Genomic DNA, 55,330 nt, shown 5'->3' on the forward strand with positions numbered 1-55,330 from the left:
AAACCTGTTTAAGCCGTCCGCGCACCAGCGGTACTCACGCTCAATTTCATCGGGGAACTGGTTACAGTGTGTAGTAGATAAAATGAGATCTGCTACCGAGGGAGCCCTGCTTTGACCACTGAGACAACGAGCCCGCTGCGCTATCGCGACGATTCGATTCGTCCCCAGGACGATCTCTACCGCCATAGCAACGGCAAGTGGTTCGAAACCGCCACTATCCCCGGAGACCAGGGGATCTACGGTTCCTTCATGGAACTGCGCGACCAGGCAGAAGACGCCGTTCACGCCATCATCAAGAAAGCAGTCCAGGCCTACGAGTCGGGCTCAGCCACCGATGGAGCAACACAACGCATCGCCGACCTGTATGGCTCATTCATGAATGAAGCGGTCATCGAAGAGCGCGGTGCGGGACCGATCGCCGGATACCTGCAGGCCATCTCCGAAATTCAAAGCGTCGAATCCCTGCTTGAACTCTCTGGTTCGTTCTACCGCAAGGGCATCAGCGGATTCATCGAGATCGGGGCCATGAACGATGCGGGCAATCCGGAGCGCAACCTGCTGACCTTCCTCCAAGGCGGCCTGGGCCTTCCGGACGAGTCCTACTACCACGACGAGCAACTGGCAGAGACCGTCTCCGATTACCGCGAGCACCTGGTGCGCCTGCTCAGCCTCGGCGGCTTAGACAGCGCCGAGGAAGCTGCGGCTCAAGTCGTCGAGCTCGAAACGGCTATCGCCGAATACCACTGGGACCGGGTAAAGGTCCGCGATGCCCAGGCCCGCTACAACCTCTTGAGCGGCGAGCAGCTCTTTGACCTCTTCGCAGGGCTGAAAGAGTGGCTGTCTGGTGCCGGAATCGATGCCAACTACTATGGGGAAGTTGTCGTTTGGCAGCCAAGCTACCTCGAGGGGCTCTCAGGACTAGTCGCCGAGCAGCCGCTGGAAGCATGGAAGAACTGGCTGCGCGTACAGGTGCTCCGTTCCTTTGCGCCCTACCTCTCCAGCGACTTCGTGAATGAGAACTTCTCCTTCTATTCCGCCAAGCTCGGCGGGGTGGAGCAGATCAAGGACCGCTGGAAGCGTGGTGTCGCCTTCACCGAAGGCGCGGTCGGCGAGGATATCGGCCAGCTTTACGTTGCCGAGAATTTCCCGCCAGAAGCCAAAGCCGCCATGGACCAGCTGGTTCAGCGTCTGATCGAGGCTTACCGGATCTCCATTGGCGAGCTGTCGTGGATGGGTGAGCAGACCATTGAAAAGGCGCTGGACAAGCTCTCGAAGTTCCGCCCGAAGATCGGCTACCCGAACGAGTGGATCGACTACTCGTCCATCACCACCGATGAGCTGGACGTCATTGCCAACCTGGCATCCGCCAACGAATTCGAATTCAAGCGTGAGCTGAAGAAGATCGACGACGGCGTTGACCGCGAGCTGTGGTTCATGTACCCGCAGACGGTGAACGCCTACTACCACCCGCTGCTGAACGAGATCGCCTTCCCGGCAGCGATCCTGCGCTTGCCGTTCTTTGATGTGGACCGGGATATCGCCTCGAACTTCGGCGCCATCGGCGCGGTGATCGGACACGAGATCGGCCACGGCTTTGATGACCAGGGATCGCAGTTTGACGGCAGCGGCCAGCTGATCAATTGGTGGACCGATGATGATCGCGCCGCTTTCGAGAAGCTCACCGGCAAGCTGGTAGAACAGTACAACGCGCTCTCGCCTACCGAAGCGCCAGAGCACAATGTCAACGGCGCCCTGACCTTGGGTGAAAACATTGGCGACTTGGGCGGACTCGGCATCGCCTATAAGGCGTACAAGCTCGAGCTCGCTGCCCGCGGAATTACCGATGACGAGGTGATCGACGGTGTCACCGGCGACCAGCGCTTCTTCTACTCCTGGGCCGAATGCTGGCGCACCCTCATCCGCCCGGAAACAGCTGTGGTCCGGGTGCGCACCGACCCGCACGCGCCGGGCGAATTCCGCTGCAACCAGGTTCCCAAGAACCTCGAGGCATTCCACAAGGCCTTCGGCACGAAGCCGGGGGATGGCATGTGGCTGGATCCAGCGCAGCGCGTTGAAATCTGGTAATACTCAAAACACTCTGGCAGGGCATCGGAAAGTTCGCTTTTCCGGTGCCCTGCCGTCGTCGCTGGCTGAACTTCGGGGTGTAAGTCTGATCATGATGGGCTTTATCCGTGCACAATGACACGTAGAATGGACTATTGTGACTTCCGAAAATAATCCCGCACAGCCCATTGATCCCAACGACCAGCGACAGGTTCGTGCCGATAAGCGCAACCAGTTCTTGGCCAAGGGTGAGGAAGCCTACCCTGTGGGTGTGGCCCGCACCCACTCCCTGCTGGAAATCCGCGACAAATACGAGCACCTCGAAGCCGGCGAAGAAACCGAAGATGTGGTGGGCGTTGTCGGCCGCATCGTGTTCATGCGCAACACCGGCAAGCTGTGCTTCGCCACCTTGCAGGAGGGCGGCCCCAAGGGCGAAGGCGTGCGCCTGCAGGTCATGCTGTCGCTGGCCAATGTCGGCGAAGAGCGCTTGGCTGCATGGAAGTCCCTGGTCGACCTGGGTGACCACGTCTTTGTCAGCGGCAAGGTGATTTCCTCCCGCCGCGGCGAGCTGTCGATCATGGCAGATGCATTCGAGATGGCTTCCAAGGCTTTGCGCCCATTGCCGGTGCTGCATGCCGACCTGAACGAGGAAACCCGCGTTCGCCAGCGCTACGCCGATCTGATCGTGCGCAATGAAGCCCGCGAGATGGTCTACAAGCGCGCAGCAATTGTTCGCGCCGTGCGCAACACCCTCGAGAACCACAACTACGTCGAGGTTGAGACCCCGATGCTGCAGCTGGTCCACGGTGGCGCTTCGGCCCGCCCATTCAAGACCCACCTGAACGCTTTTGACCAGGAAATGACCCTGCGCATCGCCACCGAGCTCTACCTGAAGCGCTGCGTTGTCGGCGGCGTGGACCGCGTGTTCGAGGTTGGACGGATCTTCCGCAACGAAGGCGTCGACTCGACCCACTCGCCGGAATTCACCACCCTGGAATCCTACGAAGCCTATGCAGACCAGTACGTCATGGCCGATCGCATCAAGGAGATCATCCTCAATGCCGCCGACGCCATCGGAGCCGGCCGCAGCATCGAGACCCCCAAGGGCACCGCCAACCTGGATGGCGAATGGCGCTGGCTCAGCGTGTACCCGGGCCTGTCCGAGGTCGTGGGCGTCGAGATCACCCCCGACACCGAGGCTTCGGTGCTGCGCGAAATCGCCGAAAAGCACGACGTCAAGATCGATCCGGCCTGGGGTGCCCAGAAGCTGGTGATTGAGCTGTTCGGCGAGATCGTCGAACCGACCCTGATCGACCCGACCTTCGTTTGCGACTACCCGCCACTGGCCCAGCCATTGGCTCGTCCGCACCGCTCGAAGCCAGGGGTTATCGAGGCGTGGGACCTGATCATCGGCGGCATGGAACGCGGAACCGCGTTCTCCGAGCTGATCGACCCGGTCATCCAGCGCGAGCGCCTCACCGAGCAGTCCCTGCTGGCCGCCGGCGGCGATCCCGAAGCGATGCAGCTCGATGAAGACTTCCTGCGTGCCTTGGAATATGGCGCCCCGCCAATGGGCGGCATCGGCTTGGGCATTGACCGCTTGGTGATGCTCTTTACCAATGTCGGCATCCGCGAAACCATTCTCTTCCCACTGCTCAAGCCGGAGGCATAGAAATGCCATATATCGAGGCAATTGTTCCGACTATCTGTCTGGCGTTGCTTTTTTGGTACGTGATGAAAGCTATTACAAACGCGGACCGAAAAGAGCGCCAAGCCGAAGCGGAAGCAGATGCGCTTATTCAAAATCGTTCGGATTCCAATAATCCGTCTAACGAGAATTAGGGTATTCCTGAAAGAAGCTTGTGAATTCTGATCAGAATTAGAATTCTCAGTCGCTATTTGTATAAGCTTGAACATTGAAAAGGACTGGTGGGTTCAAACCAGATAGTCCAGCACATTCAAGCTCGGAGGAATCCTCAGATGGCACGTCAGGTTCAAATTGCCCTGATTGATGATATTGATGGTAGCGAAGCAACCGAATCAATTGCTTTTAGTGTTGCTGGCCAGCACTTCGAAATTGATTTGAACGACGAGCATGCTGCACAATTCCACGCGGCTATTGAACCGTATGTAGAAGCTGCGCGTTCGTCGAAGCAGACTGCAACCAGCGAAGCTCCAGCTATTCGCGCCTGGGCAAAAGAGAATAATATTAAGGTCAACGCCCGCGGGCGCCTTAATGCGGAAGTTGTAGATGCCTACAACGCTGCAATGCGCAAAGGCGGACGCAACCGCACGAAGTAATTCATTCGGTTGCAGATAGACTTCAAATGAGTCGGCACATTCTATGTGCCGACTCATTTTCTTATAACGGCGATCGTGATATATCCATTTAATTTGGTTGAAGATAATAGTGTTTGTGCAATAACTAAAATGCATTCGTTCCCGTTTCCCGGAGCCGGCAATCAGGGCTGAAGCAACTGATCGGGTTATCCCCGTGGCGAACAAGGGCGAATTGAAGGCGCTAGATGCGTAGCATCGAATTATTGGTAAGCAAGGAGTGTGCCGAAGATGTTTGAGAGATTTACCGACCGTGCCCGTCGAGTTGTCGTGCTCGCCCAAGAAGAGGCGCGCATGCTCAACCACAATTACATCGGCACCGAGCACCTGCTGCTCGGCCTAATCCACGAAGGTGACGGTGTAGCCGCAAAAGCGCTAGAGTCGCTGAATATTTCGCTGGGTGCCGTACGCGAGCAGGTTCAGGAGATTATCGGCAAGGGCCAGCAGGCGCCTTCCGGTCACATCCCGTTCACTCCTCGTGCCAAGAAGGTCTTGGAATTGTCGCTGCGCGAAGCATTGCAGCTGGGACATAACTACATTGGGACCGAGCACATCCTGCTCGGCCTGATCCGCGAAGGCGAGGGCGTAGCCGCCCAGGTGCTGGTGAAGCTGGGTGCCGACCTCGGCCGCGTGCGCCAGCAAGTCATTCAGCTGCTTTCGGGCTACCAGGGCGGCAAGGAGACTGCCTCCGCTGGTGTCAGCTCGGGCGGGCAGCAGGAAGGCACCCCGGCTGGTTCAGCAGTGCTGGACCAGTTCGGACGCAACCTCACTGCCGCGGCCCGCGAAGGCAAGCTTGATCCGGTGATTGGCCGCGAGCACGAGATGGAACGCGTCATGCAGGTCCTCTCGCGCCGCACCAAGAACAACCCGGTACTGATCGGCGAGCCTGGTGTTGGCAAGACCGCTGTCGTCGAGGGCCTGGCCCAGTCGATCGTCCGCGGCGACGTGCCAGAAACCATCAAGGACAAGCAGCTGTACACCTTGGACCTCGGTTCCCTGGTGGCCGGCTCGCGCTACCGCGGTGACTTCGAAGAGCGCCTGAAGAAGGTCCTCAAGGAGATCCGCACCCGTGGCGACATCATCTTGTTCATCGACGAGATCCACACCCTCGTGGGTGCCGGTGCCGCTGAAGGCGCTATTGACGCTGCCTCGATCCTCAAGCCCATGCTGGCTCGTGGAGAACTGCAGACCATTGGTGCCACCACCCTTGATGAGTACCGCAAGAACATCGAGAAGGATGCTGCGCTGGAGCGCCGCTTCCAGCCGATCCAGGTCAAGGAACCAACCGTTGAGCTGACCACGCAGATCCTGCGTGGCCTGCGTGACCGCTACGAGGCACACCACCGCGTGACCATCACCGATGGCGCGCTGCAGGCTGCCGCAACGCTGGCCCACCGCTACATCTCGGACCGCTTCCTGCCAGACAAGGCAGTTGACCTGATCGATGAAGCCGGTGCCCGCCTGCGCATCCAGCGAATGACCGCGCCTCCCGCCCTGAAGGAAATGGACGAGGAGATCGCGACCGTACGCCTGGAGAAGGAAGCGGCGATCGACGCGCAGGACTTCGAAGGCGCAGCCTCGCTGCGCGACAAGGAGTCCAAGCTCATCGAGGCGCGCAACGAAAAGGAAAAGTCGTGGCGCAACGGTGACATGGATGAAGTATCCGAGGTCACCGAAGAGCTGATTGCCGAAGTTCTGGCAAACTCCACCGGCATCCCGGTAGTGAAGCTGACCGAGGAAGAGTCCACGCGCCTGCTGAACATGGAAGACGAACTGCACAAGCGCGTGATCGGCCAGGATTCGGCGATCAAGGCCATCTCCCAGGCGATCCGCCGCACCCGTGCAGGCCTGAAGGATCCAAACCGCCCAGGCGGCTCGTTCATCTTCGCCGGCCCAACCGGTGTCGGCAAGACCGAGCTGGCCAAGGCGCTGGCAGAGTTCCTCTTCGGCGAGGAAGATGCGCTGATCACCCTGGACATGTCCGAATACTCGGAGAAGCACACCGTTTCCCGCCTGTTCGGTGCCCCTCCAGGCTACGTCGGCTACGAAGAAGGCGGACAGCTGACCGAGAAGGTCCGCCGCCGTCCGTTCTCCGTCGTGCTCTTCGATGAGGTGGAGAAGGCCCACGCCGACCTGTTCAACTCGCTGTTGCAGATTCTGGAAGACGGCCGCTTGACCGACTCCCAGGGTCGCGTGGTGGACTTCAAGAACACCATCATCATCATGACCACCAACCTCGGTACCCGCGACATCTCCAAGGGTGTGATGACCGGCTTCCAGTCGGCCGCGGATACCAAGACCGGTTATGAGCGGATGCAGGCCAAGGTCCAGGAAGAGCTGCGCCAGCACTTCCGCCCTGAATTCCTGAACCGTGTTGATGACACCGTGGTCTTCCCGCAGCTGAACCAGGACGAGATCGAAGAGATCGTCGACCTGTTTGTTGGCCGCCTGGCCAAGCGCTTGAAGGAACGCGACATGACGATCGAGCTGACGCAGGCTGCCCGCAGCCTGCTGGCACAGCGCGGCTACGACCCAGCCATGGGTGCCCGTCCATTGCGCCGCACCATCCAGCGCGATATCGAAGACCAGCTCTCCGAGCGGATCCTCTTCGGCCAGATCCTTGCCGGACAGAAGGTCACGGTGGATGTCGAAGGCGAGGGGGCGGACCAGAAGTTCGTCTTCCACGCTGAGGGCGGCACCGGCCAGCTGGAAGGCGAGCCGGCACCGGCCGCGCTGGAAAGCTAAGCGCAGCACCTGACTATCAACGAGCCGCGGAACCAGATGAATCTGGTTCCGCGGCTCGTTGCCTTAAATTCCATTTATCGTAGGCTGATTCCATGAAGCGAAGCGGAATCGGCCAATTGGTTGCTATTTCGGGCCTGTCAATCGTGGCGTACGCCGTGCTCTATGCAGTGCTGCGACCGCTATTGCCCGGCCAGCTGGTTCGGCATGCGGGCCCCGACGGCGCCGGCTATGGCCCGCTGTGGCTTGCAGTCCTGGTCATTGGAGCAGTCGCCGCCATCTGCTTGCTGATCGGCATTTTGGCCTATCGCGACTTCCTCTCCCTGGGGCATTGGTATCCCGGTCCCAAAGCCATCGTCGTGTGCTTCCTCGCGGCAGGGTTCGGCATTCTTTCGCTGGGCGCATCCATGCTCATGACCGTGCTGGGGCGGGAAGCACAGGAAACTGGTTCCCTGCCGGTGGGCATGGGGCTGCTTGGACTAGTCGTCGTATTTGGGCTCTCGGCTCCGGTCCTGGCGTGGTCGTTGCCACGGGCAAAGCAGGAAACACTCGGCCCCTAGGATCTCTTGATCGGCTCGCCCTGGCGCGCAGCTAGCGTCCCACGGACTTGCTGACCAGCCGCGCAATCATCTGCTCCTGCTGCCCATCCAATGAAGTGATGGCGAAGGATGTGGCCCACAGCGTCCCGTCATCCAGCTTCGCCGCATCGTTGAAGCCCAGGGTCAGGTAGCGGGCACCGAACTTGGCCGCATCCTGGATGAAGCACAGGATGTTGCCGTCCAGGGCGTAGGCCGGCATCCCGTACCAGGTTCTGGGTTCCAGCTCGGGCGCCGTTGAGGTGATGATCCGATGCAGCGCTTGGGCCAGCACCTTGTCGGTGCCCTCATAGGAGGCGATCTTTTCTTCCACCGCGGCCAGGGCCGCGGCGGCCTTCTCCGCCTTGGTCATGCGCTTCTTCGTCGCCTTGACCTCTGCCGCGCGATCCTTCATAGCGGCTTTCTCGGCGTCGCTGAATCCGGTCTTTTCATCGTTTGCCATCTTTTGCTCCTATGCTGCCTGGTTGATGCGGATCATGTTGCCCGAAGGGTCGCGGAATGCGCAGTCGCGCGGTCCCCACGGCTGGAGAGCCGGCTCCTGCAGCACCTCGGCGCCACTGGCCGACAGCGACTCGAAGAGCGAATCAAGGTCAGCCACGGAAAAGACCAATGGCCCGAAGGCGCCCTTGGCCACCTGCTCCGCAATGACCTGTGCATCCTCGTTCGAGCGGCCGGCTCCCGGAGCGGAGAGCACGATATTCAAGCCGGGCTGGCCTGGAACGCCAAGCGAGACCCAGCGGAAGGCGCCGTTGGCGACATCTGAAACGACCTCAAGGCCCAAGCCGTCGCGGTAGAAAGCTAGGGCTTCGTCCACGTCGAGAACGATGAGCGGGAAATGCTGAACTGAAATATTTGCCATGGATTCAGCTTAGAAGCTGGATGGTGTCCACGGCTTCTTCAAAACTGCTCAGAATCTCGAAGGCCGCAACAGGATCTTGGCAATGCACGCCGGGATATGTTCCGAATCCTCGTGATCGCGTTCCCGGTAGGCGGTGGGCGTCTCGCCGACAACCTCGGTGAAGCGCTTGCTGAAAGAACCCAGGGAGCTCCAGCCAACCTGCATGCAGGCATCGGTGACCGAGACCCCGGAGCGCAGCAGGTGCATGGCCCGTTCAATGCGCCGGGTCAGCAGGTAGGAATAGGGCGTCTCGCCGTAGGCCCGCTTGAACTCGCGCGAAAAGTGCGCGGGGGACATCACTGCCTTGCTGGCCATCGCTGGGACATCCAGCGGCTGATCGTAGTGCCGGTCCATCAAATCCTTGGCCCGGCGAAGGTGAGCCAGAACCTTCAGCGCCTGGGTATCCATGGGCTATCGCCTCCGAGCCGAACGAAGGACCAGGAAGACGCCCAACAGCGTGCAGCAAAGGTACACCCCGATAACGCAGATCCACCCTGCGGTGAAACCGCCAGGAGAACCAACCAGAAGCCCCATGGCCAAGGGTCCCACGGTGAAGCCGCCGAATTGCCCTGCGGAGACCAGGCCGCTGGAGCTGCCCAAGCGGCTGGCCGGAACCACGCGGAGCAGCGCCGCCATCAGCACCACGGAGACCCCGAGCGCCGAGGCACCGTGCAGTGCCACCGCAACCCAGAGCAGAATCGGCGAATGCAGCTGCTGGGCCAACAGGAAACTCGTGCCGCCACAGGTGGCCAGCAGCGCCAATAGAAGCAGCAGCTTGGGCGCGGCAACTCCGCGGGACATCATCTGCCCCCAGCCAACCCGTGCGCTGACCCCCACGATCCCGGCCATGGCAGCGGTCAGCCCGCCAGCCACCAGCGAGAAGTCCAATTCGCGCACCGCAAACAGCGCCAAATAGACGTTTGTGGCTTGCACGCCCACACCGTTGATGAACCCGAAAAGGCTCAAAGCGTAGATGATGAACCGCGTGGAGGCCGCCGCGCCGGCTGCCGGCTCGCTGTTCTCCGTGCCGCTCCGGCTGCTCTTGCCGGGTGCCGGGGCCGCGAGCAACGGGGCGGAGTTGAGAATGCGCAGTGCCAGCAGCGCCAGGCCAGCGGCCACCACCGCCCCGGCCAAGGAGGCACCCTGCCAGCCGACGAACGCGGCCAATAGGGGGAACGCAAGGCTGCCCACCAGCTGGGAGACCTGGACGCCGGACTGCTTGATTCCGGTCCAGCCAATGCGCTGGGCGCTGGGCACGCGCTGGGCCAGGATCCGGTTGGTCACCCCATTGGGAAAAGATTGCGCGAAGCCAGCGATCCCCGACGCCGCGAGCAACAGCGCATACCCGGCATCCACCGCAGCCAAGCCCATGGCCAGGGCCGCGGTGCCAAAGATGATCAGCATCAACCGGGCATCGGGCTGTGCATCGGAGAACTTCCCGAAAGCCAGATTGCCAATGGCAGCGCAGCCAAAGCAGACCGTAGCCAAGAGCCCGAACTGGGATTCGCTGATGCCCAGGTCGCGGATCACCAGGTCGCTGGTGGCGTTCAGCCCATAGCTCAGCAGCGGAGCAATGCCGACAGCTGCCAGGAGGATGGCCAGCAGCCCGAATCCGGGGCGAGCTTCTCTGGCTGTCATCCTCATCCTTTGCTAGGCGCTACCGCGATTCTAGCCAAGTTCTTGCACCAGCGAGCCTGCTTCCCGGGCACTATGACATATCCGGCACCGGCTTCGGAACTTCCGGCCATCGGGCATAGGATTTGAAAGGTGAATACTTTTACCGTCCGCTCCGCCAAAACCAGTGATGTCCCGGCCATTCGCGACCTTGTCCGGCCGCTGGCCGAAGAGCGCATCTTGCTGGATAAGGAAGCGGTCACCTATTACGAGTCCATCCAGGAATTCGTCATAGCCCAAGACGCGGACGGAAATGTTGTTGGTTGTGGCGGCCTGCACGTGATCTGGGAAGATATTGCCGAGATCCGCACCCTGGCCACCTCGGATCAGGTTCGCGGCATGGGCGTAGGCCATTTGCTGCTGCAGGAACTGCTGCGCCGGGCCAAGGCCGTAGGCGTGGCCCGCGTCTTCTGCCTGACCTTCGAAGTGTCCTTCTTTGAGCGCCAGGGCTTTTCCGTGATGGCCGATCAAAGCGCCGTGGACCCATCGGTGTACCAGGAAATCCTGCTCTCGCGCGATGAGGGCGTCGCCGAATTCCTGGATCTGGCCCGGGTCAAGCCCAATACCCTGGGCAATACCCGCATGATCATCGCCCTGGATTAGCCCCGGCTAGTCCATCCGGTCATAGCGGGCACGCAATATCAGGTACAGGGCGTAGCTGATCAGCCCAGCGGCGATGGCAGCCAAGGCCACCGAACCATGATCCTGGTCGCGGATCGCCTTGAGCGCGCCGTCGATGCCGCCAGCTTCCTCGGGATCACCCTGGACGGTGGCCACAATGAACAGCAAGCCCAGGGCCCCAAGAACTAGCCCCTTGGCCGGGTAGCCGATCATCCCGGAAAACCTGACCGCCCAAGAGATTTCGCGCCGGCTGGAGCGGTGCAAGTCATCAAGGAACTTTCTGCTGGCGCCCTTGTAGATGTAGTAGCCGGCCATCACCAGCAGCACCGCACCGAGAGCCACCAGTGCCGCCCTGCCGGCCAAGGACTTCATCAGCTCGCCGCTGAGACTGGTGGCGGTGTGCTCCGAGTCGCTGGGATTGCCCATGCCAAAACGGCCAAAGGTGAACCCTGCGGCAAGGAAGACCAGCCCGGTGCCCGCAAGCTTGAGCCGTTCTCGCGTTTTCTTACCGGGCAGCAGCAGCTGCGCCAGCGACCACAGCCCCAATATGAGGGCTCCGATGGCACAGATCCACAGCAGCGCAACACCAAAGGGCTGGGCCGATAGCGCCCGCATGGCACCGCTTTGATCGGCCTGGGCCTTGCCGCCGGTGGCCACCACGGAAGCGAGCACCCCCAAGGTGGCGTGCAAAATGCCGTTGGCGACGTAGCCCAGCCGGGCCAAGCGCTCAAAGAGCGGGTGCCGTGCCGCTTGCTGGGCGGCAGCGGCCGGATCATCCGAATCGTTCATGCGCCAAGCATAGCTAGGATGGCAGGCGCACACCGCCATCCTCGAGCACCGCCAGCCCATCCTTGAGCAATCCGGCCAGCGCCCGTTCGCGCTGCTGGGCTTCGGCCTGCAATTTTTCCAGTGCCACATAGGCGGGATGCTCCTGCCCGCCAAGGTCCGCCAGGAAGGAAGCCTGCGGCACCGGGTGCTCATGCTCGCGCAAGACCGCCATGATCGCTCCGCGCACCTGGCGGTCGGTGCCTTTCCAGGCCTGGCCCTTGGGAGTGTAGTGCGGGGCGGGCTGCCCGGCTGCAATCCATGCGCAGTGCTCGAAGACCGGGCAGGAATCGCATTTGGGGCTGCGCGCGGTGCACACCAGCGCACCGAGTTCCATCACCGAGATGTTCCACGCATTGGCCTGCTCTGCATCCTCGGGCTGCACCTGCCGGGCGCGGGCAAATTCGCTGGCGCGCGGGCTGGGCTCGGGCAGGGCCATGCCGCCAAAGAGCCTGGCGTGAACCCGGCGGATATTGGTATCAACCACCACGGTGGGCTCGCCAAAGGCAAAACAGGCGATAGCCGCAGCCGTATAGCCCCCGACGCCCGGCAAGGCCCGCAACGCGTCTTCGGTGCGCGGCACCTGGCCGTTGTACTCGGTGGTGATTTCCACGGCGGCGGCATGCAAGCGCTGGGCCCGGCGTGGATATCCCAGCCGGCCCCAGGCCTTGAGCGCTTCGGACAGCGGTTCGCCAGCCAGGTCTTGCGGCTGCGGCCAGCGGCGCATCCATTCCTCCCAGACCGGCAAAACACGCACCACGGGGGTCTGCTGCAGCATGAATTCGCTGACCATCACCTCCCAGCCGCTCACGCCTTCTTTGCGCCACGGCAGGTCCCGGGAGTTCTTCTGGTACCACTGATTGATTTGGCGATGGATTTGTTGCACCACACCACTGTAGCCAACGACGCTTCATTGCCTCGATTCCCCTGCCATTACCGGGTTCCCGGGCGCCAATGAACTAGCCTTAAGCCATGAGCAATGCATCAGGGGGAAAGCTTCCAGCCAGCGTCTATCGGCGCCGGCGCATCACCTTCGCGGTGATCGCCTTGGTACTGGTGGGCTTGATCATCTGGGGCATTGCCGCCATTGCCGGCTTGCTGTCACCGGATCCAGAAGATCCTGCAGCGCCCGCCCCCACGGCGCAGTCCAGCGCGCCCGCCCAAAGCCCGGACTCCGATCAGGATGCGGGCAAGAAGTGCAAGGCGGGCGAAGTCAAGGTCACCGCCTCCACGGACGCGAAGAGCTATGCCGCGGGCAAAAAGCCGGTATTGATCCTGGGCGTCGAGAATACGTCCAAGCGCGAGTGCGAATTGAACGTGGGCACCAGCATGCAGGAATTCCTGATCTCCAGCGGCGCCGACAGGGTCTTCTCCACCGTGGACTGCCTGCAAAACGGCGAGGACGTCCAGCTGGTCTTCGCCCCCGGGCAGAAGGAGAATGCCCGCTTCACCTGGAACCGCGATCGCTCGGCCCCGGGCTGCAAAGCCGTGAGCGTGCAGCCGCGCCCGGGCACCTACAAGTTCACCGCGGCCATCGGAGAAATCGAATCCGAACCGGTGAGCTTCACCCTGGAGTAGCCCCCTAGATGTAGCGGTCCAGCAGCGAGGACTCGGCCATGCGGGCCAGGCCTTCGCGGATGGAACGGGCACGCTGTTCGCCGACACCTTCGATTTCCATCAGCGCGGTGGTCGACGCCGCCATCAGCAGCTGCAAATTACCGAAAGACGCCACCAGCCGGTCGCCAATGGCCTTGGGCACCGTTCGAATCTGCGAAAGCAGCCGGTAGCCCTTGGGCGTGAGCTGGTCGTCCTGTCCGATGGTGCCCTGCGGGAACAGGATCTTGGTCAGGCCCTCAAGGTCGATCAGCTGCGCGTCGGAGACCTCGTGCAGGCGCTCGAGGGCGACGTCGATATCCAGTTCCTGGCCCTCGGCCTGCGCATAGTCGTGCATCAGCAGCTGGTTGTCGATCTGGATGCCGGAGAGCAATTCTGCGTGCTGGGCGGCCAGCAGGCGCCCGTCGATTCCCAGCTCCAGGACGTTGCGGGAGATTTCCTCGCTGGTGCGCCGCAGCATTTCGGTGCGTTGCAGCACCGCCAATACTTCGCGGGCGGTGGCCACATCCTCGATCTCCGCAGCCGACAGGGCGCTGGTGACCTGGTCCAGCCGGTGCCGGTAGCGCTCCAGGGTGGCGATGGCTTGGTTGCCTCGTGCCAGCAGCCGCTCGGCAGGTTCCAGCACGTGGCGCTCGCCGGCGGCATAGAGCGTGATGGTCTGCATGGACTGGGACACCGAGATGGTCGGGAACCCGGTCTGCGCCGCCACGCGCTCTGCGGTCCGGTGGCGCGTGCCTGATTCCTGGGTGTCGATCTGCGCGTCGGGCATCAGCTGCACGCCGGCCTGCAGGATCTGGCGGGCGGTGCCATCGAGGATGATCGCCCCGTCCATTTTGGCCAGTTCGCGAAGGCGGGTGGGGGTGTATTCGGTGTTGATCCTGAACCCGCCGGAGCTGACGGATTCGACCACCTTGTCATGTCCCAGCACGATCAGGGCGCCGGTGCGGCCGCGCTGGATGCGCTCGAGCCCCTGGGCAAGTTCGGTGCCCGGGGCGATCTGGGCCAGGATGGCAAGAAAACCGGGGGATGAGTTCGCTTTCAACGTGCGTCCTTTCGGCGGGCGGCAACACTCTAGTTTATCGTGCTGGCTTCTGCCGCTGGGCGAAGGCGATATCCAGGGCCTGGGCAATGTTCTCCACCTGGAAAACACGGATCCCGTCGGGGATGTTCTTCAGCGGTTGCGGGGTGGCAGGGGCCATCGCAAAGGAGAAGCCCAGGCGCTGCGCCTCGGTGATGCGGCGGGAGATCTCGGGCACCTGGCGCACCTCGCCGGCCAGCCCCACCTCGCCGAAGGCCACAAAATCCTGCGGCAGCGGGAACTCGTTCATCGAGGAGGCCAAGGCCAGCGCGCAGGCCAAATCCGAGGCAGGCTCGGCGATTTTCACTCCGCCGACCGTGGCGATGTAGGAGTCCATGGCGGATAAATCCATATGCGCCCGCGCCTGCAATACCGCGACCACCATTTGCGCTCGAGCCGCGTCCAGTCCGCTGGTGGCACGGCGGGCGGCCGGGGCGTTGCTGCGCGAGAGCAAGGTCTGCACTTCCGCCACCAGGGGGCGGCGGCCCTCCAGGGTCACCGTGATGCAGGTGCCGGGAACCGGAGTGCGGGTGCGGGTGACAAAGAGCTTTGACGGGTCGGTCAGGGACTCGATGCCGTCCTCGTTCAAGTCGAAGCAGCCCACCTCGTCGGTGGCGCCGTAGCGGTTCTTCAGCGCGCGCAGGATGCGCAGGCGCGAATGCTTCTCTCCGTCGAATTGGCAGACCACATCCACCAGGTGCTCGAGCAAGCGGGGTCCGGCAACCGAGCCTTCCTTGGTCACATGCCCCACCATGATGGTGGACATGGCGCGGGTCTTGGCGGCGTTGATGATCGAGGCGGCCACCTCGCGCACCTGGGAGACACCGCCGGCCGCCCCGTCGATCTGAGCGGAGGAGAAGGTCTGCACCGAGTCGAGGATCAGCAGCTGCGGATCAATTTCCTGGATCTGCCCCAGGGCCAATGCGAGGTCTGTTTCGGCGGCCAGGTACAGGGTGTCGGCGATGGCATTGATGCGCTCAGCGCGGGATTTGACCTGGGCGGCTGATTCCTCGCCGGTCAGGTAGAGCACCCGAAGCCCGGTCTGCGCGGCCTTGGCCGCCACATCCAGCAGCAGCGTGGACTTGCCAACACCCGGCTCGCCGGCCAGCAGGATGGCGGCGGCCGGGACCAGTCCGCCGCCCAGCACGCGGTCCAGCTCGGAGACGCCGCTGGGGCGGAAGGCCGCTTCGGAACCGTCGATCTGGGCGATGGGCCTGGCCGGATGCGCCACCTTGGCCGCGGCCACGGTGCGCGCCGAGACGACGCCTACTTCTTCAACGGTGCCCCACGCCTGGCATTCACCGCAGCGCCCCACCCATTTGATGGTGGTCCAGCCGCATTCAGAGCATTTGAATGTGGGCGAGGACTTGCTGCGTGTGGAGGTTTTGGCCATAGGCCCATGCTATCGAGCCGGGAGGACAAAATTGCTCAAGACAGCTTGGGCAGGGCTTCGATGGCCTCATCATGATTGCGCCCGGCCGCTTCCAGGAGATCCACGATCATCGGGCGCAGCAGCAGCACCAGCCCTTCACCCTGCAAGCCTTCAACGCCCAAGGCTTGCGGATCAAGCTGCGCCGCGGCATTTTCAAGCTGCAGCACGGCGGCCTTTTCATATTTCCGCTGCCCGGCAACGGTTTGCTCGCGCACCGAGTGGGACAACGAGTTCGCCGCCTCCGAGACCTCGCGCAGCAGCGGGGCCAGGGCTTGGGCGCCCTGCGGGGTCAAGGCCCCGTTGCTGAGCACCGAAGCCAGCCGGCGGGCAAAAACGCGCAGGTTGCGGGCGGTCCAGTCGTAATGGTTGAAGCGTTCGGAGAGCCGGTTCAGTTCGTGGCGGTGCCTGCGGCCAGCGGGGGAGATCGTCGCGATTTCCTTGGACACGCTGAAGGCGCCCGGCAGCTGATCGAGGTGCTTTTGGGTTCCCCGGGCCTTGATCAGCGCATGGAAGGCCGAACGGCGGTCATCGTCGCGGATCGCCCACGAGCATTCGAGGATCGCTTCGGAGAGTTCCTTGAACAGCTCGCTGAGCGCCGCGACCGGGGTGCGGCGCGGGTCGGTGGGCCAGAAGACGATGACCAGCAGGGCCAGCAGGGACCCGGTCAGTGCGTCGATGGATCTGGCAAAAGGGCCGTCGACGCTGATCGGCAGCAGCACCACCAGTGCCGATTGCATGCCCAGCTGGGTGGAGAAGATGGTGCCCGAATCCAGGTAGCGGGCGACAACCAGGCTCAGCGACATCACCAGGGCTGCCTGCCAGATTCCTTGGCCGAACCAATGCATCAAGGTATCGCCCAGGGCCACGCCGAGGGTGCACCCAAGGGCTACTTCGGCAGTTTTGCGCACCGTGGTGGAGGCGCCGAACCCCAGGGAGATCAGGGCGCTGGTGGCGGCAAAAATGGGCTGCGTGTGTCCCCAGATGCTCTCTGCAATCCAGAAAGCGCCAATGGCGCCCAGGGTCATGCGCAGGATTCTCGGCAGCGAATTGCGCGCGCGCAGCAGCCCCGAGCGGTTTCGCGCGGCGAGGAAGCCGGTAACCTTTGCCGGCATCCGCTTCGGCGTGCTCCCAATAGCCATAGGCACAGTCTCCCACGGACCGGCCGCGAAGCCGATGAACATGCGCCCACATTGCTTCCGTGAGCAGGATCACCAGCCGACGTAGAAGCTGTTAACCTCTTGTTCACCTTCACCGGGTGAGCTGGTTACCTTGGCTCCTTACCGTCATATATGAAGCGGGGCAGAATCCGCTCAAAGTTTCTTACATTTAGTATTCAACATGGGGAGTACAACTCGTGAAGCTCAATCGCCTTGGCAGTGCAGCTGCCGTCCTTTCTGTCGCGGCAATCGCACTGACCGCTTGCGGTTCAGACAATCCAACCGCTGCCAGCTCTGAGAGCGCAGCCGGATCGTCGGCAGCCGGCGTCACCGGCACCTTGACCGGTAGCGGCAGCTCGGCCCAGAACTCGGCCATGGAAGCTTGGATCGCCGGATTTACGGCTGAAAACTCGGGCGCTACCGTGCAGTACTCGCCGGATGGTTCTGGCGCTGGCCGCAAGGCGTTCCTCGGCGGCGGCGCGCAGTTCGCTGGCTCCGATGCCTACCTGAAGCCAGAAGAAGCCAAAGACGCCCAGAAGATCTGCGGCCCGGATGGCGCCTTCAACATCCCAGCCTACGTTTCCCCGATCGCGGTTGCCTTCAACCTTGAAGGCGTCGATGAGATCAACATGGATGCCGACACTATCGCCAAGGTGTTCAAGAAGGAAATCACCAAGTGGAACGATGAGGCCATCGCCAAGCAGAACCCGGATGCGGACCTGCCTGACACCGCCATCACCGTGGTCCACCGCAATGACGAGTCCGGCACCACCGAGAACTTCGTCGAATACCTGAAGGCTGCCGCAGGCGATGTCTGGACCTACGACGTGTCCGGCGATTGGCCAAGCGACATCCAGTCGGAGAACGCCAAGGGCACCTCGGGCGTGGTTTCGACCACTACTTCCACCAACGGCGCCATCACCTACGCTGACCACTCCGCAGTGGGCAAGCTGTCCACCGTCAACGTCAAGGTGGGCGACGAGTACACCAAGATCTCTGCAGAGGCTGCTGCCAAGGCCCTGGATGCCGCAACCCCGGTTGAAGGTGCTTCCGAGAACGACCTCGCACTGGATCTGAAGCGCGACACCACCGAGGCCGGAACCTACCCGATCGTGCTGGTTTCCTACCACATCTTCTGCAGCAGCTACAAGGATCAGGCCACCGTGGACCTGGTCAAGGCCTTCGGCAAGTATGCAGTCTCCGAGGACGGCCAGAAGACCGCGCAGGAATCTGCCGGCAACGCCCCAATCTCGGCAGCCATCGCCGAGAAGGCTGCCAAGGCGATCGACTCGATCACCGTAGCCAAGTAGAACTCCAGCCGGGCAACCGGCACTTGGTGCGGGTGGTGAACTCGACCACCCGCACCAGCAACACCCCTCCACCCCCAGCAGGTAAAACTGCTCCACCCCCGTTTCGTAAAGGCTTTAGCCATGACTACCAATGCTTTGACAAGCAAGTCATCGACTTCAGGCCGCGCAGGTGACAAGATCTTCTCCGGTGCCGCACTGGCTGCCGGTGTACTGATCCTGATCACGCTCTTCGCGGTTGCGGTCTTCTTGCTGATCCAGGCCCTGCCGACGTTCTTTGCTGATCCAGCAGAGATTTCCGGCGGCCAAGGATTCTTTGCCTACATCTGGCCGATTGTCATCGGCACCGTTATTGCAGCAGCCATCGCTCTGGCTGTAGCTACCCCGATCGGCCTCGGCGTGGCACTGTTCATCTCGCACTTTGCACCACGCAAGGTGGCCGGCCCGCTGGGCTACCTGATCGACCTGCTCGCAGCGATCCCATCGGTGATCTACGGCGCCTGGGGCTACATGGTCCTGGCGCCGGCCCTGGTCCCGGGCTTTGAATGGCTCTCCGAGAACCTGGGTTTCATCCCGCTCTTTGAAGGTCCTGCCTCGCAGACCGGCAAGACCATGCTCACCGCAGGCATCGTGCTGGCCGTGATGGTGCTTCCGATCATCACCTCGCTGAGCCGCGAAATCTTCCTGCAGACTCCCAAGCTGCATGAGGAAGCCGCCCTGGCCCTGGGTGCCACTCGCTGGGAAATGATCACCACCGCGGTAATCCCCTTCGCCCGCCCGGGCATCATCTCCGCTGTCATGCTGGGACTGGGCCGCGCCCTGGGCGAGACCATGGCCGTGGCCCTGGTGCTCTCCACCGGCAACCTGATCCCATCGCTGATCAAAACCGGCAACCAGACGATCGCAGCGGAAATCGCGTTGAACTTCCCCGAAGCCTTCGGGCTGCGTCTGGCGGAACTGATTGCCGCCGGTCTGGTCTTGTTCCTGATCACCCTGATCGTGAACATCGTCGCCCGCGGAATCATCGCCCGCCACAAGGAATTCTCGGGAGCTAACTGATGAGTGCCATCACCACTAACCTCAGCAACCAGGCCAGCAGCAATTCCACCCCGCCGGTGCGCAAGCGCAACTCCCTGGCCAAGGGCAAGCTGCCGAAATGGGCCATCTGGGCCATCGCCGCTGGCTCGATCATCATCGGCGCCGCGATTTCCACCCTGACCGGCTTCAGCGTGGCCGCCTTCGCGATCTACTCGGCGATCATCTTCCTGGTGGCCGCATCGGTCATCACTTCCGTGGTGGAAGGCAAGCGCCGCGGCAAGAATGCCATGTGGACCTACCTGATCTACGCCGCCTTCATCGTGGCGCTGATCCCGCTGGTCTCTGTGCTCTACACGGTTCTGGAAAAGGGGCTGCCCGGCATCAACAGCAGCTTCCTGTTCAATTCCATGAACGGTGTCACCGGCGCCATTGACAACCAGACCGTGGCCAACGGCGAGCCAGTGATCGGCGGCGCCTACCACGCAGTGATGGGCACCTTGCTGATCACATTCTGGGCCACCTTGATCTCGGTTCCGGTGGGCATGCTCACGGCCGTCTACCTGGTCGAATACGGCCAGGGCAAGAGCTTGTCCAAGGCAATCACCTTCTTCGTCGACGTGATGACCGGCATCCCCTCGATCGTGGCCGGCCTGTTCGCTGCGGCCTTCTTCGGCATGATCCTGGGGCCCAACGCCCGCATGGGCATTGTGGCCGCGGTGGCCTTGAGCGTGCTGATGATTCCAACCGTGGTCCGCTCCACCGAGGAAATGCTCAAGATCGTTCCGAACGAACTGCGCGAAGCCTCCTTCGCACTGGGTGTTCGCCGCTGGCGCACCATCTTGAAGGTAGTCATCCCGACGGCGATCTCGGGTATCGCCTCGGGCGTCACCCTGGCCATCGCCCGCGTGATCGGCGAAACGGCACCCATCCTGGTGACCGCCGGCGTCGCAAGCCAGATCAACATGAATGTGTTCGCCAACTGGATGTCCACGTTGCCGACCTTCATCTACTACCAGATCCTGACCCCGACCAGCCCGACGAACATCGATCCGTCGGTGCAGCGAGCCTGGGCTGCCGCCCTGCTGCTGATCCTGATGGTGATGGCATTGAACCTGATCGCCCGCCTGGTCGCCTCGATCTTCGCCCCAAAGAAGGGCCGTTGAGCTAAAGCTCCGGTCCGGACAAACCCAAACTTTCCAAGGAATACATCATGGCAAAACGCATTGACGTCAACGATCTGAACGTCTACTACTCCAAGTTCCTCGCCGTCGAAGGCGTCTCGATCAACATCGAGCCAAAGTCCGTCACCGCCTTCATCGGCCCGTCGGGCTGCGGCAAGTCCACCTTCCTGCGCACCCTGAACCGCATGCACGAAGTGATACCCGGCGGCCGCGTCGAGGGCCAGGTGCTGCTGGACGGAGATGACCTCTACGGTGCCGGTGTCGACCCGGTGACCGTGCGCAGCCAGATCGGCATGGTCTTCCAGCGCCCGAACCCGTTCCCGACCATGTCCATCAAGGACAATGTGCTCGCCGGCGTGAAGCTGAACGGAACCAAGATCTCGCGCTCCGACGCCGATGACCTGGTGGAGAAGTCGCTGCGCGGCGCCAACCTGTGGAACGAAGTCAAGGACCGCCTGGACAAGCCGGGCTCGGGCCTCTCCGGCGGCCAGCAGCAGCGTTTGTGCATTGCCCGCACCATCGCCGTGAAGCCAGATGTGATCCTGATGGACGAGCCCTGCTCGGCACTGGACCCGATCTCGACCTTGGCCATCGAAGACTTGATCAACGAGCTGAAGAACGACTTCACCGTGGTGATCGTGACCCACAATATGCAGCAGGCTGCGCGCGTGAGCGACAAGACCGCATTCTTCAACATTGCGGGCACCGGCAAGCCGGGCAAGCTCATCGAGTTCAACGACACCACCGCCATCTTCTCCAACCCGGAGCAGAAGGCCACCGAGGACTACGTCTCCGGACGCTTCGGATAAAGATTTCGGATATCGCCGCTTCTTGAGCTGGCGATAGACGAACCGGAAGGGGGGTCTTCCGGGGATCCTGGAGGGGATCACCGCCAACGGCGCGCCAGCACTGGTGCGCCGTTGGTTTTTAATTCCTTGTGTAAAAGACCCTTGACTGTAAAGCGTGCTTGTCAGTAAAGTAAGGTTTACATCAAGTCGAATGGGAGCAATGGTGTGGAAATGAAAGCTGCAACTCAAAGCAAATGGGGCCGTTCGCGCTTTGGCGGCGGCCCGGGCGCCCTGGTCGCGGCCAGCCTCGTCACGGGCGTGGTGTTCTCGGCTGGCGCCGGCGTGCTGTTCGCCCGGCTCAATGCCCCGGATCATTTCATGCTGGCGGCATTGATCATGACCGCAGGTTTGCTGCCGGTGATTTCAACAGCCTGCTGGGCATTGCTGCTGGACCGGAACACCTTGCGCGGTGCCACAAGAAATCCGGAGATATCGGTGGAGAGCCAATGGAATGACAAGGCGGCCGTCGGGGTATTCCAGGATCTGCTGATCGTGTGCGGTCTTGGCGCCGCGCTGTTTTCATTCATTCCGGTAGCCGTCTCGCTCGGACTGGCCCTAGCCGGCATAGTCCTCGTGGCCATGGTGGATTTCGCGGTCCGCTACTTGCTGATTAAGCGAGCCGAAGGCTAATGGAGAACAACCTCGGCGACTACCGCAAGGAACGCGGATTCTCGCAACAGGCGTTGGCCGACCTGCTCGGTGTATCCCGGCAGACGATCATCTCCCTGGAAAAAGGGCGCTACGACCCATCCCTGCCCCTCGCCTTCAAGCTTGCCGCGGTGTTCAACTGCCGCATCGAGGACCTGTTCAGCCCCGGCGAGCACTAGCCTGCAACAAGCAGCGGGCGCACCGCCAGGGTGAGGATCGCCCCACCGGCAACACAGGCAACGGGTGTCAAAAGCCAGTGCCGGAACACCCTGAACACATTGCGCCACACGACCGATTCAAAGGCCTGGTTCCGTCCGGCACCGACGATGCCACTGGTTACCGACTGGTTCGTGGACAGCGGCAGGTGCAGCACGAGCGAACCCACAAAAAGCATCAGGGCGGCAACGCCCTGCGCGATCATGCCGCGCAGCGGATCAAAATTCACCAGGCGGCGGCCCAGCGTGTAGGTAATCCGCCATCCGCCCAGAAGCACCCCAAAACTCAAGGCGAACGCCGCGGAAAGCTGGATGGCCAGGGTCACCGGTCCCGGATCCATCGCCCGGCCAGTAATCAGCACCAGGCTCAAGAGGGCGGCGGTGCGCTGGCCATCTTGGAGCCCAAGGCCCAGGGCCACGGCCCCGGCCGCGACAGCCTGCCCCACGCGGGAACCTTCATTCACCGATCGCGAGGTGTTGTGGCGCAGCAGCCTGGTCGCCGGGAACACCAGCAGATACGAGAGCGTGTAGGCGATCACCGAGGCGAGCAGCATCGGAAGAATCACCGAGGAGAGCAGCAGCCCCCACGCGTTGCCCACCGACTGGTCGCCCATCAACGCCGAAGCGCCGCTGCCACCAACCAAGGCTGAAAGCAGGGCATGGGTGGAACTGATCGGCAGGCCGCGCCACCAGCAGTAGATGCCCCACGCCCCTGCCACCAGCAGGCTGCAAATCAGCAGTTTCAACCCGAGAACGCCCTCGGGCACATTGAAGTTCAATTCCTGCACCAGGGCCACGCTCAGCCCCGAGGTGCCCATGGTGCCCAGGAAGGCAAAAAAGGCCGCCACGGACACCGCAATGCCCGGGCGCAGCGCCCGGGTCCTGACCGAGGCTGCTACCGCGGTGGAAGCATCACGCATGCCGTTGAGCACCGCGTAGGCCAGGGTCAGCACGAGCGCGACCGCGGTGAGCACCGAAATGAGGGTCATGGGCCTTAGGACTCCTTGACCAGCACGCGGCCGAGGTGATCGGCGAACTGGCGCAGGGTGTTGGCGGTCAGCATCAGCTGGTCGGCAACCAGCTGATGCCGATGAATGGTGCTCGCCTTGGAAAAATTGGCGATCTCATGGCCCCACACCAGATGGGTGCGCGAGGCGCGCTTGGAGAACTGCAGCATCTGCAGCCAATTATCCTCCAGATCATCAAGGTTGTTCAGCCGCTGCACCGCATCGGAGGCCAGCTCCGCGAGCTGCGAGATCAATTCCAGCTGCTCCGAGGAACGCTCGGAGAGCGGGGTGGAGCCAACGGTCATGATCAGCTCGCCGGTGCCTCGCAGATGCTCCATGGTTTCGTGCAGGAAGCGCGAGAGCGCGTACATGTCCTCGCGTGGCAGCGGACTGACATAGCTGGTTCGCAGGTGGGTCATCACCGCGTGCACCAGGTCGGAAGCTTCGGCCTCGGCGCCTGCCAGATCGCGCAGGCGCTCGGAACGGGTGCTCGGGCTGCCGATCATTTCGGCCACGCTCTCCACCGATCCACGGATAGTGGTGGTCAACGCGCGAAGCAGCTCGATGCCACGCGAGGAGGAGGGAAAGACCTGGAACTTCACTTTTGGGCGCACCATTCGGATCGACTGCTTCGGGTACCAACGCAGAACAGTTTACGACGTGGAAGTTAACGCCGGGGTTTGATGATGTCGGACCGGGAACGCCTCTCGGCGGAAGGCCGCTCGAAGCGGCAGAATTTTGGAGCCCGGGGTTACCAGCGGCCCGACACCGCTACCTAGTTTTCTCGCCCAACGCCCCTGCTGTCAACCACAGCGGCCGGCGCGTGCGTTTTCTCACGCTAATGGCGCAGATTCTTTTCTGCCCCGCTCAAGCACAACAGCGCGCAACAGAACCACACCGCGCCAGCCGGCCCCAAACCCGCGGCCACGGTGCTCGAAATCACCGGCAATGCCACTTGTCCGAGCCGGTTTCCCATCAATCGCACGGCCAACGCCGCACCTCGGTCCACCGGTGGCACCGAGGTGGAAATCATCGTCATTGTCATCGGCTGGCCCAGCCCCAGGAAGAAGCCGCCAATGAGCAAGGCGAGGCCGGAAGCCCACAGCACGTCGATGAAGACCGGGGCCAGCGCGATGGAAACCCCGGAGACATACAGGCTGGTCACCAGCAATTGCCGGCGTTCGAAATGCGCAGAGAGTTTCGGAATGAACAATCTGGACACCACCGAGGCGCAACCCCGGATGGCCAAAAGCACACCGACTGCAGCCGGTGTGACGCTATGTTTCTCGGCAACCAGCGGCAGGAAAGCGGTGAGGATGTCCAGCATGGACAGCAGCGTCATCGACGCGAAGATATGCGATGCCATGCCCTTGATCCGCAGCACCGAGCCAATTGACGCCGAAGAACGCTCCGGTGAGGCGGCAGACACCGACTTGGAAACCCGCGGCTGCCAATTCGGGAGCAGGAACGGCACCGCCAGTAATGCGGCGCCCGCGCCGATCCACAGGGACAGGCCGATATCCGCGATTCGTTCCGCCGACACGGCATCCGTGCCCGAACCCAGCACTATGCCAGCGATCAGCGGGCCGGCAAACTGCCCAGCGGCATAGGCGGCGGTAAACCAGCCGAAGCCCTTGTCAAGGTCGCTGTCCGGGAAATACCGGGCAATGGATGACTGGCCGCCGATGGTGAACATCAAATGCCCCAGGCCCAGCACGGCGCTGGCCAGTGCCACCGCCAGCGCATTGGGGGCGAGATTAATGCCCAAGCCGCCAACGGCGATGAGCCCCACACCGGCGACCATCAAAAATCGTATGCGCCGGATGCGCGAACTGACCCGACCCAGCATCATGGCAGTGAACAGCGGAAGGATTGCGTAGGCTGCGGTCACCGCACCCACGGTGAAGGAACCTGAGCCGAAGGAGATGAGCTTATAGGTGGTGACCGGCCGAACGAGGTTCAACGCGGTCTGCGAAAGCAGCCCGGTGGTGATCAGGATCACCAGCCAGCGCATGATCCCCGAAGAGCTCGCTTTCGATCCGGCGACCACGCGCACCTGCCTAAAATTGCGGGACTAGTTCCTCATCCATCCTAGAACTCCGATCCGGCATTTCAGTCCAACGCGTCTTGCCTCCAAAGCCGGGCACAAATTTCCAAGTCGTCGGCGGTCTTGCTTAAGGCCCGGGCTTGCTGGGTCAACTTGGTCCCGCGTTCGCTATTGGACAGGTCAGCGGCGTCTGCGTGCTCGGTCATGCCCAGGACCAGCACCCGGCAGTAAGCCGCGGTGCGTTCCAGCGCGTGGGCAAAGTCTCCATCAAAAGCGCCGGAAAGAATCGACCCGGTCATCTTCTTCAGCTCTTCAGCCGTCGGAGGTTCGGCAACGCCGGCAACGATGCGTTCCACCTGCGCGCGGTGGGCACCGGCTTGGAAGCGGGCCGAGTGCACTTCCGGCTTGCCCATGGTCGCCGCGCGTACTGCGTACAGCCTCCACAGGGCACCGGGCAGCGAATGGGCCGGTGCCTCGCTCCACAGCTCAGCCAGGACTTCCAGGCCCTCGTCTTCTGCCACCGCGATCAGCCGGTGGGACACTTCCGGATCGCTATTCTCGATGCCCCGGCGCACAAAGGCCTGGGCTGAAAGGTGGGCGGCTTCCGAAACGCGCGCCGGATCGGACCCGCCTTCGTAGGGCTCGAATTCCTCTGGCGCGAATGGGCGTGGTTTGTGATGGCGGTATCCGGCATCCTGGGCAACTTTAGATCCTGCGCGTGCACCTTTCATGGGCTCAAGAATACTCGCTGAACCTTGGCGCTTCGTTAACGGGTGTTGCGTCTCATATCGCCCGGGATTCAGCAGGTTTTAACGCCAGTGCACCGGCGGAAACCGCCGATTAATACTCATGCGGTTCCATCGGGTAGTATGGATTTTGGCCTTGTGCCGTGCGCCTTTAGCTCAGCTGGTAGAGCACTGGACTTTTAATCCATTGGTCGCGGGTTCGATCCCCGCAGGGCGCACAAAAAATGAAATAGGATCCAGCTTGCTCCTGCAAGCTGGATCCTATTTTCGTCTTAACTGCGGGGCTGGGCAGGCCGCCCAGCCCTATGGGCGAACAACGGATGCTTTGGTGCTTTTTGAACGTCCCGAATATAAGAGCCTGAATCAGCGGGCAACCTTGGAGCCGCTGATTCGCCATTGGCCGCCCAAGCTCATCTTCAGGAACTTCGGCGTCCCAGCACTCAGGCGTAGGGCTCCAGGAACTTGATCATGCGCTCCATGACCAAGGCGCGAGCCTCGGGGTCGTGGGATCGCAACGAGCTATCGGTAAACAGGTGCTTGTTTCCGGGGTAGGTGAACAGCTGGGCCAGCTCCCGGCCCTCGCCTTGCGCAAAGTCCTGCGCGGCTTCCAGATCGCCTTCCTTGGCGAAGAATGGATCCTCGTCCATGCCATGGATCTGCACCGGAACATTTTCCGGCCATGGGCCGAAGCTCCATTCAGCGTCGAGGCCCACAAAGGATTCGAGCAGGATTGCGGCTACCGCGCCGGGACGCTGCTGCGCGCACTGCTGGGCCAGCGCTGCGCCCCACGAAGTGCCGACGTACACCAGCTCTTCGGGCAATTTGCTGAACAGCTTGTCAACGCGTTCCTGGATCTTGTCTTCGCTGAGCTTGTTGGCCATGCGGATGCCGGCTTCAAGATCCTTGGGCAGCTTGCCCGCGAACAGATCCAGGGTGTGAACCGCATGCCCCGCGGCACGCAATTGCGCTGCCATTGCCTGGACTCCGGGAGTAAGCCCTTGGACGTGGTGGAACAAGACAATGGTTGCCATGGCAGTACTCCTAGGGATCTCTAGCGTTCGTCGACGAGGTTGTTGATGCGCTGGGGCAGATACTCAAGAGCTGCATCCCAGCCGGGCATTTGGCTGTTGATTTCCACGCTGTAGCCCTCAACCAGCATGAATTCAGCGCAGGTGAGGGCATCCTGGCCGGAGCCGGTTTCATAGATGAAGGCACGTTTGATGTCCTGCCAGAGCAGGGTTGCGGACTGATCGATCACGAGGCCGGTATTGACGACTTCGACGGTGCGCTGGGGATAGGACATGGTCAACTTGCTTTCGGGGTCCTCGGCGGTGTGCTTTGAACAAGTCTAGACCGGCAGCACACCGCCGTGGGGGAATCACGCCGGATTTGGGTAGGACTTCACCAAGCTCCCGTGCGGGCCAACCTCCAGCAAGTAGTCCAGATCCAGCTGCGACAAGAAATGCTGATCGTGGCTGACTACCAGCAACGCACCTTTGTAGGCGCCCAGCGCTTCGCCGAGCTGGCGCACGCTGTCCATATCCAGATTATTCGTGGGCTCGTCGAGGATGAGCAGCTGCGCGGCGGGTTCTGCCAGCAGCAGCGTCGCCAGATATACCCGGAAGCGCTCGCCTCCGGAAAGCACCGCCAACGGCCGGTCGGCGCTGGAGCCGCGCAACAGCAACCGGGCCAGCATGTTGCGCACGTGATTCGCGGTTGCCTTGGGCGCCACGGCGGCCACATTGTCCATGGCGCTCAACTCCTCGTCCAAGCCGTCCAAGCGCTGGGGCAGATATCCAACCCGGTCCAGGAAGAGCTTTCCGCCCAGTGAGGGTCCGGTATCAACTCCTGCGAGCATCGCCTTGAGCAGCGTGGTTTTCCCCGAGCCGTTGGGGCCGACAAGGCCGACTCGTTCTGCTCCCTGGATGATGAACTGGCGATCGGCCGAACCCAGCATCGCCACTTGCTTGCCCGAGGGCAGCAGCGGATCGGCCAACTCGATGTTGATGTGCTCGACCTGCCGCACCCGCTGATCGGCATCATCGAGCCTGGCTTGGGCGGAATCGACCTTGCCATCCAGGTTGGAGCGCATCTTTCCCGCGTTGGCCTCGGATTTCTGGCGAAGGTGGTTGGCCAGGATCTTGGGCATTCCGCCGGAAAGCTGGACGGCCCGTCCCTGGCGCTTGGCACGCGCCAGCTTCGTTTCCGCTTCGACCCGCTGGCGCTTTTCCACCTTCAAGGAAGCCTGGGCGGTTCTGGCTGCCTGCTGCGCCGCCTGCTGCTCGGTTTCGAGCTGCTCGCGGTAGGCGCTGAAGGGGCCGCCGAAAACACTGAGCTCCCCATCGTGCAGCTCCACCGTATGCTCCATGAGCTCGAGCAGCTCGATATCGTGGCTCACCACGACCAAGGTGCCCTTCCACGTGCGCACCATATCGTAGAGCAGCTCACGGGTTGGCCGATCGAGGTTATTCGTGGGTTCGTCGAGCAGCGTGATGGGCGAGTCCGCCAGGCGCAGGCCGAGCACAGCCAGCAGCATGACCTCCCCGCCCGATAACGTGGCTATCTCGCGGCCCAGATCCAGGCCGCCAAAGCCCAGCGGAGCCAGTTCAGCCCGAACCCGGGCTTCCACATCCCAGTTCGCGCCGACCGCATCGAAATCCGCCGGATCGACACTGCCCGATTCGATGGCTTCGATCGCGGCCAGGACTTGATGAATCCCAAGCAGCTGCGCGACGGTGGTGTCCTGCTCCAAAGCGAGGGTTTGCGGAAGATAGCCCAGTGGCGCGTTGGCTTCCGCGGTTCCGCTGGTGGGCCGCAATTGCCCGGCGATCAATTTCAGCAACGTCGATTTGCCGCTGCCATTGGCGCCGATCAATCCGGTCCGGCCGGAGGGAAATGTGCCGTCCACATGGGCCAGGGCGCGTTCCCCCGAGGGCCAGGCGAAACTGAGGTTCTTCAGGGTGATTGGTGGTGTCAAAGACATGCAGGGTCCTCCCGCGATTGTGCAGGGGCCGCCGGCTTGGGGAATCACGGAACTGGCTCAACGTTCAACGGGAGCCGAAAAGAAATGGATACCGAAGCCGGTAGCCGAAATGAACAAGGTGCACCGGTCAGAATCGGCGCGTGGTCATTGGCTGGCTTAGTAGGTATCCATGCCATCGAGTGTAGCAGGAAGGATTTCGGCTCGTAACCCCCGGCGGGCGCTTAACGGCATTCGGCCCGCATCCATCGGTGGATGCGGGCCGAAAAGCCAAAGCTGCGGAAGAACTACTTCCAGGCGCGGTGCGCAGCGACAATGCCGCCGGTCAGATTGCGGTATTCCACATTCTTCCAGCCGACGTTGAGGAATTTGGTGCCCAGGTCTTCCTGGTTCGGCCACGCCGCGATGGATTCGGCCAGGTAGGCGTACGCGGTCGGGTTTGGCGATACCAGGTAGCCCAGCGCCGGGATGACGCGCGGCAGGAACTGCTGGTAGGCCACCTTGATCGGGGCCACCGTCGGGGTGGAGAACTCGGCGACGACGATGCGCCCGCCAGGCTTGGTCACACGGCGCATTTCGGACAGCGCCTTTTCGGTGTCGTCGATATTGCGCAGCCCATAGGATATGGTGACCGCATCAAAGGTGCCATCCTCGAAGGGCAGGTCGTGGGCGTCGCCGTAGACGAAGTCCAGCTGCGGGTAGCGCTTGCGCCCCTCGGCGAGCATGCCGTTGGACATGTCGCACGCGGTCACCTTCGCTCCGGCCTCGGCCAGCGGGACCGAGGAGGTTCCGGTGCCGGCGGCCAGGTCGAGGATGCGCTCGCCGGGCTTCGGCGCGATGGCCTCGGTGGTGATCTTGCGCCAGTAGTTCACAATGCCGCCGGTCATCAAGGTATTGAGCAAGTCGTAGCGTGGAGCCAGCTTGTCGAACATGTCCTGAACCTGATCGGCCTTCTTGTCCAGGCCTGCGCGCGCGTTGTGAGAACTCATGCTTCCAAGTGTTTCATATTTGCGCGCGCCTCGGCGCCGGATGTGGGGCGAATCGCCAACTAGAGGATCGATTCGAGCCGGGCGTAGCTGGCCTCCATTCCGTCGGTCATTCCGGTGGCGAGCACCATGTCGCGGGTTTGCGCGTCCGGGTAGGTGATGAGGACGGTCAGCAGGGTGCCGCCCTGATTTGGCGTCAGCGTCAGCTCGTTCACCGTGGCCGGGTACTGGGTGTCGATCATTTGCTCCGTGGTCCGTTCGTAGGTCCGGGGCAGCGTTTCAAGCACGGTTCCGGTGAATCCAAAGCCCGAGCCGGCATCGGCCGAGAGCGGTTCCCACCAGTATCGGTAGGTTTCCCCGGCCTCTTGCGCCGTCACGCATTCGGTCATCTGCCATCCGTCAGGGCCGAGCATCCAGCGCTTCATGAGCTGCTCGTCATGGTGGGCCCGCCAGACTTGCTCGACCGTCCCGCGAACCAGGCGGGTGATGCGCACATGCGTGTCCGACAGGATCTGCGTATCGGTTCCGAAATTCTGGGCATAGTTGCGCAAGTCCATCAGGACCTGTTCTATCTGGCTCATGGCCGAACGGGTGCCATCGATCATGCCCATTTCCACGACCTGTTCCAGTTCCTCGGCGGAATCGAAGGCGGCGGTAATGGTCAGTTTTGATCCTTCAGCGGTCGGGTCGAAGGAAAAAACCATGCGGTTGACCGGCAAATCGGAGTTCGGGGTGCCGTCGGCATGTGCAAAGCCGTCGCTGACTTCGAAGAATTTGTGCTCGACGACTTCGTGCCAGAGCCAATAACCGTGGAACTCTTCGCCTTCGGGCGAGGTCATGTGGTAGTTGGAACGGCCGCCGGGCGTTGCGTCGTGGCGGGTGAACGTTGCCGGGTATTCGACCGGTCCCCAGAACTTCTCGATCTGCCGGGCGTCCAGGTAGGCGTCCCAGAGCCGGGAAACCTTGACCGGGAATTCGGCGTGGACGGTGAGCGAGAGTGCTTCGGGATCTTTGACTACGGATGTGACAGGCATGGGAATGCTCCTTATGTGTCCTCGTCGGCGAGGAAATCATCGAGCCGGCTGATGCGCTGGCGCCAGATGTCTTCGAGGGAAGAGAGTAGTTCTTGTGCGTGCCGGATGGTGTCCGGCTGCCCGCGAACTATGCGTTCGCGGCCACGTGCGATTTTTATGACCAGGCCAGCGGCTTCCAGTGCTGCGACGTGCTTCTGAACGGCCGCAAAAGACATGTCGTAGCTTGCGGCAAGTTCCGAAACGCTCACCTCGGCATGAAGGGTCCGCCGCACGATATCTCGTCGTGTGGCATCGGCCAAGGCGCGGAAGACCTTGTTTGCCTGTTCTTCGCTCAACTCATATACAACCATTTGGTTGTATATTACCCCCATGGTGCGATGCGAGTAAAGAGGCGGATCAAAATTGATTGCCAGTAGTCTACTTATCACCTATATTTTTAGCGAGAAATGGAAGACTTATCTCCCATTGGGTAGCGATCCAGGGCTATTGCGCCGCACGAGTCGCTCGCGAGGCTGGATTGCCAAAATATATAGACTGGTCTATTTTTAACTCCATGACTTCCAAAGGGGACCTCACCAAGGCACGGCTCGCGCAGTCCATGCTTGAACTCATCCAGACCAGCGGCTACAGCGGCACCGGCCTCAACGCCGTGAGCGAGCACGCCTCAGCACCAAAGGGATCGGTATATTTCCACTTTCCCGACGGGAAGGAGGAGCTGGGGGTTGCCGCGGTAGCACTGGCCGCCAAGCAATTCGAGGCCATGATTATCCAGGCTGCCCAGAGCGCAGGCGGTGCTGGCGAAGCGGCCAAGCTCGCCATCCAAGCGCTGGCCGCCATCATCAGCGACAGCGGCTTCCGCTTAGGCTGTCCGGTCTCGGTGGTGACCTTGGAAATGGGGGATTCAAGTGAACGCCTGCGGCAGGCCTGCGCCACAGCTTTCGAATCATGGATCGCTCCGACCGCCGCCCTGCTCGAAGCAGACGGCGTGGATCGCGCTCAAGCAAAGTCCCTGGCAACGGTGATCGTCTCGACTATCGAAGGGGCGGCCATCCTTTCCCGGGCGATGAAAAACACGCAGCCGCTGCTGGCTGCGGCGGACGTCGTAGGGGAGCTCATCGGCCTGCGCCGCCAGGGCGAAGGGACACAGAACTGATGCACGGCACGGATTCTCGCCGGGCACTGGTCTTCGGGGCCTCGGGGCTTATCGGACGGCACCTCATCCTTGCCCTGCTGGAAGCCGGAGCGCAGGTGACAGCAGCTGTCCGGAGTCCTGAATCTGCAGCAAGGCTCAAAAAATGGCTGGACCTGCACGGCGCGGCACCAGGGATCAAGACGGCGATCGTTGACTTCGGCGCCCCCGAAATCTTGGCCGGCGGACCAGCAGCGTTCGCAGACATCACCGAAATCCACAATTGCGCCGGAACCTACCGATTCGGCATGAGCGCGCAAGAAGCCCGCAGCGCCAACGTCGGCATCGTCGAGAAGCTGATGGATTTTGCCGCAGCGCTGCCTGAACTGCAGCGCATCGTGCACATCTCCGGATATCGCGTTGGCGGGCAGGATCCCTCACTTGCTGGGTGGTCGCAAGAGCGCCGCGATCAGCTCTACCGGACACTTGGCGCGTACGAAGCCTCCAAGGTGGAGTCCGACGCGGTATTCCAGGCTCTGGGCAACGACCGCGGAATTCCTTGGAGCATCGTCAATCCGGCGAGCGTCATCGGCCACAGCATTACCGGGGAAACAGACCAGCACATTGGGCTGGCCAGCACCATTGAACAACTCTGGGAAGGGAAAACCGCTGCCCTGCCCGCAGGCGACTCGACTTTCCTGCCGGTGCTCACCGTCGACTACATGGCCGCGTTCATGCAGGCCGTGGCTATTGCTCCGGAAGCAATCGGCGCATCCTATTGGCTGTTGGATGACGCCACCGCGCCACTGGGGCAACTGCTGGCCAGCACTGGCCGCCATCTTGGCGCGAAAGTTCCCAAGCTGCGCTTGCCCGTGGGGCTTATCAAGGCGCTTCCTGCTTGGATTACCAAAGCCGATCCGGAAACGCTCCATTTCATGTCCGCGGATCGCTATCCGACCGGGCCCGCGATCGAATTCGCCAACCGGCATGGACTCCAGATGCCTGATGTTGGCATCTCGCTAGAGCGCTGGGCCGACTATCTGGCCGCCCACCGTTTCGGAGCCGCACCAGCTGATGCACGCCGCTTTGTCGATGTTGGGGGAGTGAAAACCTTTGAACTGGGCGACAGGGAGGCACGCAAGCTGATCCTCCCTGGACTACCGGTGAATGCCGATACCTGGGCCGGCGTTGCCCAGGGTATTGGAGGAAGGGCCGTTGACCTGCCAGGCCTTGGGCTCAGTGGCGGGAAGGGCATCGCGGATTGGGACCGCTGGCTCGCCGCCCTTCTGGAAGGTGGGCCGGTGGACCTGATCGGGCACTCCATCGGAGGAGCAGCCGCAGTGCTCGCCGCCGATCAGCACCCAGGCAAGATCCGCTCCTTGACCTTGGTCGCGCCGTTCTTCTTGCAAGGGCCCGCAGGGAGGGCAGCGAAGATCCAGCCGCTGGTTCGAAGCTATTTGCGCCATGCCAGCGCGGCACGGCTCTCCCGCCAGTTGACCGGAAGCTCGGCGAGCTCCGCGGCCCTGGCCTCCAGCGCCAGTGATCTGAAGCGAAGTTCGGCCGTAGCGGCAGCTGCGCACCTGGCTCTGGCAAGTTCCGGGCAATGGCGCGGAGAATTGCGGGAGGCGCTCGATCGCTATGACGGGCCGCTGAGTATTATCTGGGGAACCAAAGACCCGCTGCTGCCCTCGGCAATCGAGCACCTGGGGTCTAAGCCCGAGGTGGAACTGCATGCCCTTCCCTCCGCTGGGCACCACCTGCAGCTCACCCACGAGGATGCCCTGATTGACCTGTTGAAGTAGCAGCTGGAACTGTGCTCTTCTCAAGTTCCGGCCCTTCGCCTAGTCTGGTGGGAACCGCACAGAACCATCTTTCCAGCGAAGCGAAGGGGGAGCATGGGCGCGTCAGCCATCGACTGGTCCAACGCAAATCTGCACGCGCAAAAGGCCCGCGAGCTGCTTTCCTCGAAGGAAACTGGAATCAGCGACCTTCCATTGCGCAATGACGTGCGGGAATCCTGGAAGCGGTCGCTGGCCCAAGCTGGCTCAGTCCAGGGCCCGCCGGTTTTGAGCAATGACAGGCTGCGCCTTGCGCGTGAGCGCAGCGAGCTGCAGCGGATCTGGCCCGTGTTCGAGAAATTGCTGGTCCCGGCCGCGACCGACGCCAATCTTCTGGTCGCCCTCGCTGATGCCGGGGGAACCTTGCTGTGGGTGGCTGGAAGCAATGGCTCGATGAGCCAAGCCGAGCATGTGGGCTTCACGGCCGGTGCCGACTGGGCGGAACAGTCCGTGGGCACCTCCGCGCCCGGCATGGCATTGGCCACTGGTTCCGGATCGCAGGTTTCGGGGGCGGAGCATCTGTATGAGCAGGCCCAGCAGTACAGCTGTTCGGCTGTGCCCATCCGGGATCCGCGCACCGGACAGGTGATTGGCGCCATCGACCTGACCGGTGGACCGGAAGCCATCGCAACGCACTCGCTGCCGCTTTTGCAGGCGGCCGTCATGGCGGCAGAAACCCAGCTGCTGCTTCCCGGGGCCGGGGTGGTGGCCGATCCCGATTACCTGGACCTGGGCCGCCCGGACGGCGCGCACCTCGGCTCCTGCCCCGTCTCCCTGCGCCACGCGGAGATTCTGGCGCTTTTGGCGCAGCATCGTGATGGCTTATCCAGCGCCCAGCTGGTTGATGAGCTTTTCGAGCGGCCAGATGCCGCTGCTGAAGGCACGGTCCGTGCCGAAATGGTCCGGCTGCGCAAGGTCCTGGCTTCATCCCCGGGCCGATCGCTGACCTCGCGCCCGTACCGGTTGCAATGGGAACTCCAAACGACCATTGGGCGCCTGTGGAGCGCGCTGGAAAGCGGCGATATCGAAACTGCCCTGCAGCTGTATTCCCCGGGAATGCTCGAGCGATCGCAAGCACCGGGCATCCTCGCCTTGCGCTACCGCGCAGAGGCCGCGCTGCGCGAACTGGTGATGGACCGGGGCAGCGCCCAGCAACTGCTGAATCTCGGACGCCAGCTCGCCGATTCCAACCTGCTGCGCGCCGCCTTGCGCGAGCTTCCCGCCACCTCTCCAGCGCGCTCGCTGATCGTTGCCGAGATCCAGGGGCTCGAAGCCTAGGGGCCCGGACTGCATTGCAACCTGAGTGCAACGTAGCTGTGACTACAGTCTCACTCAAGAGGCTGCGGGGCCGAATCCGCGGCATCAGCCACTGACAAAGGAGTCACGCAGCCATGAGCATTTACGCAAACCCGAATACCGACGGCGCGCTGGTCGATTTCAAGCCGCGCTACGAGAACTACATTGGCGGGCAGTGGGTCGCCCCGTCCAAGGGCATGTACTTCGAGAACGTCACCCCGGTGACCGGCAAGGTCTTCTGCGAGGTGGCCCGCTCCACCGCCGAGGACATCGAGATCGCCCTGGACGCGGCCCACGCGGCGGCGGGCGCCTGGGGCAAGACCAGCCCGGCGCAGCGCGCGGTGATCCTGAACAAGATCGCCGACCGCATCGAGGAAAACCTCGAAATGCTGTCCGTGGCCGAAACCTGGGACAACGGCAAGGCCATCCGCGAATGCCTGAACGCCGACCTCCCGCTGGCGGTGGACCACTTCCGCTACTTCGCCGGAGCCATCCGCGCCCAGGAGGGCAGCCTCTCCCAGCTGGACGATGACACCACCGCCTACCACTACCATGAGCCGCTGGGCGTGGTCGGGCAGATCATCCCGTGGAACTTCCCGCTGCTCATGGCCGTGTGGAAGCTCGCCCCGGCGCTGGCCGCCGGCAACGCGGTCGTCTTGAAACCCGCCGAGCAGACCCCGGTCTCGATCCTGGTTCTCATGGAGCTGATCGGCGACCTGCTGCCCGCCGGCGTGCTGAACGTGGTCAACGGCTTCGGCGTGGAAGCAGGCAAGCCGCTGGCATCCAACAAGCGCATCCGCAAGATCGCCTTCACCGGCGAGACCACCACCGGCCGGCTGATCATGCAGTATGCCTCGGAGAACCTGATCCCGGTGACCCTGGAGCTGGGTGGCAAGTCCCCGAACATTTTCTTCGAGGACATCGCCGCCAAGGATGACGCCTTCTATGACAAGGCCCAGGAAGGGTTCACCCTGTTCGCGCTGAACCAGGGCGAGGTCTGCACCTGCCCATCGCGCGCGCTGATTCAGGAGAGCATCTATGACCGCTTCATGGGAGATGTGGTGGCTCGCACCAAGGCCATCAAGCAGGGCCATCCGCTGGATACTGACACGATGATGGGCGCCCAAGCCTCCAATGACCAGCTGGAGAAGATCCTCTCCTACATGGAGATCGGCAAGGCCGAAGGCGCCAAGGTGCTGCTCGGCGGCGGCCGCGCGGATCTGGGCGGGGAACTCTCCGGGGGCTATTATGTGCAGCCGACCATTTTCGAGGGCACCAATGACATGCGCATCTTCCAGGAGGAGATCTTCGGACCGGTGGTCGCGGTGACCAAGTTCAAGGACTACGACGACGCCATCTCCATCGCCAACGACACCCTGTATGGACTGGGCTCGGGCGTGTGGAGCCGCAACGGCAACGTGGCCTACCGCGCCGGCCGGGCCATCCAGGCCGGACGCGTCTGGGTCAACCAGTATCACGCCTACCCGGCGCACTCGGCCTTCGGCGGGTACAAGTCCTCGGGCATCGGACGTGAGAACCACCTGATGATGCTCGACCACTACCAGCAGACCAAGAACCTGCTCGTCTCCTACTCGGAGGACAAGCTCGGCTTCTTCTAAGCCGGCGTGAATGCACGGCCCCCGGGACCTGAAAGGTCCCGGGGGCCGTGTGCCCTGCGGCTAGCGCGCCAGCGAGGCGTCGATCAGCACCTCGGCCGCGGCCCGCGCCTGGACGGCGGCCTGCGGGTCCGCGCTGATGGCCGCTGTGGTCTGCGCGCCCTCGGCGAGCATCGACAATTGGTGGGCCAGTTCCGGGGGCAGCCCCATATCCGCGGCGAAGCTGGCCATCTGCTGCTGGAAGGACTTCTTGTGCTCCATGACGATCTTGGCGATCTCGGGGTGCGTGCCGCCCAGTTCTCCGAAGGCGTTGATGAATGCGCATCCCCGGAACCCGTCGGAGCAGAACCACTGTTCCAAGTGGCTGTAGACCGCGAGCAGGCGGCCACGTGGATCAGATTCCGCCTCGGCCACGGCGCTGGCCAGGCCGGCTTCCCATTCAACGTGCTTGCGCCGGAGCACCGCGCCGATGATGTCGCCCTTCGCCGGGAACAGCGAGTACATGCGCCGCAGTGACACGCCAGCCGCGGTGCGCAATTCGTCCATGCCTACGGCGGCAAAGCCCTTCCGGTAGTACAGTTCCTCGGCCGCCTCGAGGATCTTTTCCCGTGCTTCGTTTTCATCCATGGGAACATTCTACTTGACACGAGAACGTACGTTCTCATATGCTGTAGCTACACAGCGAGAACGACCGTTCTCGCAAGATTGGAAGGGATGGGTCATGGGCTTCATCAACGTTGGAACTGAAAACAGCACCCCGATCGAGATCTACTACGAAGACCAGGGGGCGGGCCAGCCGGTCGTCTTGATCCACGGCTACCCGCTCAATGGGCATAGCTGGGAACTGCAGACCCGCGAATTGCTTGAACAGGGCTACCGCGTCATCACCTACGACCGCCGGGGATTCGGCAATTCGTCGAAGGCAGGCACCGGCTACAACTACGACACCTTCGCCGCGGACTTGAATACCGTCCTTGAGGAACTTGACCTGCGGGATGCCATTCTGGTCGGCTTCTCCATGGGAACCGGCGAGCTGGCCCGCTACGTCTCGACCTACGGCCATGAGCGGGTGGCCAAGCTGGCGTTCCTTGCATCGCTGGAGCCCTTCCTCCTCCAGCGGGAGGACAACCCGGAGGGCGTGCCGCAGGAGGTCTTCGACGGCATTATCGACGCGGCGAAGAGCGATCGGTATGCCTGGTTCACCCAGTTCTACGACGGGTTCTACAACCTGGACGAAAATCTCGGAACGCGCATCAGCCAGCAGGTGGTCACGGCGAACTGGAACCTCTCGGTCACCAGCGCGCCGGTAGCAGCCTACGCCGTAGTGCCATCCTGGCTGGAGGACTTCCGCCAGGATGTGGAAGCGGTACGGGCCGCCGGGAAGCCAACCTTGATCCTTCACGGCACCAAGGACAATATCCTGCCGATCGATGCCACCGCGAGGCGTTTCCACCAGGCGGTGCCCGAGGCTGAATACGTGGAGATCGAGGGCGCTCCGCATGGGCTGCTGTGGACCCATGCCGATCAGGTGAACAGCGCCTTGACGGCCTTCCTGGCCGGATAGGTTATCCCAGGGCCGCCGCAGCGCACCGGTGCTCCGGGGCAGCGGCGGCCCGCTGCACCGGGGCCACGCGCCTTTGGCCCCTTCATCCTTCGCTGCTTGACGCCAGGGGACTGGTGGCTTGCTGGCGTGAAGCCCTGCTTGCCCAGAAAGTGCTGTCCGGGCAAACGCGCGGCAATGCCGCGCACCCGCAGCTCATGCGCTTCAAGGCGCACACGGATCCGGTGGAAGCAAGGGGCCTGTGCCGGGCCAGGCTCCGGGATGAAGCCTGCGCCAGTGATGCATCTTTGCCCGGGCCAAGATCATCTGGCCTGCGGCGCAAGCTGGAAGCCCGAGACACTGCCGCTGCATCCGCTATTCACCGGCTTCCCCGGTCCGGTCGAGATCTGGGAGAAGGACGCCCGCGCGGAACGCGATGCATCTGGGCGCCGATGAACCGGCATTCCCGGCGCCATGGATTGATATGTAGGAAATCTTGTCAATAGGCATAGACGACCGACCTCGAACCATTTTCAGAAGCGCCCGAGGTCGGTCTTCTGGTACCACCGCGAATCCGCTATCGTGCAGGTGCGTCTTGACGACAAACAAGGTCTGACTGATATCCGCGTGTTGGCTAACGCATGACGAATGTTCGGCTGGAGCCATGCCCTGGTCTAGCATCGAGCGTCACCAGCCAACGGCCGGTGGCTCATAGTCCAACCTGAGATTAGCCCCTCATGCTCCCTGAACACCACAACAGGACCTCGCGGGGTACGTTTAGGAGAAGACTGCGATCATGCAGCCCTCACGTTCTCAGGCGAAAAGGCCGGGGCCTGCAGGCGTGCTTCTTGCAACGGCGCGGCCAAGGCCCAACACCAACCAGCCATTTCCCGGGCAATGGCCGTGTTCGCCTTGACTCGCAGCTTGCCTCGTTGTTCAAAGCACTCCCATCGATCAGAGAGCCGGTGGTTGGCTTTCAACGATGTCACCCGCGTTGGCGAACCGACGAGATCCAGTTGCCGTTGCAGGGTGATGCCGGGCCTGGTGAACGTGGGTTTCTGATGCCATGCGGCTTCCACCAGCAGCCGCCGGGCATAGGTGTTGCCGGCCTTTGTGATCGATCCCTGGCTTCGCTTCTGCCCGGAAGAGTGCTCGCTGGGCACCAGGCCGAGGTAGGAACCGATGGTGCTACCGGTGAACCGGGTCCAGTCGCCGATCTCGACAGCCAAGCCGAAAGCAGTGGTCAAAGCGATCCCGCGCAAGCACATCAACGCGCTGATCACCTCCGCATACTCGCAGGTTGCCGTGACCTCGGCGATGCGCGCATCCAGCCGCTTCAGATGCGCATCAAGCAGTTCCACCAGTTCAAGATCCGCCTGGTAAGAGTACTCGGTGCCAGCGTGCTCGAAATGCTGGCGGTGCAGCCACTCCAGATGTGTCCGGTTCCATTTGGTGGGTTCCGGGTAGCGCAGTCCGTAGCGCAACAGCAAGGCAGCGAGCCGCTGCTTGGCCAGCTTCAGTGTCTTCTGCGCTTGCAGCCTGGTCCTGGACAGATCCCGCAGGGCTTCTTGCTCCACGGTAGGGATGTGCACCTCGGTGACCTCGCCCAGCGACAGCATTCTTGCCAGGCCCAAAGCGTCGCGTTGATCGGTTTTGACGTGGTCCCCTGGAGCACGCAGGAGTTTCGATGGCGCGGCGATCACGCAATCCACGCCATGAGCCAGCAGGTGGCGGGCCAAGGCATACCCGGTGGGACCGGCTTCGTAAACAGCCTTCGCGTCTGAGGGGAATCGTTGGATCCAGGACAGGACCACGTCGGAGTCCATGGCCATTTTGGCACGTTCGACTTCGCCGGTCGCTGGGTTCAGCGCGCAGGCGTCAACGGTTTGGGCATGGACATCCAAACCAATATAGGTACTCTGAAACATGTCGGGACCTCCCAAGTCTCAAATGTGGTGCTCCCAGTGAACACCCTGTCAGCCGTTGGCTGGAAGGGACTTTTTCACTGGGGGTGATCCACGATGAAATTGAGTGGTGGAGGCCCCGACGCGTCTCTTCACCTCATATTGTCTAGCCGGGAGCATTGGTGGACACTGGGTACAGGGGTGGAAACCCAAGCGCTGACGCAGGAGCGAATCATGAGTACCGCGAGAGAAACCAAGGCGACCATCGACGGGGAAAGCTTCTCCCGGGTGGCTTTCACCCCCGAGGCCTTGGAACTGCTGCGCAAGCTCTGGGGGATCCATGGCCCGCTGATGTTCCACCAATCCGGTGGCTGCTGCGACGGCTCCTCTCCCATGTGCTATCCGGCCGGCGAATTCCGCACCGGCGGCTCGGATATCCTGCTCGGCCTGCTTCCCTTGGATGATGAGCAGGGCCAATCACTGGGCGGGGTCGAATTCTGGATGTCCAGGGAGCAGTTCGAGTATTGGAAGCACACCAAGCTGACCGTTGACGTGGTGGCCGGGCGCGGTTCCGGGTTTTCGGTAGAGGCCCCGGAAGGCAAGCGCTTCTTGATCCGCAGCCAGATCATAGAATTTCCCTCCAGCTAGGAGCGATTGATGCAAGGTCCCAAGGTCTATATCCATTTCCCGGGCACCGCCCGCGAAGCGCTGGACTTTTACGCCGGCATTTTTGGCGGCGAGCTCGCGCTGTACACCCTCGAAGAGTTCAACCGCACCGATGGCGACCCGCAGGCCATCGCCCATGGAGAGCTGAACGGCGTGGTCTGCTTGGCCGGCTCCGATGCTTCCGCGGCGGATCGGCCATTTCGCGCCGAAGGGATGATGCTTTCGCTGCTGGGCACCGCGGAACCGGCGGTGCTGCACCGGTGGTTCGACCAGCTTGGCGCCGGAGGCGAAGTGATCGACCCGCTCTCGGTGAAGCCCTGGGGCGCGAGCGACGGGCAGGTGCGCGACCGCTATGGACTGCACTGGCTGATTGGCTACGAAGGCGCCGAGGCAGCGCAGAAATAGCGCTTGCCTCCTTTTCACCTGCCGAACAGGCGGGCGAGGATGCCCTTCTTCGCCTCGTTCCCGTGGCCGGCGCAACGATCCTTGGCTGGAACGCCGCGCATGACGGAATCAACGTGCTGGCCACAGCCAGCCCAGGTGGTCTTCTGGCAGATCTTGCACTGAACCTGGCGGCACATGATTTCTCCTTGGTGTTGGCTATGAAAGGGAAAGGAAGAGCTTTTCGAGCTCTTCGACGCTCAAGCCGTCCTCTTCTTCGGAGGCCTTCTGCGGGTCGGCGATGCAGTACTGCATCGCGGTGGATACTATGGCGAATCCGGCGCGGTCCAGCGCGGTGGACACTGCAGCAAGCTGCGTGACTACTTCCCTGCAGGATCCGTCGGTTTCCACGGCGTTGATCACCGCATCGAGCTGGCCGCGGGCGCGCTTGAGCCGGTTGAGGATTCGCTTGCGGGTTGCTTCATCAGCGGTGCGCATCAATTGCTCCTTGTATTGGTGTCGTGGTCCTCCAGCGCGGTGAGCAGCTGTTCGAACGCAACAGGGTTCAGTGCTCCAGGTTCCGAATGTACAAGTATTCCATTTCTTGAACGCCATCAGCGTCGGGACCGCGGCAATTTGCCTGGCCTTGGCCAGTCTCGGCTGGATTTGCGTGTTGACCTTGCCGAAGGCGATGTCCAGGTGAGTGGCGCTGGCCTGTTCGAAGACCTGAGAGAAGCTACGGCACGGGCCACACCAAGTAGCCCGGAAATCGATGACCACCATCTGGTTTTTCTTGATAGATGAGTCCAGGTGGAATCGGCGATGTCTGCGGTTTCATGATCTCGCTTCCCTAAGAGCTAGCGGACAGCTGGGCATCACGAGGCAGGTTGCACCGAGCAGGCTGGCCGCGCCCGCGACAGCGAGGACGGCGATGCCAGCAGGCGCTGGCAGTTCCTGGGTCAGCACGAAGATGCCCATCGCCAGCACGAACCATCCGAAGCTTCGGCGTAGCGCTTTCTCGTTGATGCGGTGGGCCATACGTGCGCCGGCCAGCGAACCGAGGATCGCGGCAGCCACCAGCCCAGCGGACAGTGGCACGTTCACTGCTACCGAGCCTGCCTGCGCGGCCACGCCGGCAATCGAATTCAAAGCGATGACCAGCAGTGAGGTCCCGACTGCCTGCCCCATGGGCAATCCTGCCAGCAGTACCAGTGCTGGAACAATCAGGAACCCGCCGCCGGCGCCGAGCAGACCGGTAAGCAGCCCAATGCCCAGGCCGATCGGGAGGATCAGCCAGCCAGGCAGCGTGCGCGCTGGCTGCTTGCGACCGCGGATCATGCCCAGGGCGCTGGCTATCATGATCCCCGCGAACCCGGTCATCAGCACGGCGGCAGGGATGCCGTTGGCCAGCATCCCGCCGGCATATGCTCCGATCATGCTCGCTGCAGCAAAGGCCAATCCGGGGCCAAAGCGCACGTTCTTCTTGAATGCATGGGGAACCAGGGCGGCCGCCGATGTCGCGCCCACTACCAGCAAGGAAGTGGCGATCGCTTCGTGGGCCGGCATTTTAGCCATGTAGCTGAGCAGCGGAACCATCAGAATCGACCCTCCGCCTCCAAACAGTCCCAGGCTCAGCCCCACCAGGACGGTAGCGGCCAAGGTCATGATCAGCACGGAGGTTGCCACTGCCTACTTCCCCGTCTTGTTCCAGGGCATCTTGCCCAACACGCTGATCATCGGGCAGGAGTCGCGCACCGCCGAGAACACCAGCCCGCCGCCGATGGCCGCCGAAAGCCAAGCGGCCTTCGGGGAAATGATTTTTGCGCCGATCAGTCCGGCCACCACGAGCGATCCTGTGGTCAGGCGCATCTGGCGGTCTATTGCCCAGCGCTGGATGCCTCGTGCTACGGTGCCGCCGGCAGCCTGGTAGGCGGTAACTCCGCCGCTAAGCACGGTGCCGTGCTCCAAGCCGGCATCCTGCAGCGCGCGCTGAGCCTTGGCTGCGCGGCTGCCGCTATGGCAGATCAGCAGCGGCTTGCCCGGTAGCTTGGCCAGTACCTCGGCGGGATTAGCGGTGAAGACATCCAGCGGCACGTTGCAGGAGCCGGGGATGTGGACGGTTTCGAATTCGCCTGGGGTGCGCACGTCGATCAGCGCGAGATCGGCGTTGGGGGAGTCCACTTGGCACTTGAGCGCTTCGGCGTCCATGGTCATCACTGGGGTACTCATTGACTGCGGGTCACCTTTTCGTTGGGAGGTCGGTTAGTTGGAGCTGTTCTTCCAGCCAAGGTAGCTGCCCTCGAGTTCAACCACGTCGAATCCGGCATCGCGCAGTGCGCTGGCAGCTACTGCGTTGCGCATGCCGCTCTGGCAGTACGTCACGATTTTGCCACCGGCAGGCAGCTCGTCCTGGTGCCACAGCACCTTGCCGCCCGAGAGTTGGAGCGCTCCCGGGATGTGGCCGGCTGCGTGCTCGCTCTTGTTGCGCACATCCAGCAGCAATTCATAGTCGAAATCCTCCAGTTGGTCTGGGGAGATGGACTTCGGAACGGCCAGTGGCAGCCCTTCCAAGCTGGTGGCATAGCCGGTGACCGCGTCAATGCCCACGCGCATCAGGTGTGCGCGGATCTGCTCGGCATGCTCCGCGGATTGGGCTAGCACGATCATCGAGCGCTGGTCGTTCTCCGGGTCGTAGGCCCAGGCGCCGAAGCTGGCGGTTTTGCCCAGGCCGGGAATGGATAATGCTCCTGGAACCGTGCCTGCGGCGATCTCGATGTGCGACCGGGTGTCGATGAATACTGCTGCGCCATCCTGGGTTTGCGCCAGGATTTCTTGGGCACGGACCTTATCGAGGCGCGGCAGCGGGCCAAGCACCGCTGGGCCTTCGCGGTTCTCGCGTTTCATGCGAGCGAAGTAGGCGTGGGCATCGGGCTGGCCATTGAGCAGCTCGTCGATGAAGCCCTGTTCGTCGCCATCAGCCAGATAGCCAGACCACCAGGAGAACTCGCGTTCGTAGCCCAGAGTAGTGGAGGGCACTGAGCCTAGGGCTTTGCCGCAAGCGCTGCCAGAACCGTGGCCCGGATGGACTTGGATATAGTCCGGCAGTTCGGCCAGGGTCTTCTTCAGCGAAGCGTAGAGATCACGGGCTCCTGCGAAGCGGGTGTCCACGCCACCAGCGGCCTCATCGAGCAGATCGGGGCGGCCCAGGTCGCCAGCGAAGATGAAGTCGCCGGAGAGCAGGTAGCCAGGAGCGCTGCTGAAGGCGCCGTCGGTGAGCAGATAGGACAGGTGTTCGGGGGTGTGGCCCGGGGTGTGCCGGGCAATGATCTTCAGGTTGCCCAGGTTGATGGCATCACCGTCCATGAGCCGCTCTGCCTCGAAGCCGTACTGCCAATCCTTGCCGCCTTCACCCGAGACATAGGCCGTTGCGCCGGTGGCAGCTGCCAGTTCGCGGGTGCCGGAGAGGTAATCGGCGTGGATGTGGGTTTCGGCCACAGCGGTGATGCGCATGCCGTGCTTGGCAGCCAATGCCAAGTAGTCGCAGATGTCGCGGCGAGCATCGACGACCAGGGCTTCGCCCTTGGCCTGGCAACCGATGAAGTAGCTGGCCTGCGCCAAGTCCTCGTCGTAAAGGCGTTCGAGAAGCATTCGCTTGTCCTTTCGTCTGGTGTTGAGTCCAGCATAGGATATACCCCCGGGGGTATGTCAATAATACGGTGGGGGGTATACCTGGGATAATGTTGAATCTGGCCAGTGTCGGGCTGCCGCGCCGGCTGCTCCCGCAAGCTGCGCAATCCCTATTGCATCGATTTCGCTCCCATTCGCGCTCGCCGTCTGGGGAGCCCGGGCAATCATCGCCGGCGCCGAATTCCTGTTCCAGGGAACCGGGGGGCAAGACCATGATGACCGGGCCGGTTGGCCATGCCATGCTCGAGACAGGCTTATTTCCCATATCGGCCATCCGCCTGGGCATCACGCTTCGAAAGGCTAGAGCATGAACGAGCAAGAGAACTACGACCTGATTGTCATCGGCGCCGGACCGGTCGGTGAAAATGTGGCCGACTATGCGACCCGCGAGGGGGTGCGCGTGGCCATCGTCGAGTCCGAACTGGTGGGAGGTGAATGCTCCTACTGGGCGTGCATGCCCTCCAAGGCGCTGCTGCGCAGCGGGCATGCGCTGCGCGCGGCCCAGCGGCTGCCCGGCGCCAGGCAAGCGGCCACCGGAAAACTTGATGCCAGCGCGGTGCTGGCAAGGCGCACGCAATTCACCAGCGGATGGAAAGACGACGGGCAGGCCCAATGGCTGAAGTCCGCCGGGATCGAGCTGATCCGTGGCCGCGGCCGGCTGCTGGGGGTCGGCAAGGTGCAGGTCGGCGACCGGATTCTCACCGCGCGCGCCGTGGCGCTGGCCACCGGATCGATCCCCAAGCTCCCGGATATCCCGGGACTGGCCGAAGCCCGGCCCTGGGGAACGCGCGAAATCACCGCGGCGGACCATGTGCCCGAATCCCTGGCCATCCTCGGCGGCGGGGTGGCAGGCACCGAGATGGCCTTCGCCTTCGCTTCGATGGGATCTGCCGTCACGCTGATCTCGCGCGGTCCGCTGCTGGGCCGCGAAGAACCCTTTGCCGGCGAATATGCCGCCGCCGGGCTCAAGGATGCGGGAGTCCAGGTGCGCTTCGGGGCCACCCCCACTCGTATTGACCGCGACCAGCATGGCATGGTCGCTATCGCCCTGGACGATGGATCATCGCTGCGCGCCAGCGAACTGGTGGTGGCGGCCGGGCGCGCCCCTGCCACCCTCGAGCTGGGGCTGGAGGCCGCCGGGGTGGATGCCAAGCTCGCCGTTGATGACAGCATGCTCGTTGCCGGCACCGATTGGCTTTACGCCGTGGGCGATGTGAACGGCCGGGCACTGCTGACCCATCAGGGCAAGTACCAGGCGCGCATTGCCGGGGAGGCGATCGCGGCCCGGCTGAATGGCACCCCGCTTTCAGCCAGTCCGTGGGGTGCGCATGCCGCCACGGCCGATCACCACGCCGTTCCGCGGGTCATCTTCACCGATCCGGAGGTGGCCGCCGTGGGGCTGACCGAATCCCAAGCCAGGGACGCTGGAATCCCCGTGCAGATCGCGGCCTATGACCTGGGCCAGGTCGCCGGTGCGAGCCTGCATGCCGATGGCTATTCCGGGCGCGCCCAGCTGGTGATCGACCGGGAGCGCCAGGTGGTGATCGGGGCGACGTTTGTTGGCCAGGATGTGGCCGAGCTGCTTCATGCGGCCACCATCGCGATCGTCGGTGAAATCCCGCTGGATCGGCTGTGGCATGCGGTCCCGGCCTACCCGACCATCAGCGAAATTTGGCTACGCCTGCTGGAAACCTGCCGCCAGGCTATCTAGATGCGCGGCGAGCCGGTTGCTGGCATTTTCCAGATGCCGGGCCAAGAGCTCCGCGGCTCCTTGCTGGTCGCCGGCGGCGATCTTCTCCAGCAGGCGGGCGTGCTCGTCAGCGATGTCGCAGGTGTTCAGCAGCGTCGCGTCCTGGACCTGGGTCATGCACAGGCGGATCTCGTCGCTGAGCTGGCCGTAGATGGCACTGGTGCGAGAAGACCCCAAGGCTTGGACCAGCGCGCTGTGGAATCGCACGTCGGGATCGACGATCTGGATCGGCGAAGCCTCCGAGAGCGCGGTGATTTCCGCGTTGGCCTCGCGGGCGGCTTCCGGAACCCGGGAAGTGCTGGCCAGCAGGCGCACCGCTTCGGCCTCGATGATCGCGCGGGTGCGGTAGATATCGCGGGCGTCGACCGAGGAAAGACGCGTAACCCGGGCGCTCTGGTGCGCGTTGCGGGTCAGCAGGCCGCTGGCCACCAGATTTTCCAGTGCGGCCTTGGCTGTGGGCCGGGCGACCTCATAGTGCGCGGCCACATCCACTTCGCCCAAGGGCGTGCCAGGAGCCAGCTCGCCGCTGAAGATCCGGGTACGCAGCGAGGCGATGACCGCCTGGACCACCGAAACCACTCCTAAACGGGCCGCCACTGGGATCCTTTCGCACAGGCAGAAAATAACTATGCAAGTATCCCATGAATCGTACTACGATGGCATGTGTACTTGTTAGACAATTTCCTTCTTGGGCAGGTTTTGCTTGCCTTCCACACAGGAGCGCACCATGGCATTGAGCACGCCGGCACTCGGTGAACCTACGGTTTCATCCAGCATTCTCGACCTCGTCAGCGAACCTGAGCGCGTCAAAACCCGATCCATCGACCGCGTCGCCTACGCCTCGGATGCCTCGCACTACCTGTACACCCCGCAGGCCGTGATCCTGGCCAAGGATGCCACCGAAGTATCGGCCCTGCTGCGCGCGGCCGCCAGCAACAACCAGCCGGTCACCCTGCGCTCGGGCGGCACCTCGCTGGCCGGCCAAGCCAGCGGCGACGGGCTGATGATCGACGTGCGCCGCAATTTCCGCGAGATCCAGGTGCTCGATAATGGGGCACGCGTGCGCGTCCAGCCCGGCGCCACCGTGCGCCAAGTCAACGCGCGCCTGGCCGTCTACGGCACCAAGCTCGGCCCGGATCCCGCCAGCGAGGCCGCCTGCACCATCGGCGGAGTGATCGCCAACAACTCCTCGGGCATGGCCTGCGGCACCGAATTCAACACCTACCGCACCCTGGAATCGATGATCTTCGTGCTGCCCTCGGGCACCATGATCAATACCGCCGATCCCGACGCCGACCGCCAGCTGGCCGCCGCCGAGCCGCAGCTGGTCGCCACCCTGGACAGGCTGCTGGACCGCGTGCGCGCCAACCCGGCCTCGGTAGCCAAGATCCAGAAGCACTTCGCCCTGAAAAACACCATGGGCTATGGGCTGAACGCCTTCCTGGACTATGGCACCCCGGCCGAGCTGATGGCCCACCTGATCATCGGTTCCGAAGGCACCCTGGCTTTTGTCGCCGAGGCAGTGTTCCGCACCGTGCCCATCCGCAAACTGGCCGTCGCCACCCTGGCAGTCTTCGATAACCTCGATCTGGCCACCCGAGCGCTGCCCGAACTGCTGGATTCCGGTGCCGCGACCCTGGAACTCATGGACTCCACCTCGCTACGCGTGGGCCAAGGGCTGCCCGGTGTCCCCGATGCCATTATGGGTTTTGACGTGGATCAACAGGCCGCGTTGCTCGTTGAATACCATGCCGACGCTGCCGAGGAATTGGCTGGACTGCAAAACGCCGGCCAGCGCCTGCTGGATTCGGCTGCGCTGCGCGCCCCGGCGCTGCTCTCCCAGGACGCCAAGAACCGCAATGCAGCCTGGAAATTCCGCAAGGGGCTCTACGCCTCGGTGGCCGGTGCCCGTGTTTCCGGGACCACTGCCCTGCTCGAAGATGTGGTCGTCCCCGTTCAATCGCTGGCCGAAACCTGTGGCTGCCTGCAGGAACTGTTCACCGAGCACGGCTACGAGGACTCGGTGATCTTCGGGCACGCCAAGGACGGCAATATCCACTTCATGCTCACCGACCGTTTCGAGGGCGATGCGGCACTGAACCGCTACAACGCCTTCAACGAAAAAATGGTCGAACTGATCCTCTCCAAGGATGGCAACCTCAAGGCCGAGCACGGAACCGGCCGCGCCATGGCGCCATTTGTCCGTGCGCAGTACGGCGACGAACTCTACGACGTGCACCTGGAACTCAAGGCCGCCTGCGACCCGCGCCTGATGATGAATCCGGGCGTGATCATCGACGAGGACCACGCAGCGCACATTCGCAACATCAAGCTCAATGAAACCATTGAACTTGAGGCTGACCACTGCGTGGAATGCGGTTATTGCGAGCCGGTCTGCCCCTCCAAGGACCTGACTCTCACCCCGCGCCAGCGCATCGTGGTGCGCCGCGCCATCGCCAAGGCCGAGGCTGAGGGCAACGCCGAATTGGCCGCCGAGCTGGAGCGCGATTTCGAATACAACGGCGTGCAGACCTGTGCCGTGGACGGAATGTGCGTTACCGCCTGCCCGGTCGGCATTAACACCGGCCTGCTGGTCAAGCGCCTGCGCCGCGAAGACGCGCACCCGGTGCTCGCCGCCGGATTCAAAGCGGCTGCCAAGGGCTGGGGCCCGGCCACACGGGTCGGCTCGATAGCGCTCAGCATTGCCGATAAGTTCCCTGCCACGCTGGTTGAAGGCATCACCGATGCGGCCCGCAAGGTCGTGGGCACCGACCTCATGCCACGCTACGAGGCGGATCTTCCTGGCGGCGGCAAGGCCCGCAATCCACTGGCTGGCAATCTGGGTGCTGCTGGCTCCGAATCGCTGGCCGTCTACCTCCCGGCCTGTGTGAACTCGATGTTCGGACCGGCCGGCGAGGGCGAAGGTGTGGCTTCAGCCTTCACCAAGTTGTTGCATGCCTCGGGTGTCTCGGTATTTGTTCCGCCGGGCATCGAATCCATGTGCTGTGGCACCCCATGGACTTCCAAGGGCTATGCCGATGGGCATGAAGCAATGGCCGCTCGGGTGCTCGAAGAAGTTCGCGCGGCTATGCCCGGCAAGAACCTGCCGGTGATTTCGGACGCGACCAGCTGCACGGAGGGCTTTGCCCACACCCTTGAGGCGCATGGATACGAGGTGGTCGACTTGTTGGCATTCACCTCGAAGCACCTGCTGGAGAAGTTGCCTCGGATCGAGAAGATTTCCTCGCTGACCCTGCACCCCACCTGTTCGTCGACCCAGATGGGCCTCAACTCGGACTTGCAGAAAATTGCTGAGGCCGTGGCGCAGACGGTGAATACCCCGGTGAACTGGGGCTGTTGTGCTTTCGCCGGGGATCGCGGCATGCTGCATCCTGAGCTGACCGATTCGGCAACCGCGCGCGAAGCAGCCGAGGTTCGCGATCTTGATGCCGCGGCCCATGCTTCGTGCAACCGCACCTGTGAATTGGGAATGACGAGGGCAACCGGAAAGGAATACCGCCACGTGGTCGAGCTTCTCGCTGAAGCTGCCACTAAGCAGTTGTGATGGCGCCGTCCAAGGAGGTGTTTCCGGGAGGCGTGCTCATTGGTGCGAAAAGTACTCATCAGCTCTGGATCGGTGCCAAATACCCTAGTCGAGTGATGATGTGTTCGAAATAGGGTTAATCTTAGTCATCAATGATGCTCGGAGGGAGCCACATGCGCATCGCTGTTATGCAGAGCGAAGCAGAGGTCTTGGGGATTGAACGCAATCTAAATGCCATCGATCAAGCCGCGCAGCGTGCCGCTGGAGATGGCGCAAAAATCTTGCTCACCTCCGAACTTTTTGCCGTGGGCTATGCGCCTTACGTCCTGCGTGATTCGTTGGATGTTTCCCTGTTGCCTTCCGCGCATGAGCGGCTGTCGCACATAGCGGCGAAGCATTCGATAGCCCTGGTTTACTCCCTTCCCGAAATCACTGATGATGGCTGGCTGATCACTTCAACTTTCCTTGATGATCGCGGAATGAAGCGTGCTCATTATCAGAAGGTCCAGCTCTTTGGAGCTGAAGAACATGAAGTGTTCATCGCGGGCAGCAACCCTCCTGCATCATTTGATTACAAGGGAATGACGTTGGGCATGGTGATCTGCTTCGATGTGGAATTTCCTGAGGTTGTCCGTGAGGCCGCTCGTCGTTCGGTGCAACTTTTGCTCGTCCCGACGGCTATGGGGCGCGGATATGAGCAGGTTTGCACTCGTTTGGTTCCGACGCGTGCCATGGAAAGCCAGCTTTTCATCGCCTACGCGAACCACTGCGGTTCTGAAGCTGGATTCGACTTGGCGGGAACTAGCGTCATCGCCGGTGCTGACGGTGCCGTCTTGGCCCAAGCTGGATCTGGTGCAGAACTTCTTGCAGCCGAGATTGACGTGAGTTCTTTGGCGCAGATCAGGGCTGAAGTTCCGTATCTTTCGGAGGCCCGACGGGACCTTTACGCTCAATGGCAATCCGCGGAATGATCAACTTCTAGGGCATTTCCACACGGCGAAGCGCCGTGTGGAAACACCTTGAGTTTTGGGATTGCGGTTATGCCGCAGAGGCTTCCGGGGCATCGCGCCCGCTCAGTTTTTCCTTGAAGTCGTTGAACCATTTTGAATCGGTCGTCAACTGCGGGAAAGGCTTGTGAATGTATCCGGTCGCCGGTGGAGCTGTGGACCGATACGACATCCCGGATACCGGATTGATGAGCATGGTGTGCTGGTCCTTCAAGAGGGTAAATTCAAACCAGCCGCGGGCCTCTTTGGTTTTGTTGCAGACCTTGCAGCGGCCGCAGCAATTATGCACGCTGGTCTTTCCACCCTTTGCGTACTGCTTCACGTGGTCTGCTTCTTCGACGATTCCGTCGCAAAAAGGTGTGCGGCAATTCCGGTCTCGAATGCTGATGAATTTTTTGAGCTTCTCCGGGAAGATCCGGGCTTTGGAATCCATGCTTATCAAATCCTGATCTCCGGGTGCCGTGTAGATCCTGGAAAGTTCAGTCAGCACTTCGATCTGCTCAATGTGTTCCGGAGTGATCCTTGCTTCCATCTCTTCAAAGGTCAGTTCGTTCTCGATTTGATGTCCGCCGATCCATTCACGCACATCTTGTGCAGGGATGTATCCGTAGCCTTCAAGGTATGCGGGTTCCCGTTCGCCCTGGAACAGGGCTCGATCAGTCATGATGACGCCAACCTGCAAATTGATTGGCATCTTTGAAGGCTCGCCGATCATCATGTAGCTAAAGAGGATATCCGCCCTGATCTGTTCGAGAGTGCGCTTGTCGCCCTTTTTCTTGAGCTTGCGGGACTCCTTGTAGAGATAGTTTCTAAGTCCCATGCCGGGAAGCAGCGGGAACTGCGCAGTTAGCTTCACGCTGCCGGACGCTTCATCGATCTCCATGCGAGCGAATCGGCGCTCTTCGATGGTTTTATGCTCCTTGGAGACCGGATCGGAATTGTAGGAGAGCGTGAATTTCCGAACGGTGTCCTTGATCTGGTTCCGTCCCATGGACTCGAACATGTCTGGATTCTGGCCGTAGATCCCATCAAATTCTGTACGGCGTTGCGCTTTGACGGTCTGCAGCTCGTTGAGGATTGCCAAGACTTGGGGCTCGGTAAGTTCACCCCTGGAAAATGCGGCGGCAATATTAGGTGTGTCTTCTAGCAAGATGCGGCAGTTGACTAGGTAGTTGCGGAATCCGGTTGGGGATTGTTTACGGGCGATGGCCACGCTGCCGGCTGCGCCACGGGTCTGATCATCCAGGTTGACTCCGCGTTCTTCATGATCGCGAACAAACTCTTTCTCCAGATGATAGGAAAGGCAGGCTTGCTGGAATCGGGCAGAAGCTATGAGGGCTTCGAGCACCTCAATGCCACGGACGCAGTCCGCTTTACCGCCGTGGTCTTGCATCCACGCCAGTTCTTTCTGCAGTGCGAGCCAGTGGTTCTCGAACTCCTCTGGCTCTACCGCTGGGGGCAGGCTATCTCCGTGCGCCTTTGCTTCGGACATACTCTAATTATACTTCGCAACCTCGAATATGTCTTCGAATAGTGTGGAAAACTTTAACCAGACCCAGGCCGGTTCTGCCTAGCTCCTGGCGAGGAAGTTCAGTGCGAGGTAGAGCTCCTGGCGCACGTCTGCCCGGTTCAGGTCCTTGTCGAGAACCTCGCCGATGGTAGCGATGTGGCGGCGCACGGAATTGCGATGCAGGTCGATGTTCTTTGATGTTTGGTCCCACGATCCGTTGGCCTCCAGCCAGCCTTGAAGCACCTCGAGATAGAGGTCGCGACGGGCATCGGGCAGTTCAAGGATTGGCGCGAGGGCCTCTTCGGCGAGTTGCTTGCCTGCCTGCGGCGGCAGGAGGGACAGGAATGAGCGCGGAATGGATCGGGAATCGAGGCTCTGGCGCTTTTCGCGGATGCGGGGGAGCAGCCCGGTGGCCTGGGCTTGCAGGTCGCCCAGTTTTTCGCCGAGTTGGAGGTCGGCTGGTTCGGGTGTGCTGAAGGCGGCGACGTACCCGGACGTTTTGAGTCGATCGAATATGGCCTGGGTCGGCTTGGCCCGGGTGAGCGCAATGAAGTGGTCGTCCTGCTGCATTGCCAGGCGGGTGTCCAACAGCGCTTGGAGGTGGGTGAGGTGCAGTGCGAGCGGTTGTTCGGCTGGGGCGTCCAGCGGCGAAATGACTGCAATGCGGATGGGCTGCGTGTTGCCGCCGCCAAGGCTTGCAGCTAGCAGGGCGAGGTCCGGGGCGTCGAGGGTGGCGCGCGAACGCAGAAGCAGTGCGGTGGCCAGCTGGGTTGAGGCGGGGGAGCTGGCGGCGCGTTCGCGCGCGAGGACGTCGAGCAGGCCCAGTGCGGTGGTGATCAGGTTGTGGTCAAAGGCCGAGGGGGTGCGCGCGAAGCCGATGCATAGCACGCCCAGCAATGGCGCGCGGCCGGACGAGGCGAGTGTGGCGCGGATCGGAAAAGCCAGGTCAACCTGCGAATCTGAGCGGTGCATGGCAAATTGCTGGTTGTTGGCGCCGCTGGCGGCCTGTTCGAAGAGCTCGGATTTGAGTTGGTCGCCGAGGTCGGTGGTTTCGGCGGTGGAGGCCTCGTGGCGGATCTTTCCCTCGGATCCGAGCAGGCGGACGCTGGCCTTGAGCCGCTGGGAGAGGACGGTGGCCAGCTGGGCTTCGGGATCCGGGTGGGCCAGGCAGCGCAGGAGGGCGCGGTTGGCTTCGGCGCTGCCGCGCAGCTGGGCGGCATTGTCGGCCTCGATCAGTTGCGCGAAGGCGATGCCGATGGCGGCGAAGGGGACGCTGGGCGGAATTTCCAGCAGTGGCAGGTCGTGCTCGCGGCAGGCGTCGAGCACGGTGGGCGGGATGGCGGTGAAATAGGGCTCGAGGCCGAAGCCCAGGGCGCTGACCTTGGCCTGGGCGAGCCGGGCGATGAATTGCCGGACCTGCTCGGGGTCTTGATCATGGCCGAGCAACGGGTAGCCGCTGGTGAGGATCATTTCCTCGTCGAGCAGGTAGTCGGTGGGATCGTCCATGTCGCTGGCCTCGACCCAGCGCAAGGGCCGATCGCCGGCGTCGTGGGCCAGGGAGATTTCCGGGGGCAGCTGGCGCAGGAAGCGGCGCAGCGTGATGCCGGGTGCTGTCGCGTCGAACGCTGATTGCTGTGGTGCGGAATGTCCCATGAGAAACTATTTTAGTTCAAAACTTACATCTTGAGAGCCGGATCACAGATCTAGGCTTGAAGGCGGAAGAAAAACCACAGTGCAGCACAATCCACAATGCAGCGAGGACCCGAGATGAACAGCACCACTGGCGCCAGGCCGAAACAAGCCACTGGCCTTGGCCCGCAGCTGCGGCGCCGCAAATCGATCCAGCAGATGATCGGCGACGCGGAATCCAGCTCATCGGGCGGTGCGCTGCGCCGCACCCTGGGCATGTGGCAGCTGACCATGATCAGCGTCGGCGCCACCATGGGCACCGGCATTCTGGTGATCCTGGGCGCGACCGTGCCGATCGCCGGCCCGGCCATCTGGATCTCCTTCGTGATCGCTGGCGTGACCGCGCTGCTCTCGGCAGTGTCCTACGCGGAAATGGCAGGCATGGTGCCGGTGGCCGGCTCCAGCTACTCCTATTCCTACGCGACCATGGGCGAAGGGATCGCCTGGATCTGCGGCTGGTGCCTGGTGCTCGAATACGCGGTCTCGGTGGCCGCGGTGGCGGTGGGCGCCGGCGAATACGTCAACGAAACCCTGCGGGCCTTTAATATGCAGCTGCCCGACTCCTTGGCCGGCGGGCCGGCCGAAGGCGGGGTGGTGAACCTGCCGGCGCTGATCGTCGTGGTCCTGGCCACCTTGCTGCTGGTGCGCGGCGCCCGCGAATCGGCCATTGTGAATACCGTGGTGGTGGTCATCAAGGC

The 55,330-nt window shown here is 62.5% G+C and carries 55 protein-coding genes, 1 tRNA gene and 2 pseudogenes (1 of these 58 cut by a window edge); 28 read left to right on the top strand and 30 right to left on the bottom strand.

Annotated elements, in window-relative coordinates; genetic code table 11:
- Positions 1-111: 111 nt before the first annotated feature.
- The 6 genes from AC6CHO_RS16495 to AC6CHO_RS16520 all read left to right on the top strand — a co-directional run bounded on the left by AC6CHO_RS16495 (position 112) and on the right by AC6CHO_RS16520 (position 7,703).
- Positions 112-2,085, top strand: coding sequence for a M13 family metallopeptidase (locus tag AC6CHO_RS16495; protein ID WP_498216566.1), 1,974 nt, complete (start codon positions 112-114; stop codon positions 2,083-2,085).
- A 136-nt stretch (positions 2,086-2,221) separates the two neighbouring features.
- A complete protein-coding gene (gene lysS / locus AC6CHO_RS16500) occupies positions 2,222-3,736 on the top strand; it encodes a lysine--tRNA ligase (RefSeq protein ID WP_444661164.1) in 1,515 nt (504 codons plus the stop codon).
- 2 nt (positions 3,737-3,738) lie between these two features.
- Positions 3,739-3,906 (top strand): hypothetical protein, encoded by a 168-nt coding sequence (locus AC6CHO_RS16505; RefSeq protein WP_444661163.1) that lies wholly within the window; start codon positions 3,739-3,741, stop codon positions 3,904-3,906.
- Positions 3,907-4,044: 138 nt separating this feature from the next.
- A complete protein-coding gene (locus AC6CHO_RS16510; protein ID WP_022876972.1) occupies positions 4,045-4,365 on the top strand; it encodes a histone-like nucleoid-structuring protein Lsr2 in 321 nt (106 codons plus the stop codon).
- 267 nt (positions 4,366-4,632) lie between these two features.
- A complete protein-coding gene (locus tag AC6CHO_RS16515; RefSeq protein ID WP_498216567.1) occupies positions 4,633-7,146 on the top strand; it encodes an ATP-dependent Clp protease ATP-binding subunit in 2,514 nt (837 codons plus the stop codon).
- Positions 7,147-7,238: 92 nt separating this feature from the next.
- The gene (locus AC6CHO_RS16520; protein WP_498216569.1) at positions 7,239-7,703 is read left to right on the top strand and encodes a hypothetical protein; all 465 of its coding nucleotides are present in this window, start codon (positions 7,239-7,241) and stop codon (positions 7,701-7,703) included.
- A 31-nt stretch (positions 7,704-7,734) separates the two neighbouring features.
- Here the strand turns inward: AC6CHO_RS16520 and AC6CHO_RS16525 are convergent, their stop codons facing one another.
- Genes AC6CHO_RS16525 through AC6CHO_RS16540 form a run of 4 tightly spaced genes read right to left on the bottom strand, consistent with a single transcriptional unit; the run spans position 7,735 to position 10,275 of the window.
- Positions 7,735-8,181, bottom strand: coding sequence for an iron chaperone (locus tag AC6CHO_RS16525; RefSeq protein WP_498216571.1), 447 nt, complete (start codon positions 8,179-8,181; stop codon positions 7,735-7,737).
- Between the two features lie 9 nt (positions 8,182-8,190).
- Positions 8,191-8,598, bottom strand: a complete 408-nt coding sequence (locus tag AC6CHO_RS16530; RefSeq protein ID WP_498216572.1) for a VOC family protein — start codon at positions 8,596-8,598, stop codon at positions 8,191-8,193.
- Positions 8,599-8,646: 48 nt separating this feature from the next.
- Positions 8,647-9,045, bottom strand: a complete 399-nt coding sequence (locus AC6CHO_RS16535) for a helix-turn-helix domain-containing protein (RefSeq protein ID WP_498216573.1) — start codon at positions 9,043-9,045, stop codon at positions 8,647-8,649.
- A 3-nt stretch (positions 9,046-9,048) separates the two neighbouring features.
- Positions 9,049-10,275, bottom strand: a complete 1,227-nt coding sequence (locus AC6CHO_RS16540; RefSeq protein ID WP_498216575.1) for an MFS transporter — start codon at positions 10,273-10,275, stop codon at positions 9,049-9,051.
- A 129-nt stretch (positions 10,276-10,404) separates the two neighbouring features.
- On the opposite strand from AC6CHO_RS16540, the gene AC6CHO_RS16545 reads away from it, so the two are divergent.
- Positions 10,405-10,914 carry an amino-acid N-acetyltransferase gene (locus AC6CHO_RS16545; protein ID WP_444661156.1) on the top strand — a complete coding sequence of 170 codons (510 nt, stop codon included), beginning with the start codon at positions 10,405-10,407 and terminating at the stop codon, positions 10,912-10,914.
- Between the two features lie 6 nt (positions 10,915-10,920).
- Here the strand turns inward: AC6CHO_RS16545 and AC6CHO_RS16550 are convergent, their stop codons facing one another.
- Together AC6CHO_RS16550 and AC6CHO_RS16555 are read right to left on the bottom strand one after the other, a co-directional pair.
- Positions 10,921-11,721: a DUF1206 domain-containing protein gene (locus AC6CHO_RS16550; protein WP_498216577.1), complete on the bottom strand. Its 801-nt coding sequence runs from the start codon at positions 11,719-11,721 to the stop codon at positions 10,921-10,923.
- 13 nt (positions 11,722-11,734) lie between these two features.
- Positions 11,735-12,643, bottom strand: coding sequence for an iron-sulfur binding domain-containing protein (locus tag AC6CHO_RS16555; protein ID WP_498216579.1), 909 nt, complete (start codon positions 12,641-12,643; stop codon positions 11,735-11,737).
- Positions 12,644-12,729: 86 nt separating this feature from the next.
- Here AC6CHO_RS16555 and AC6CHO_RS16560 point away from each other — a divergent pair, with 86 nt between their 5' ends.
- A complete protein-coding gene (locus tag AC6CHO_RS16560; protein WP_498216581.1) occupies positions 12,730-13,335 on the top strand; it encodes a hypothetical protein in 606 nt (201 codons plus the stop codon).
- Between the two features lie 4 nt (positions 13,336-13,339).
- Here AC6CHO_RS16560 and disA read toward each other — a convergent pair whose 3' ends face one another.
- Genes disA through AC6CHO_RS16575 form a run of 3 tightly spaced genes read right to left on the bottom strand, consistent with a single transcriptional unit; the run spans position 13,340 to position 17,020 of the window.
- Positions 13,340-14,413 (bottom strand): DNA integrity scanning diadenylate cyclase DisA, encoded by a 1,074-nt coding sequence (gene disA, locus AC6CHO_RS16565; protein ID WP_498216582.1) that lies wholly within the window; start codon positions 14,411-14,413, stop codon positions 13,340-13,342.
- 34 nt (positions 14,414-14,447) lie between these two features.
- Positions 14,448-15,842 carry a DNA repair protein RadA gene (gene radA, locus AC6CHO_RS16570; RefSeq protein ID WP_498216584.1) on the bottom strand — a complete coding sequence of 465 codons (1,395 nt, stop codon included), beginning with the start codon at positions 15,840-15,842 and terminating at the stop codon, positions 14,448-14,450.
- A gap of 35 nt (positions 15,843-15,877) precedes the next feature.
- Positions 15,878-17,020, bottom strand: a complete 1,143-nt coding sequence (locus AC6CHO_RS16575; protein WP_060703240.1) for an FUSC family protein — start codon at positions 17,018-17,020, stop codon at positions 15,878-15,880.
- A gap of 215 nt (positions 17,021-17,235) precedes the next feature.
- Here AC6CHO_RS16575 and pstS point away from each other — a divergent pair, with 215 nt between their 5' ends.
- From pstS to AC6CHO_RS16605, 6 genes are all read left to right on the top strand, one after another.
- Positions 17,236-18,348, top strand: a complete 1,113-nt coding sequence (gene pstS / locus AC6CHO_RS16580; RefSeq protein ID WP_498216586.1) for a phosphate ABC transporter substrate-binding protein PstS — start codon at positions 17,236-17,238, stop codon at positions 18,346-18,348.
- A gap of 120 nt (positions 18,349-18,468) precedes the next feature.
- Complete coding sequence (gene pstC, locus AC6CHO_RS16585) at positions 18,469-19,404, top strand: phosphate ABC transporter permease subunit PstC (RefSeq protein WP_498216588.1); 936 nt, start codon at positions 18,469-18,471, stop codon at positions 19,402-19,404.
- Positions 19,404-20,546 carry a phosphate ABC transporter permease PstA gene (gene pstA, locus AC6CHO_RS16590; protein ID WP_498216590.1) on the top strand — a complete coding sequence of 381 codons (1,143 nt, stop codon included), beginning with the start codon at positions 19,404-19,406 and terminating at the stop codon, positions 20,544-20,546. Before pstC ends, pstA begins: the two co-directional genes overlap by 1 nt.
- Positions 20,547-20,593: 47 nt before the next feature.
- On the top strand, positions 20,594-21,373 hold the full coding sequence (gene pstB / locus AC6CHO_RS16595) for a phosphate ABC transporter ATP-binding protein PstB (protein WP_028268887.1): 780 nt from the start codon (positions 20,594-20,596) through the stop codon (positions 21,371-21,373).
- Positions 21,374-21,583: 210 nt separating this feature from the next.
- A complete protein-coding gene (locus tag AC6CHO_RS16600; protein WP_498216592.1) occupies positions 21,584-22,042 on the top strand; it encodes a hypothetical protein in 459 nt (152 codons plus the stop codon).
- The gene (locus AC6CHO_RS16605; RefSeq protein WP_498216594.1) at positions 22,042-22,239 is read left to right on the top strand and encodes a helix-turn-helix transcriptional regulator; all 198 of its coding nucleotides are present in this window, start codon (positions 22,042-22,044) and stop codon (positions 22,237-22,239) included. Before AC6CHO_RS16600 ends, AC6CHO_RS16605 begins: the two co-directional genes overlap by 1 nt.
- On the opposite strand, the gene AC6CHO_RS16610 is transcribed toward AC6CHO_RS16605, so the two are convergent.
- From AC6CHO_RS16610 to AC6CHO_RS16625, 4 genes are all read right to left on the bottom strand, one after another.
- Positions 22,236-23,264: an inorganic phosphate transporter gene (locus AC6CHO_RS16610; protein ID WP_498216596.1), complete on the bottom strand. Its 1,029-nt coding sequence runs from the start codon at positions 23,262-23,264 to the stop codon at positions 22,236-22,238. The two genes, AC6CHO_RS16605 and AC6CHO_RS16610, sit on opposite strands and share 4 nt — an antisense overlap.
- Before the next feature lie 5 nt (positions 23,265-23,269).
- Complete coding sequence (locus tag AC6CHO_RS16615) at positions 23,270-23,899, bottom strand: hypothetical protein (RefSeq protein WP_444661144.1); 630 nt, start codon at positions 23,897-23,899, stop codon at positions 23,270-23,272.
- Positions 23,900-24,120: 221 nt separating this feature from the next.
- On the bottom strand, positions 24,121-25,332 hold the full coding sequence (locus tag AC6CHO_RS16620; RefSeq protein ID WP_498216598.1) for an MFS transporter: 1,212 nt from the start codon (positions 25,330-25,332) through the stop codon (positions 24,121-24,123).
- A 62-nt stretch (positions 25,333-25,394) separates the two neighbouring features.
- A complete protein-coding gene (locus tag AC6CHO_RS16625; protein WP_498216599.1) occupies positions 25,395-26,060 on the bottom strand; it encodes a hypothetical protein in 666 nt (221 codons plus the stop codon).
- A gap of 160 nt (positions 26,061-26,220) precedes the next feature.
- On the opposite strand from AC6CHO_RS16625, the gene AC6CHO_RS16630 reads away from it, so the two are divergent.
- Positions 26,221-26,293 (top strand) — tRNA-Lys (locus AC6CHO_RS16630).
- A gap of 222 nt (positions 26,294-26,515) precedes the next feature.
- Here the strand turns inward: AC6CHO_RS16630 and AC6CHO_RS16635 are convergent.
- The 6 genes from AC6CHO_RS16635 to AC6CHO_RS16660 form a co-directional block, all read right to left on the bottom strand.
- Positions 26,516-27,124 carry a dienelactone hydrolase family protein gene (locus AC6CHO_RS16635; protein ID WP_498216635.1) on the bottom strand — a complete coding sequence of 203 codons (609 nt, stop codon included), beginning with the start codon at positions 27,122-27,124 and terminating at the stop codon, positions 26,516-26,518.
- 2 nt (positions 27,125-27,126) lie between these two features.
- A complete protein-coding gene (locus AC6CHO_RS16640; protein WP_498216601.1) occupies positions 27,127-27,378 on the bottom strand; it encodes a hypothetical protein in 252 nt (83 codons plus the stop codon).
- A 75-nt stretch (positions 27,379-27,453) separates the two neighbouring features.
- Positions 27,454-29,058 carry an ABC-F family ATP-binding cassette domain-containing protein gene (locus AC6CHO_RS16645; protein WP_498216603.1) on the bottom strand — a complete coding sequence of 535 codons (1,605 nt, stop codon included), beginning with the start codon at positions 29,056-29,058 and terminating at the stop codon, positions 27,454-27,456.
- A 284-nt stretch (positions 29,059-29,342) separates the two neighbouring features.
- Positions 29,343-30,044 carry a class I SAM-dependent methyltransferase gene (locus AC6CHO_RS16650; protein ID WP_498216605.1) on the bottom strand — a complete coding sequence of 234 codons (702 nt, stop codon included), beginning with the start codon at positions 30,042-30,044 and terminating at the stop codon, positions 29,343-29,345.
- A gap of 59 nt (positions 30,045-30,103) precedes the next feature.
- Positions 30,104-31,075, bottom strand: a complete 972-nt coding sequence (locus tag AC6CHO_RS16655) for an SRPBCC family protein (RefSeq protein WP_498216607.1) — start codon at positions 31,073-31,075, stop codon at positions 30,104-30,106.
- 11 nt (positions 31,076-31,086) lie between these two features.
- Positions 31,087-31,425, bottom strand: coding sequence for an ArsR/SmtB family transcription factor (locus AC6CHO_RS16660; RefSeq protein WP_498216609.1), 339 nt, complete (start codon positions 31,423-31,425; stop codon positions 31,087-31,089).
- 203 nt (positions 31,426-31,628) lie between these two features.
- On the opposite strand from AC6CHO_RS16660, the gene AC6CHO_RS16665 reads away from it, so the two are divergent.
- From AC6CHO_RS16665 to adh, 4 genes are all read left to right on the top strand, one after another.
- The gene (locus AC6CHO_RS16665) at positions 31,629-32,228 is read left to right on the top strand and encodes a TetR/AcrR family transcriptional regulator (RefSeq protein WP_444661137.1); all 600 of its coding nucleotides are present in this window, start codon (positions 31,629-31,631) and stop codon (positions 32,226-32,228) included.
- Complete coding sequence (locus AC6CHO_RS16670) at positions 32,228-34,006, top strand: alpha/beta fold hydrolase (RefSeq protein WP_498216611.1); 1,779 nt, start codon at positions 32,228-32,230, stop codon at positions 34,004-34,006. The genes AC6CHO_RS16665 and AC6CHO_RS16670 overlap by 1 nt, the downstream gene beginning before the upstream one ends.
- A gap of 93 nt (positions 34,007-34,099) precedes the next feature.
- Positions 34,100-35,320, top strand: a complete 1,221-nt coding sequence (locus tag AC6CHO_RS16675) for a GAF domain-containing protein (RefSeq protein WP_498216612.1) — start codon at positions 34,100-34,102, stop codon at positions 35,318-35,320.
- Between the two features lie 113 nt (positions 35,321-35,433).
- Positions 35,434-36,957: an aldehyde dehydrogenase gene (adh, locus tag AC6CHO_RS16680; protein WP_498216613.1), complete on the top strand. Its 1,524-nt coding sequence runs from the start codon at positions 35,434-35,436 to the stop codon at positions 36,955-36,957.
- Between the two features lie 60 nt (positions 36,958-37,017).
- Here adh and AC6CHO_RS16685 read toward each other — a convergent pair whose 3' ends face one another.
- Entirely contained in the window at positions 37,018-37,581 is a 564-nt protein-coding gene (locus AC6CHO_RS16685) for a TetR/AcrR family transcriptional regulator (protein ID WP_498216614.1), read from the bottom strand.
- 94 nt (positions 37,582-37,675) lie between these two features.
- On the opposite strand from AC6CHO_RS16685, the gene AC6CHO_RS16690 reads away from it, so the two are divergent.
- From AC6CHO_RS16690 to AC6CHO_RS16700, 3 genes and pseudogenes are all read left to right on the top strand, one after another.
- A complete protein-coding gene (locus tag AC6CHO_RS16690) occupies positions 37,676-38,518 on the top strand; it encodes an alpha/beta fold hydrolase (protein WP_498216615.1) in 843 nt (280 codons plus the stop codon).
- 113 nt (positions 38,519-38,631) lie between these two features.
- A pseudogene (locus AC6CHO_RS16695) lies at positions 38,632-38,694 on the top strand (pyrimidine dimer DNA glycosylase/endonuclease V); the annotation flags it as partial.
- A gap of 97 nt (positions 38,695-38,791) precedes the next feature.
- Positions 38,792-38,950, top strand: a complete 159-nt coding sequence (locus AC6CHO_RS16700; RefSeq protein WP_498216636.1) for a hypothetical protein — start codon at positions 38,792-38,794, stop codon at positions 38,948-38,950.
- Between the two features lie 338 nt (positions 38,951-39,288).
- On the opposite strand, the gene AC6CHO_RS16705 is transcribed toward AC6CHO_RS16700, so the two are convergent.
- Complete coding sequence (locus tag AC6CHO_RS16705; RefSeq protein WP_498216616.1) at positions 39,289-40,422, bottom strand: IS110 family RNA-guided transposase; 1,134 nt, start codon at positions 40,420-40,422, stop codon at positions 39,289-39,291.
- A 210-nt stretch (positions 40,423-40,632) separates the two neighbouring features.
- Here AC6CHO_RS16705 and AC6CHO_RS16710 point away from each other — a divergent pair, with 210 nt between their 5' ends.
- Positions 40,633-41,046 (top strand): DUF779 domain-containing protein, encoded by a 414-nt coding sequence (locus AC6CHO_RS16710; RefSeq protein ID WP_498216617.1) that lies wholly within the window; start codon positions 40,633-40,635, stop codon positions 41,044-41,046.
- A 9-nt stretch (positions 41,047-41,055) separates the two neighbouring features.
- On the top strand, positions 41,056-41,469 hold the full coding sequence (locus AC6CHO_RS16715; RefSeq protein WP_498216618.1) for a VOC family protein: 414 nt from the start codon (positions 41,056-41,058) through the stop codon (positions 41,467-41,469).
- Between the two features lie 14 nt (positions 41,470-41,483).
- On the opposite strand, the gene AC6CHO_RS16720 is transcribed toward AC6CHO_RS16715, so the two are convergent.
- The 6 genes and pseudogenes from AC6CHO_RS16720 to AC6CHO_RS16745 all read right to left on the bottom strand — a co-directional run bounded on the left by AC6CHO_RS16720 (position 41,484) and on the right by AC6CHO_RS16745 (position 45,093).
- The gene (locus tag AC6CHO_RS16720) at positions 41,484-41,645 is read right to left on the bottom strand and encodes a DUF8730 family Cys-rich protein (RefSeq protein ID WP_498216619.1); all 162 of its coding nucleotides are present in this window, start codon (positions 41,643-41,645) and stop codon (positions 41,484-41,486) included.
- 19 nt (positions 41,646-41,664) lie between these two features.
- Positions 41,665-41,943 carry a metal-sensitive transcriptional regulator gene (locus AC6CHO_RS16725; protein ID WP_060700255.1) on the bottom strand — a complete coding sequence of 93 codons (279 nt, stop codon included), beginning with the start codon at positions 41,941-41,943 and terminating at the stop codon, positions 41,665-41,667.
- Between the two features lie 162 nt (positions 41,944-42,105).
- Positions 42,106-42,228: pseudogene (locus AC6CHO_RS16730) on the bottom strand (thioredoxin family protein); the annotation flags it as partial.
- Between the two features lie 51 nt (positions 42,229-42,279).
- A complete protein-coding gene (locus AC6CHO_RS16735; protein WP_498216620.1) occupies positions 42,280-43,131 on the bottom strand; it encodes a sulfite exporter TauE/SafE family protein in 852 nt (283 codons plus the stop codon).
- A 3-nt stretch (positions 43,132-43,134) separates the two neighbouring features.
- Positions 43,135-43,674 carry a rhodanese-like domain-containing protein gene (locus AC6CHO_RS16740; protein WP_498216621.1) on the bottom strand — a complete coding sequence of 180 codons (540 nt, stop codon included), beginning with the start codon at positions 43,672-43,674 and terminating at the stop codon, positions 43,135-43,137.
- A gap of 33 nt (positions 43,675-43,707) precedes the next feature.
- Positions 43,708-45,093: an MBL fold metallo-hydrolase gene (locus AC6CHO_RS16745; protein WP_498216622.1), complete on the bottom strand. Its 1,386-nt coding sequence runs from the start codon at positions 45,091-45,093 to the stop codon at positions 43,708-43,710.
- Between the two features lie 346 nt (positions 45,094-45,439).
- On the opposite strand from AC6CHO_RS16745, the gene AC6CHO_RS16750 reads away from it, so the two are divergent.
- Positions 45,440-46,843 carry a dihydrolipoyl dehydrogenase family protein gene (locus AC6CHO_RS16750; protein ID WP_498216623.1) on the top strand — a complete coding sequence of 468 codons (1,404 nt, stop codon included), beginning with the start codon at positions 45,440-45,442 and terminating at the stop codon, positions 46,841-46,843.
- Here the strand turns inward: AC6CHO_RS16750 and AC6CHO_RS16755 are convergent.
- Positions 46,808-47,479 carry a GntR family transcriptional regulator gene (locus AC6CHO_RS16755; protein WP_498216624.1) on the bottom strand — a complete coding sequence of 224 codons (672 nt, stop codon included), beginning with the start codon at positions 47,477-47,479 and terminating at the stop codon, positions 46,808-46,810. The two genes, AC6CHO_RS16750 and AC6CHO_RS16755, sit on opposite strands and share 36 nt — an antisense overlap.
- A 130-nt stretch (positions 47,480-47,609) precedes the next feature.
- Here AC6CHO_RS16755 and AC6CHO_RS16760 point away from each other — a divergent pair, with 130 nt between their 5' ends.
- Positions 47,610-50,447: an FAD-binding and (Fe-S)-binding domain-containing protein gene (locus AC6CHO_RS16760; protein WP_498216625.1), complete on the top strand. Its 2,838-nt coding sequence runs from the start codon at positions 47,610-47,612 to the stop codon at positions 50,445-50,447.
- Positions 50,448-50,599: 152 nt separating this feature from the next.
- Complete coding sequence (locus tag AC6CHO_RS16765; RefSeq protein WP_498216626.1) at positions 50,600-51,397, top strand: carbon-nitrogen hydrolase family protein; 798 nt, start codon at positions 50,600-50,602, stop codon at positions 51,395-51,397.
- 67 nt (positions 51,398-51,464) lie between these two features.
- Here AC6CHO_RS16765 and AC6CHO_RS16770 read toward each other — a convergent pair whose 3' ends face one another.
- Positions 51,465-52,925: an HNH endonuclease gene (locus tag AC6CHO_RS16770; RefSeq protein WP_498216627.1), complete on the bottom strand. Its 1,461-nt coding sequence runs from the start codon at positions 52,923-52,925 to the stop codon at positions 51,465-51,467.
- 78 nt (positions 52,926-53,003) lie between these two features.
- Entirely contained in the window at positions 53,004-54,596 is a 1,593-nt protein-coding gene (locus tag AC6CHO_RS16775; protein WP_498216628.1) for a PucR family transcriptional regulator, read from the bottom strand.
- A gap of 114 nt (positions 54,597-54,710) precedes the next feature.
- On the opposite strand from AC6CHO_RS16775, the gene AC6CHO_RS16780 reads away from it, so the two are divergent.
- Positions 54,711-55,330, top strand: the start of a protein-coding gene (locus AC6CHO_RS16780) for an amino acid permease (protein WP_498216629.1). 865 nt of this gene lie beyond the right edge of the window; only the first 620 of its 1,485 coding nucleotides appear in the window; its start codon is at positions 54,711-54,713; the stop codon falls past the right edge of the window.

This window comes from Glutamicibacter sp. GQ173, assembly GCF_059759215.1.

What these genes read in the sequence shown, in the direction of transcription:
- AC6CHO_RS16505 (WP_444661163.1), top strand. Translation starts at nt 3,739, where the DNA reads ATGCCATATATCGAGGCAATTGTTCCGACTATCTGTCTGGCGTTGCTT.
- AC6CHO_RS16510 (WP_022876972.1), top strand. Translation starts at nt 4,045, where the DNA reads ATGGCACGTCAGGTTCAAATTGCCCTGATTGATGATATTGATGGTAGC.
- AC6CHO_RS16515 (WP_498216567.1), top strand. Translation starts at nt 4,633, where the DNA reads ATGTTTGAGAGATTTACCGACCGTGCCCGTCGAGTTGTCGTGCTCGCC.
- AC6CHO_RS16520 (WP_498216569.1), top strand. Translation starts at nt 7,239, where the DNA reads ATGAAGCGAAGCGGAATCGGCCAATTGGTTGCTATTTCGGGCCTGTCA.
- AC6CHO_RS16525 (WP_498216571.1), bottom strand. Translation starts at nt 8,181, where the DNA reads ATGGCAAACGATGAAAAGACCGGATTCAGCGACGCCGAGAAAGCCGCT.
- AC6CHO_RS16530 (WP_498216572.1), bottom strand. Translation starts at nt 8,598, where the DNA reads ATGGCAAATATTTCAGTTCAGCATTTCCCGCTCATCGTTCTCGACGTG.
- AC6CHO_RS16535 (WP_498216573.1), bottom strand. Translation starts at nt 9,045, where the DNA reads ATGGATACCCAGGCGCTGAAGGTTCTGGCTCACCTTCGCCGGGCCAAG.
- AC6CHO_RS16540 (WP_498216575.1), bottom strand. Translation starts at nt 10,275, where the DNA reads ATGACAGCCAGAGAAGCTCGCCCCGGATTCGGGCTGCTGGCCATCCTC.
- AC6CHO_RS16550 (WP_498216577.1), bottom strand. Translation starts at nt 11,721, where the DNA reads ATGAACGATTCGGATGATCCGGCCGCTGCCGCCCAGCAAGCGGCACGG.
- AC6CHO_RS16560 (WP_498216581.1), top strand. Translation starts at nt 12,730, where the DNA reads ATGAGCAATGCATCAGGGGGAAAGCTTCCAGCCAGCGTCTATCGGCGC.
- radA (WP_498216584.1), bottom strand. Translation starts at nt 15,842, where the DNA reads ATGGCCAAAACCTCCACACGCAGCAAGTCCTCGCCCACATTCAAATGC.
- AC6CHO_RS16575 (WP_060703240.1), bottom strand. Translation starts at nt 17,020, where the DNA reads ATGGCTATTGGGAGCACGCCGAAGCGGATGCCGGCAAAGGTTACCGGC.
- pstC (WP_498216588.1), top strand. Translation starts at nt 18,469, where the DNA reads ATGACTACCAATGCTTTGACAAGCAAGTCATCGACTTCAGGCCGCGCA.
- pstA (WP_498216590.1), top strand. Translation starts at nt 19,404, where the DNA reads ATGAGTGCCATCACCACTAACCTCAGCAACCAGGCCAGCAGCAATTCC.
- pstB (WP_028268887.1), top strand. Translation starts at nt 20,594, where the DNA reads ATGGCAAAACGCATTGACGTCAACGATCTGAACGTCTACTACTCCAAG.
- AC6CHO_RS16600 (WP_498216592.1), top strand. Translation starts at nt 21,584, where the DNA reads ATGAAAGCTGCAACTCAAAGCAAATGGGGCCGTTCGCGCTTTGGCGGC.
- AC6CHO_RS16605 (WP_498216594.1), top strand. Translation starts at nt 22,042, where the DNA reads ATGGAGAACAACCTCGGCGACTACCGCAAGGAACGCGGATTCTCGCAA.
- AC6CHO_RS16610 (WP_498216596.1), bottom strand. Translation starts at nt 23,264, where the DNA reads ATGACCCTCATTTCGGTGCTCACCGCGGTCGCGCTCGTGCTGACCCTG.
- AC6CHO_RS16615 (WP_444661144.1), bottom strand. Translation starts at nt 23,899, where the DNA reads ATGGTGCGCCCAAAAGTGAAGTTCCAGGTCTTTCCCTCCTCCTCGCGT.
- AC6CHO_RS16625 (WP_498216599.1), bottom strand. Translation starts at nt 26,060, where the DNA reads ATGAAAGGTGCACGCGCAGGATCTAAAGTTGCCCAGGATGCCGGATAC.
- AC6CHO_RS16640 (WP_498216601.1), bottom strand. Translation starts at nt 27,378, where the DNA reads ATGTCCTATCCCCAGCGCACCGTCGAAGTCGTCAATACCGGCCTCGTG.
- AC6CHO_RS16645 (WP_498216603.1), bottom strand. Translation starts at nt 29,058, where the DNA reads ATGTCTTTGACACCACCAATCACCCTGAAGAACCTCAGTTTCGCCTGG.
- AC6CHO_RS16650 (WP_498216605.1), bottom strand. Translation starts at nt 30,044, where the DNA reads ATGAGTTCTCACAACGCGCGCGCAGGCCTGGACAAGAAGGCCGATCAG.
- AC6CHO_RS16655 (WP_498216607.1), bottom strand. Translation starts at nt 31,075, where the DNA reads ATGCCTGTCACATCCGTAGTCAAAGATCCCGAAGCACTCTCGCTCACC.
- AC6CHO_RS16660 (WP_498216609.1), bottom strand. Translation starts at nt 31,425, where the DNA reads ATGGTTGTATATGAGTTGAGCGAAGAACAGGCAAACAAGGTCTTCCGC.
- AC6CHO_RS16665 (WP_444661137.1), top strand. Translation starts at nt 31,629, where the DNA reads ATGACTTCCAAAGGGGACCTCACCAAGGCACGGCTCGCGCAGTCCATG.
- AC6CHO_RS16670 (WP_498216611.1), top strand. Translation starts at nt 32,228, where the DNA reads ATGCACGGCACGGATTCTCGCCGGGCACTGGTCTTCGGGGCCTCGGGG.
- AC6CHO_RS16675 (WP_498216612.1), top strand. Translation starts at nt 34,100, where the DNA reads ATGGGCGCGTCAGCCATCGACTGGTCCAACGCAAATCTGCACGCGCAA.
- adh (WP_498216613.1), top strand. Translation starts at nt 35,434, where the DNA reads ATGAGCATTTACGCAAACCCGAATACCGACGGCGCGCTGGTCGATTTC.
- AC6CHO_RS16685 (WP_498216614.1), bottom strand. Translation starts at nt 37,581, where the DNA reads ATGGATGAAAACGAAGCACGGGAAAAGATCCTCGAGGCGGCCGAGGAA.
- AC6CHO_RS16690 (WP_498216615.1), top strand. Translation starts at nt 37,676, where the DNA reads ATGGGCTTCATCAACGTTGGAACTGAAAACAGCACCCCGATCGAGATC.
- AC6CHO_RS16705 (WP_498216616.1), bottom strand. Translation starts at nt 40,422, where the DNA reads ATGTTTCAGAGTACCTATATTGGTTTGGATGTCCATGCCCAAACCGTT.
- AC6CHO_RS16710 (WP_498216617.1), top strand. Translation starts at nt 40,633, where the DNA reads ATGAGTACCGCGAGAGAAACCAAGGCGACCATCGACGGGGAAAGCTTC.
- AC6CHO_RS16715 (WP_498216618.1), top strand. Translation starts at nt 41,056, where the DNA reads ATGCAAGGTCCCAAGGTCTATATCCATTTCCCGGGCACCGCCCGCGAA.
- AC6CHO_RS16720 (WP_498216619.1), bottom strand. Translation starts at nt 41,645, where the DNA reads ATGTGCCGCCAGGTTCAGTGCAAGATCTGCCAGAAGACCACCTGGGCT.
- AC6CHO_RS16725 (WP_060700255.1), bottom strand. Translation starts at nt 41,943, where the DNA reads ATGCGCACCGCTGATGAAGCAACCCGCAAGCGAATCCTCAACCGGCTC.
- AC6CHO_RS16740 (WP_498216621.1), bottom strand. Translation starts at nt 43,674, where the DNA reads ATGAGTACCCCAGTGATGACCATGGACGCCGAAGCGCTCAAGTGCCAA.
- AC6CHO_RS16745 (WP_498216622.1), bottom strand. Translation starts at nt 45,093, where the DNA reads ATGCTTCTCGAACGCCTTTACGACGAGGACTTGGCGCAGGCCAGCTAC.
- AC6CHO_RS16750 (WP_498216623.1), top strand. Translation starts at nt 45,440, where the DNA reads ATGAACGAGCAAGAGAACTACGACCTGATTGTCATCGGCGCCGGACCG.
- AC6CHO_RS16760 (WP_498216625.1), top strand. Translation starts at nt 47,610, where the DNA reads ATGGCATTGAGCACGCCGGCACTCGGTGAACCTACGGTTTCATCCAGC.
- AC6CHO_RS16765 (WP_498216626.1), top strand. Translation starts at nt 50,600, where the DNA reads ATGCGCATCGCTGTTATGCAGAGCGAAGCAGAGGTCTTGGGGATTGAA.
- AC6CHO_RS16770 (WP_498216627.1), bottom strand. Translation starts at nt 52,925, where the DNA reads ATGTCCGAAGCAAAGGCGCACGGAGATAGCCTGCCCCCAGCGGTAGAG.
- AC6CHO_RS16775 (WP_498216628.1), bottom strand. Translation starts at nt 54,596, where the DNA reads ATGGGACATTCCGCACCACAGCAATCAGCGTTCGACGCGACAGCACCC.